Annotated in this window: 57 protein-coding genes, 1 tRNA gene and 1 pseudogene (1 of these 59 only partly in view); 16 read left to right on the top strand and 43 right to left on the bottom strand. The window is 61.9% G+C overall.

What is annotated here, in order from left to right; all coding sequences use genetic code 11:
- A protein-coding gene (locus FFS09_RS06195; RefSeq protein ID WP_137917991.1) for a PD-(D/E)XK nuclease family protein crosses the window boundary here: on the bottom strand, positions 1-1333 show its 5' portion. Its footprint begins 1295 nt before the window's first position; 1333 of the gene's 2628 nt are visible here — the first part of the coding sequence; it begins with the start codon at positions 1331-1333; its stop codon lies beyond the left edge, outside the window.
- A 128-nt stretch (positions 1334-1461) separates the two neighbouring features.
- Between FFS09_RS06195 and trxA the strand changes: the two genes are divergently transcribed.
- From trxA to FFS09_RS06175, 4 genes are all read left to right on the top strand, one after another.
- Positions 1462-1794 carry a thioredoxin TrxA gene (gene trxA / locus FFS09_RS06190; RefSeq protein ID WP_137917990.1) on the top strand — a complete coding sequence of 111 codons (333 nt, stop codon included), beginning with the start codon at positions 1462-1464 and terminating at the stop codon, positions 1792-1794.
- Positions 1795-1979: 185 nt separating this feature from the next.
- Complete coding sequence (gene rho, locus FFS09_RS06185; protein WP_137917989.1) at positions 1980-3242, top strand: transcription termination factor Rho; 1263 nt, start codon at positions 1980-1982, stop codon at positions 3240-3242.
- Between the two features lie 86 nt (positions 3243-3328).
- Positions 3329-3586, top strand: a complete 258-nt coding sequence (locus tag FFS09_RS06180; protein WP_137917988.1) for a type B 50S ribosomal protein L31 — start codon at positions 3329-3331, stop codon at positions 3584-3586.
- A gap of 132 nt (positions 3587-3718) precedes the next feature.
- A complete protein-coding gene (locus FFS09_RS06175) occupies positions 3719-5452 on the top strand; it encodes an ArnT family glycosyltransferase (protein WP_137917987.1) in 1734 nt (577 codons plus the stop codon).
- Here FFS09_RS06175 and phoR read toward each other — a convergent pair.
- The 7 genes from phoR to pstS all read right to left on the bottom strand — a co-directional run bounded on the left by phoR (position 5442) and on the right by pstS (position 12060).
- Positions 5442-6761, bottom strand: a complete 1320-nt coding sequence (gene phoR / locus FFS09_RS06170) for a phosphate regulon sensor histidine kinase PhoR (RefSeq protein WP_137917986.1) — start codon at positions 6759-6761, stop codon at positions 5442-5444. The genes FFS09_RS06175 and phoR overlap by 11 nt on opposite strands.
- Positions 6758-7489: a phosphate regulon transcriptional regulator PhoB gene (gene phoB / locus FFS09_RS06165; protein WP_137917985.1), complete on the bottom strand. Its 732-nt coding sequence runs from the start codon at positions 7487-7489 to the stop codon at positions 6758-6760. The genes phoR and phoB overlap by 4 nt, the downstream gene beginning before the upstream one ends.
- The gene (phoU, locus tag FFS09_RS06160; protein WP_137917984.1) at positions 7486-8187 is read right to left on the bottom strand and encodes a phosphate signaling complex protein PhoU; all 702 of its coding nucleotides are present in this window, start codon (positions 8185-8187) and stop codon (positions 7486-7488) included. The genes phoB and phoU overlap by 4 nt, the downstream gene beginning before the upstream one ends.
- Before the next feature lie 43 nt (positions 8188-8230).
- Positions 8231-9025, bottom strand: coding sequence for a phosphate ABC transporter ATP-binding protein PstB (gene pstB / locus FFS09_RS06155; protein ID WP_137917983.1), 795 nt, complete (start codon positions 9023-9025; stop codon positions 8231-8233).
- Positions 9026-9075: 50 nt separating this feature from the next.
- On the bottom strand, positions 9076-9930 hold the full coding sequence (gene pstA, locus FFS09_RS06150) for a phosphate ABC transporter permease PstA (protein WP_137917982.1): 855 nt from the start codon (positions 9928-9930) through the stop codon (positions 9076-9078).
- A gap of 9 nt (positions 9931-9939) precedes the next feature.
- On the bottom strand, positions 9940-10920 hold the full coding sequence (pstC, locus tag FFS09_RS06145) for a phosphate ABC transporter permease subunit PstC (RefSeq protein WP_252374257.1): 981 nt from the start codon (positions 10918-10920) through the stop codon (positions 9940-9942).
- Positions 10921-11028: 108 nt separating this feature from the next.
- A complete protein-coding gene (gene pstS, locus FFS09_RS06140; RefSeq protein ID WP_137917980.1) occupies positions 11029-12060 on the bottom strand; it encodes a phosphate ABC transporter substrate-binding protein PstS in 1032 nt (343 codons plus the stop codon).
- Between the two features lie 187 nt (positions 12061-12247).
- Between pstS and FFS09_RS06135 the strand changes: the two genes are divergently transcribed.
- Complete coding sequence (locus tag FFS09_RS06135; RefSeq protein WP_137917979.1) at positions 12248-13732, top strand: Ppx/GppA phosphatase family protein; 1485 nt, start codon at positions 12248-12250, stop codon at positions 13730-13732.
- A 91-nt stretch (positions 13733-13823) separates the two neighbouring features.
- A complete protein-coding gene (locus FFS09_RS31505) occupies positions 13824-14381 on the top strand; it encodes a hypothetical protein (RefSeq protein WP_137917978.1) in 558 nt (185 codons plus the stop codon).
- A gap of 1 nt (position 14382) precedes the next feature.
- Here FFS09_RS31505 and FFS09_RS06125 read toward each other — a convergent pair whose 3' ends face one another.
- From FFS09_RS06125 to FFS09_RS06105, 5 genes are read right to left on the bottom strand one after another with little or no spacing between them, the layout of a single operon-like run.
- Positions 14383-14865, bottom strand: coding sequence for a SixA phosphatase family protein (locus FFS09_RS06125; RefSeq protein ID WP_137917977.1), 483 nt, complete (start codon positions 14863-14865; stop codon positions 14383-14385).
- 20 nt (positions 14866-14885) lie between these two features.
- Complete coding sequence (gene ppk1, locus FFS09_RS06120) at positions 14886-16958, bottom strand: polyphosphate kinase 1 (protein ID WP_137917976.1); 2073 nt, start codon at positions 16956-16958, stop codon at positions 14886-14888.
- 8 nt (positions 16959-16966) lie between these two features.
- Positions 16967-18064: a glycosyltransferase family 4 protein gene (locus tag FFS09_RS06115; RefSeq protein ID WP_137917975.1), complete on the bottom strand. Its 1098-nt coding sequence runs from the start codon at positions 18062-18064 to the stop codon at positions 16967-16969.
- A gap of 31 nt (positions 18065-18095) precedes the next feature.
- Complete coding sequence (locus tag FFS09_RS06110; protein ID WP_137917974.1) at positions 18096-18995, bottom strand: UDP-2,3-diacylglucosamine diphosphatase; 900 nt, start codon at positions 18993-18995, stop codon at positions 18096-18098.
- 2 nt (positions 18996-18997) lie between these two features.
- Complete coding sequence (locus FFS09_RS06105) at positions 18998-19843, bottom strand: GNAT family N-acetyltransferase (protein WP_137917973.1); 846 nt, start codon at positions 19841-19843, stop codon at positions 18998-19000.
- 161 nt (positions 19844-20004) lie between these two features.
- Here FFS09_RS06105 and FFS09_RS06100 point away from each other — a divergent pair, with 161 nt between their 5' ends.
- Positions 20005-20580, top strand: a complete 576-nt coding sequence (locus FFS09_RS06100) for a DOMON-like domain-containing protein (protein ID WP_137917972.1) — start codon at positions 20005-20007, stop codon at positions 20578-20580.
- A gap of 11 nt (positions 20581-20591) precedes the next feature.
- Positions 20592-21794: an exo-beta-N-acetylmuramidase NamZ family protein gene (locus FFS09_RS06095; protein WP_137917971.1), complete on the top strand. Its 1203-nt coding sequence runs from the start codon at positions 20592-20594 to the stop codon at positions 21792-21794.
- A 4-nt stretch (positions 21795-21798) separates the two neighbouring features.
- Here FFS09_RS06095 and glmM read toward each other — a convergent pair whose 3' ends face one another.
- The 4 genes from glmM to FFS09_RS06075 all read right to left on the bottom strand — a co-directional run bounded on the left by glmM (position 21799) and on the right by FFS09_RS06075 (position 26820).
- Positions 21799-23142 carry a phosphoglucosamine mutase gene (gene glmM / locus FFS09_RS06090; protein WP_137917970.1) on the bottom strand — a complete coding sequence of 448 codons (1344 nt, stop codon included), beginning with the start codon at positions 23140-23142 and terminating at the stop codon, positions 21799-21801.
- A 45-nt stretch (positions 23143-23187) separates the two neighbouring features.
- Positions 23188-24030: a dihydropteroate synthase gene (gene folP / locus FFS09_RS06085; protein WP_137917969.1), complete on the bottom strand. Its 843-nt coding sequence runs from the start codon at positions 24028-24030 to the stop codon at positions 23188-23190.
- Between the two features lie 83 nt (positions 24031-24113).
- Positions 24114-26030, bottom strand: coding sequence for an ATP-dependent zinc metalloprotease FtsH (gene ftsH, locus FFS09_RS06080; RefSeq protein WP_137917968.1), 1917 nt, complete (start codon positions 26028-26030; stop codon positions 24114-24116).
- Between the two features lie 115 nt (positions 26031-26145).
- Positions 26146-26820: an RlmE family RNA methyltransferase gene (locus tag FFS09_RS06075; protein ID WP_137917967.1), complete on the bottom strand. Its 675-nt coding sequence runs from the start codon at positions 26818-26820 to the stop codon at positions 26146-26148.
- A 44-nt stretch (positions 26821-26864) separates the two neighbouring features.
- Between FFS09_RS06075 and FFS09_RS06070 the strand changes: the two genes are divergently transcribed.
- The 3 genes from FFS09_RS06070 (at position 26865) to FFS09_RS06060 (ending at position 30168) form a co-directional block, all read left to right on the top strand.
- Positions 26865-27341, top strand: coding sequence for a YhbY family RNA-binding protein (locus tag FFS09_RS06070; protein WP_137917966.1), 477 nt, complete (start codon positions 26865-26867; stop codon positions 27339-27341).
- A gap of 66 nt (positions 27342-27407) precedes the next feature.
- Entirely contained in the window at positions 27408-29489 is a 2082-nt protein-coding gene (locus FFS09_RS06065; protein ID WP_137917965.1) for a M3 family metallopeptidase, read from the top strand.
- Positions 29490-29520: 31 nt separating this feature from the next.
- Positions 29521-30168, top strand: a complete 648-nt coding sequence (locus tag FFS09_RS06060; protein WP_137917964.1) for a glutaredoxin family protein — start codon at positions 29521-29523, stop codon at positions 30166-30168.
- A 34-nt stretch (positions 30169-30202) separates the two neighbouring features.
- On the opposite strand, the gene rpiA is transcribed toward FFS09_RS06060, so the two are convergent.
- Positions 30203-30874: a ribose-5-phosphate isomerase RpiA gene (gene rpiA, locus FFS09_RS06055; RefSeq protein WP_137917963.1), complete on the bottom strand. Its 672-nt coding sequence runs from the start codon at positions 30872-30874 to the stop codon at positions 30203-30205.
- A 38-nt stretch (positions 30875-30912) separates the two neighbouring features.
- Here rpiA and FFS09_RS06050 point away from each other — a divergent pair, with 38 nt between their 5' ends.
- Positions 30913-32001, top strand: a complete 1089-nt coding sequence (locus FFS09_RS06050; RefSeq protein ID WP_137917962.1) for a quinone-dependent dihydroorotate dehydrogenase — start codon at positions 30913-30915, stop codon at positions 31999-32001.
- Here the strand turns inward: FFS09_RS06050 and FFS09_RS06045 are convergent, their stop codons facing one another.
- The 16 genes and pseudogenes from FFS09_RS06045 to FFS09_RS05970 form a co-directional block, all read right to left on the bottom strand.
- A complete protein-coding gene (locus FFS09_RS06045; protein WP_137917961.1) occupies positions 32002-33117 on the bottom strand; it encodes an NAD(P)/FAD-dependent oxidoreductase in 1116 nt (371 codons plus the stop codon).
- Positions 33118-33126: 9 nt separating this feature from the next.
- On the bottom strand, positions 33127-33954 hold the full coding sequence (locus FFS09_RS06040) for a S1C family serine protease (RefSeq protein WP_252374256.1): 828 nt from the start codon (positions 33952-33954) through the stop codon (positions 33127-33129).
- Entirely contained in the window at positions 33894-35000 is a 1107-nt protein-coding gene (locus FFS09_RS06035) for a nucleotidyltransferase domain-containing protein (protein ID WP_137917960.1), read from the bottom strand. The genes FFS09_RS06040 and FFS09_RS06035 overlap by 61 nt, the downstream gene beginning before the upstream one ends.
- Complete coding sequence (locus FFS09_RS06030; protein WP_212745058.1) at positions 34997-35917, bottom strand: HprK-related kinase A; 921 nt, start codon at positions 35915-35917, stop codon at positions 34997-34999. The genes FFS09_RS06035 and FFS09_RS06030 overlap by 4 nt, the downstream gene beginning before the upstream one ends.
- On the bottom strand, positions 35914-36207 hold the full coding sequence (locus FFS09_RS06025) for a hypothetical protein (protein ID WP_137917959.1): 294 nt from the start codon (positions 36205-36207) through the stop codon (positions 35914-35916). The genes FFS09_RS06030 and FFS09_RS06025 overlap by 4 nt, the downstream gene beginning before the upstream one ends.
- On the bottom strand, positions 36204-36794 hold the full coding sequence (locus FFS09_RS06020; RefSeq protein ID WP_137917958.1) for a hypothetical protein: 591 nt from the start codon (positions 36792-36794) through the stop codon (positions 36204-36206). Before FFS09_RS06020 ends, FFS09_RS06025 begins: the two co-directional genes overlap by 4 nt.
- A 239-nt stretch (positions 36795-37033) precedes the next feature.
- A tRNA-Pro gene (locus tag FFS09_RS06015) sits at positions 37034-37110 on the bottom strand.
- A gap of 35 nt (positions 37111-37145) precedes the next feature.
- Positions 37146-37598, bottom strand: a complete 453-nt coding sequence (locus FFS09_RS06010; protein ID WP_137917957.1) for a MerR family transcriptional regulator — start codon at positions 37596-37598, stop codon at positions 37146-37148.
- Between the two features lie 171 nt (positions 37599-37769).
- Complete coding sequence (locus FFS09_RS06005; protein WP_137917956.1) at positions 37770-38096, bottom strand: integration host factor subunit alpha; 327 nt, start codon at positions 38094-38096, stop codon at positions 37770-37772.
- Between the two features lie 22 nt (positions 38097-38118).
- Positions 38119-40554, bottom strand: coding sequence for a phenylalanine--tRNA ligase subunit beta (gene pheT / locus FFS09_RS06000; protein ID WP_137917955.1), 2436 nt, complete (start codon positions 40552-40554; stop codon positions 38119-38121).
- Between the two features lie 9 nt (positions 40555-40563).
- Complete coding sequence (pheS, locus tag FFS09_RS05995) at positions 40564-41616, bottom strand: phenylalanine--tRNA ligase subunit alpha (protein ID WP_137917954.1); 1053 nt, start codon at positions 41614-41616, stop codon at positions 40564-40566.
- A gap of 125 nt (positions 41617-41741) precedes the next feature.
- Positions 41742-42101 carry a 50S ribosomal protein L20 gene (gene rplT / locus FFS09_RS05990; protein WP_086120609.1) on the bottom strand — a complete coding sequence of 120 codons (360 nt, stop codon included), beginning with the start codon at positions 42099-42101 and terminating at the stop codon, positions 41742-41744.
- A 25-nt stretch (positions 42102-42126) separates the two neighbouring features.
- The gene (gene rpmI, locus FFS09_RS05985; protein WP_066151481.1) at positions 42127-42330 is read right to left on the bottom strand and encodes a 50S ribosomal protein L35; all 204 of its coding nucleotides are present in this window, start codon (positions 42328-42330) and stop codon (positions 42127-42129) included.
- Between the two features lie 184 nt (positions 42331-42514).
- Positions 42515-43114 (bottom strand): translation initiation factor IF-3, encoded by a 600-nt coding sequence (gene infC, locus FFS09_RS05980; RefSeq protein ID WP_289509292.1) that lies wholly within the window; start codon positions 43112-43114, stop codon positions 42515-42517.
- A 109-nt stretch (positions 43115-43223) separates the two neighbouring features.
- Positions 43224-45131 carry a threonine--tRNA ligase gene (gene thrS / locus FFS09_RS05975; protein ID WP_137917953.1) on the bottom strand — a complete coding sequence of 636 codons (1908 nt, stop codon included), beginning with the start codon at positions 45129-45131 and terminating at the stop codon, positions 43224-43226.
- 237 nt (positions 45132-45368) lie between these two features.
- A pseudogene (locus FFS09_RS05970) lies at positions 45369-45596 on the bottom strand (isocitrate lyase); the annotation flags it as partial.
- A 325-nt stretch (positions 45597-45921) separates the two neighbouring features.
- On the opposite strand from FFS09_RS05970, the gene FFS09_RS05965 reads away from it, so the two are divergent.
- On the top strand, positions 45922-46716 hold the full coding sequence (locus FFS09_RS05965; RefSeq protein ID WP_137917952.1) for a hypothetical protein: 795 nt from the start codon (positions 45922-45924) through the stop codon (positions 46714-46716).
- Between the two features lie 114 nt (positions 46717-46830).
- Here the strand turns inward: FFS09_RS05965 and FFS09_RS05960 are convergent, their stop codons facing one another.
- Complete coding sequence (locus tag FFS09_RS05960; RefSeq protein WP_137917951.1) at positions 46831-47394, bottom strand: hypothetical protein; 564 nt, start codon at positions 47392-47394, stop codon at positions 46831-46833.
- Positions 47395-47404: 10 nt separating this feature from the next.
- Positions 47405-48391, bottom strand: a complete 987-nt coding sequence (locus FFS09_RS05955) for a hypothetical protein (RefSeq protein WP_137917950.1) — start codon at positions 48389-48391, stop codon at positions 47405-47407.
- Between the two features lie 410 nt (positions 48392-48801).
- Between FFS09_RS05955 and FFS09_RS05950 the strand changes: the two genes are divergently transcribed.
- Genes FFS09_RS05950 through FFS09_RS05940 form a run of 3 tightly spaced genes read left to right on the top strand, consistent with a single transcriptional unit; the run spans position 48802 to position 49732 of the window.
- Complete coding sequence (locus FFS09_RS05950; RefSeq protein ID WP_137917949.1) at positions 48802-48987, top strand: hypothetical protein; 186 nt, start codon at positions 48802-48804, stop codon at positions 48985-48987.
- 47 nt (positions 48988-49034) lie between these two features.
- Positions 49035-49301 (top strand): hypothetical protein, encoded by a 267-nt coding sequence (locus FFS09_RS05945; protein ID WP_137917948.1) that lies wholly within the window; start codon positions 49035-49037, stop codon positions 49299-49301.
- Positions 49298-49732 carry a thermonuclease family protein gene (locus tag FFS09_RS05940; protein ID WP_252374255.1) on the top strand — a complete coding sequence of 145 codons (435 nt, stop codon included), beginning with the start codon at positions 49298-49300 and terminating at the stop codon, positions 49730-49732. The genes FFS09_RS05945 and FFS09_RS05940 overlap by 4 nt, the downstream gene beginning before the upstream one ends.
- A gap of 78 nt (positions 49733-49810) precedes the next feature.
- Here the strand turns inward: FFS09_RS05940 and FFS09_RS31040 are convergent, their stop codons facing one another.
- The 7 genes from FFS09_RS31040 to FFS09_RS05905 all read right to left on the bottom strand — a co-directional run bounded on the left by FFS09_RS31040 (position 49811) and on the right by FFS09_RS05905 (position 56132).
- Entirely contained in the window at positions 49811-50026 is a 216-nt protein-coding gene (locus FFS09_RS31040; RefSeq protein ID WP_289509291.1) for a KTSC domain-containing protein, read from the bottom strand.
- Positions 50027-50215: 189 nt separating this feature from the next.
- On the bottom strand, positions 50216-50776 hold the full coding sequence (locus FFS09_RS05930; protein WP_137917947.1) for a TIR domain-containing protein: 561 nt from the start codon (positions 50774-50776) through the stop codon (positions 50216-50218).
- Between the two features lie 129 nt (positions 50777-50905).
- Positions 50906-51658: a macro domain-containing protein gene (locus FFS09_RS05925; protein WP_252374253.1), complete on the bottom strand. Its 753-nt coding sequence runs from the start codon at positions 51656-51658 to the stop codon at positions 50906-50908.
- 217 nt (positions 51659-51875) lie between these two features.
- A complete protein-coding gene (locus FFS09_RS05920; RefSeq protein ID WP_137917946.1) occupies positions 51876-52583 on the bottom strand; it encodes a hypothetical protein in 708 nt (235 codons plus the stop codon).
- A gap of 223 nt (positions 52584-52806) precedes the next feature.
- On the bottom strand, positions 52807-53979 hold the full coding sequence (locus FFS09_RS05915; protein ID WP_252374252.1) for a site-specific integrase: 1173 nt from the start codon (positions 53977-53979) through the stop codon (positions 52807-52809).
- A gap of 128 nt (positions 53980-54107) precedes the next feature.
- Positions 54108-55616: an AAA family ATPase gene (locus FFS09_RS05910; protein ID WP_137917944.1), complete on the bottom strand. Its 1509-nt coding sequence runs from the start codon at positions 55614-55616 to the stop codon at positions 54108-54110.
- Positions 55617-55790: 174 nt separating this feature from the next.
- Complete coding sequence (locus FFS09_RS05905) at positions 55791-56132, bottom strand: hypothetical protein (RefSeq protein ID WP_137917943.1); 342 nt, start codon at positions 56130-56132, stop codon at positions 55791-55793.
- Positions 56133-56394: the final 262 nt, after the last annotated feature.

Genomic DNA, 56394 nt, shown 5'->3' with positions numbered 1-56394 from the left:
CGGACGCGTCCACCGCCTGCGCCACACCGGCCAACTCCATGGCCGCACCCTCGCCCAGGCGCAAGGTCTGCAGCAGTTGCAGTCCCGCGGGATCGGCCTCGAACGAGGCCCACAGGCCAGAGGCCTTGAGCGCGAGCGACAGGTCGCCGAGCCACACGGTCAATGGCCGCCCGGCTTGCAGGCTCTCGATCCACGCGGGCAGGCCTTCGGGAATGGCGGTGGCGAGCCGCGCGTGCTGCGGCGCGGCCTTCCAGCGCGACACACCGAGTTCGCGTGCGAGCTGTTCCAGTTGCTGCACCTGCGCCTCGGGCCAGGCCGTGGTTTGCTTGAGCAGGTCCAGCACGTCGTCCATCGACGCGCGCGCATCGGCCGCGCGCAACACACTCATGAGTTGCGCCGCGGCGCGGGTGGTGGAGAGCTTCCAGCCGGTTTCATCGCGCACCGACACGCCCACGTGGTGCAGCATGGCGCTCACACGGCGCGTGAGCAGGCGGTCGTTGGCCACCAGGGCCACCGGCATGCGGCCGTGGTTGATGTGCTCGATCACGCAGGCGGCGGCGCGTTGCGCTTCGTCCTCCGCATCGCCGCACGCATGCAGGCGATACGCGTCACTGGCACGCCAATCGGTCTCGCCCAGCGACAGCACCAGTGCCTGGTCACCCCATTGCGCCGCCAGCGCCGTGGCCAGAGGATCGTCCTGAAAGCCTTGCAGCACCACCAGCAGGTCGGCGTGCGCGCCCGGTTGCGCCATCGGCGCCCACAGCACATCGGTGGCGTAGGCGGACGTGCTCACCCAGGTGAGCGCCAAAGTCGCCAGCAGGCCTTCCCAGTGCAGCGACGACGCGGTGGGCACCATGGATGCGCGCAAGGGCTCGGCCCAGGCCAGCCGTTGTTCGGGCGGCACCGCGGCGGCCAATGGCGCGAGCTGGCGCGCCGCTTCCACCAGGCGACCCACCATCACGGCACGCAGGGCCGCGTCGGCGCGCGCGGGGGCCACGCGATCGATCAGGGCGGCCGCCATGAGGCTGTCGCGCGCCATGTCCATGCTGAGGTCGCCAGGGCTGGGCAAAAAGGGGCGCAAGCTGGCGGCCCAGTTGCGCGTGGATTCGAAACGGGGCGCAAAGCCGATGGGGTGCGACACGGCCCAGGCCCGCCGCCCCGCGTCCATCAACTGGGCATACGGCACCAGCACGACCACGCGGCCAGCGGGCAATGCGCGATCGTGCGCGGCCTGGTCGATGCGCGCGATCCAGGCTGCCCAGTGGCGAGCCGATGGGTGGCCCTGGTCTGTCACGGGCGAACCGGCCTCGTCGATCGGGCTTACAAGCGTCATGGAAATGGGTGTTTCTGTCACAATGAGGCGGACCGTGCGCACAGAGAGAGGCTATAGGAACCTCTTGAACTGCGGGCATGGGCCCCAAACTGTACCCCCTCCCCGTTCAACGACTTTTAGGATGAATCATGGCCAGCGACCTGATCAAACACGTTTCCGATGCCAGCTTCCAGGCTGATGTGCTGGATGCCGGTGCACCGGTGCTCGTGGACTTCTGGGCCGAATGGTGCGGCCCGTGCAAGATGATCGCGCCGATCCTCGACGAAGTGGCCGGCTCGTACAACGGCAAGCTCAAAGTCGCCAAGCTCAACGTGGACGACAACCGCGATGTGCCCGCCAAGTTCGGCATCCGCGGCATCCCCACGCTCATGCTGTTCAAGGATGGCCAGCTTGCCGCCACCAAGGTCGGCGCCGTGAGCAAGGCACAGCTCACCGCCTTCATCGACCAGCAACTGGCCTGAGGCCTCTCCGATGCGCGACCGGGTGCAATGCTCGGTCGCTGTTTTCTCTGGCGCATTTTTCCTGTCATAATTTGCCTCAGCGGGCCTGACAGACACCCGCACTTCTTTCAGCGCACCGCCCGCCATCCGGACGCCAGCGCCCCCTCCCCCGGTTTTTGACTCAACTCCCTCTCGGAGTGAATTCCATGCACCTTAACGAACTCAAGGCACTGCACGTGTCTGAAGTCCTCAAGCAGGCCGAAGCCCTTGAGATCGAAAACCCCGGCCGCATGCGCAAGCAGGAGCTGATGTTCGCCATCATCAAGAAGCGCGCCAAGGGCGGTGAACTGGTGTATGCGGACGGCGTGCTCGAAGTGCTGCCCGACGGCTTTGGTTTCCTGCGCGCGCCGGACACCAGCTACACCGCCAGCACCGACGACATCTACATCTCGCCCAGCCAGATCCGCCGCTTCAACCTGCACACCGGCGACATGATCGAAGGCGAAGTGCGCATCCCCAAGGATGGCGAACGCTACTTCGCGTTGAACAAGCTCGACAAGATCAACAGCCTGCCCCCCGAGGACAACAAGCACAAGATCATGTTCGAGAACCTGACGCCGCTGTTCCCCAAGGAACAGATGCGCCTGGAACGCGACATCAAGAGCGAAGAGAACATCACCGGCCGCGTGATCGACATCATCGCCCCCATCGGCCGTGGCCAGCGCGCCCTGATCGTCGCGCCGCCCAAGAGCGGCAAGACGGTGATGATGCAGCATCTGTGCCACGCCATTTCTGCCAATCACCCCGAGGTGGTGCTGATGGTGTTGCTGGTCGACGAGCGCCCGGAAGAAGTGACCGAAATGCAGCGCACCGTGCGCGGCGAGGTCATCGCCTCCACCTTCGACGAACCTGCCGCCCGCCACGTGCACGTGGCCGAGATGGTGATCGAGCGCGCCAAGCGTCTGGTCGAACTCGGCAAGGACGTCGTGATCATGCTCGACTCCATCACCCGCCTGGCCCGCGCCTACAACAACGTGCTGCCCTCCAGCGGCAAGGTGTTGACCGGTGGTGTCGACGCCAACGCCCTGCAACGCCCCAAGCGCTTCTTCGGCGCGGCGCGCAAGATCGAAGAAGGTGGCTCGCTCACCATCATCGCCACGGCCCTGGTCGACACCGGCAGCCGCATGGACGAAGTGATCTTTGAAGAGTTCAAGGGCACCGGCAACTGCGAAATCCACCTGGACCGCCGCCTGTACGAAAAGCGCGTATTCCCCTCGATCCAGCTCAACCGCAGCGGCACGCGCCGCGAAGAGTTGCTGCTGCAGCCCGAGATCCTGCAGAAGACCCGCATCCTGCGCCAGTTCATGTACAACATGGACGAAATCGAGGCCATGGAAATGGTGCTCAAGAGCATGAAGTCCACGAAGAACAACTCCGAGTTCTTCGACATGATGCGGCGCGGCGGCTAAGGTTATAATCCGAGGCTTTACGAATTGCGGCAAGTACGGGGGAATGGTTCTCCTGCGGCTCCCGCACCTGACCTGAAGGAAATGCCATGAAAGACGGGATTCACCCCAACTACCGCGAAGTCTGCTTCCAGGACCTCTCCAACGGCTTCAAATTCGTGACCCGCTCCTGCGCGAACACGAAAGAGATGATCAAGCTGGAAGACGGCCGCGAACTGCCGCTGTACAAGCTGGACACCTCCAGCGAATCGCACCCCTTCTACACCGGCACGCAAAAGAGCGTGGACAACATGGGTGGCCGCGTCGAGCGCTTCCGCAACCGTTACGGCAAGACCGCAGCCAAGTAAGCGGGCAACCGGGCACCCCAACGTGCCTGCACCCCGCACAGAAAAGAGCAGCCCATCCGGCTGCTTTTTTTTCGCCCGCTTCCGCCCTCGGGGAGTCCACTCCTTGCGCATGGCACCTGTATATTCCCCGCAGTGAATCAGCCCACCCCCGCCATCGTCACCCAGTCTGCCGTGCGCCGCCTGCCGCGCATCGCGCTCATTCTGTTTTGCGTGGCCTATGTGCTGCCCGGTTTCCTGGGGCGCGAGCCCTGGAAGAACGCGGATGTGTCCGCCTTTGGCGTGATGCTGGAAATGGCCGCCGGCCACAGCGGCTGGTGGAACCCCCAGGTGCTGGGCGTGGCCGTGGAGGAGTCGGGCCCGCTGCCTTACTGGCTCGGCGCCGCTTTCATCCGGCTCTTGCCTTTTGTGTCGCCCGACTTCGCGGTGCGCATTCCGTTTGCCCTGTTGCTCGCGCTCACGCTGGTGTGCACCTGGTACACCGTGTACCACCTGGCGCGCCAGCCCGCGGCGCAACCCGTGGCCTTCGCCTTCGGCGGCGAGGCCAAACCCACCGACTACGCGCGCGCCCTGGCCGACGCCGGCCTGCTGGCGCTGGTGGCCTGCCTGGGGCTGGCCCAGCTCTCGCACGAGACCACGCCCGATCTGGCCCGCCTGGCCTGGGTGTCGCTGCTGTTGTTCTCGGCCGCCCGCCTGGCCCATGCCAGGAGCCGCCATCCCGTTCGCGGTGTGCTCACCTGGGGTGTGGCCGTGGTAGCCCTGGTGTTCAGCGGTGCGCCCTGGATCGCAGGCCTGCTGGCCAGTGGGCTGCTGCTGATTCTGTGGCTCTCGCGCCGGGACAACGACCCGGATGCACCGCAGAGCGACTGGACGCAGGAAACGCCCGCGTCGACGCTGCACCCTCTCCTCTGGGCGACCGTGCTGCTCGTGGCGGCGTTCGCAGGCGCGGCCTTCATCGGCCTCGTGCCCGAACCTGCTCTGCAAACCCCCTTGAGCGAAGTGCAGTGGCGCAGCTGGACCAAGCTGCTGGTGTGGTTCACCTGGCCGGCCTGGCCCCTGGTGCTGTGGACCCTCTGGCGCTGGCGCCACCAGCTGCTGCGCCCCCATGTGGCGTTGCCCTTGTGGGCGGTACTGGTGAGCGTGGCGGACAGCGCGCTTTCAGACGAACGGGACCGCGCCCTGCTGCTCGCCCTGCCCGCGCTGTCCGCGCTGGCGGCCTTTGCCTTGCCCACACTGCGCCGCAGCGTGTCGGCGCTGGTGGACTGGTTCACCCTGGTGTTCTTCTCGGGCTGTGCGCTGGTGATCTGGGTGATCTGGGTGGCCATGCAGACCGGCGTGCCCGCCAAGCCCGCGGCCAACGTGGCCAGGCTGGCGCCGGGTTTTGTGCCCGAGTTCTCTTTTGTGCTGTTCGCGCTGGGCGCCATCGCCACGGCCGCCTGGCTCTGGCTCGTGGCCTGGCGCGCCGGCCAACACCGCCAGGCCCTGTGGAAGAGCCTGGTGCTGCCGGCCGCCGGCAGCACGCTGTGCTGGTTGTTGCTGATGACGCTCTGGCTGCCCTTGCTGGACTTCGGCCGCAGCTACGGCCCGATTTCACGCCGCATCGCCAGCCTGGTGACGCCGCAGAGCTGCGTGCTGGCCGACAGCCTGAGCCAGGCGCAAATCGCCGCGCTGCAGTACCACGGTGGCCTGGAACTGGTGCGCACGGGTTCGAGCGACGAAGGGCGCTGCCGCAGCCTGATTGCGTCACCGGAACACCAGGCGACGCTGGACCAGCGCATCGACCTCACGCAGTGGGCCTTCAAAGCCACCGTGCGGCGGCTCACGGACAACAAGGAAAGTCTGCTGGTCTTCCAGCGCGTCAGCCGCTGACGCGCTCGCGAACGCGCGACGGCGGCAGCGCGATGCTGAAGGTCGAGCCTTCGCCCAGCGCGCTCTGCACATCGATGCGCCCACCATGCCGCTGCGCCACGTGCTTGACGATGGCCAGCCCCAGGCCCGTGCCACCGGTCTCGCGCGAACGGCTGCGGTCCACGCGGTAAAAACGTTCGGTCAGGCGCGGCAGGTGCTCGGCGGCGATGCCCGGCCCGGTGTCGCTGACGAAGAATTCCGCCCAGCCATCGGTGCGCACGCGCCAACCTGCACGGATCTCCCCGCCGCCCGGCGTGTAGCGCACGGCGTTGCTCATCAGGTTCGACATCGCACTCAACAGCTCGGTCCTGGCGCCCGAGACCCACAGGCCAGGCCCTTCCAGGGGCTCGATCTCGTGCGGCACGGCGGCAATGGCCTGGGTGAGGCCCCGGGCCTCTGAGATCACGTGCTGCAGCAGTTCGTCGCTGTCGATCCACTCGCCGGCCCCCGGGGACGGACTGCCCTCCAGGCGCGAGAGCGTGAGCAGGTCGCTCACCAGCGTCTGCATGCGGTGCGCCTGCTGGCTCATGAGATCGAGATAACGGCTGCGGTCGGCATCCTCCAGCGGGATGCTCTGCATGGTTTCCACGAAGCCGCTGAGCACCGTCAACGGGGTGCGGATTTCGTGCGACACGTTGGCGACGAAATCGCGCCGCATGGTTTCGGCCAGCTGCACGGCCGTCACGTCGCGCGAGATCATGAGCTTGCGCTTCTTGCCATACGGGTGGATCTGCAGCGAGATCTTGGTGGGTTGCGACGGCCGCGGGCCGGGCCCGTCGATCTGGATCTCATGGTTGAAATCGCCGCCCGCCATGTAGGCCGTGAACGCGGGGCTGCGCACCATGTTGCGCACGTACTGACCCAGATCGCCCTGCGGGTCGAAACCCAGGTGGTTGGCCGCGGTCAGGTTGGACCACTCGATGCGCCCGGACGCATCGAGCAACACCACGCCGTTGGGCGAGGCCTGGATGGCGGCCAGGAAATCTTCCAGGCGCGCGTCGCTGCCTTGCGCCTTCTTTTCCAGTTTCTTGATGACCTTGCGGCAACGCTCGACGAGCTCACCCCAGGTGCCGCCGAGGTTGGGCGCGCGCGTGGCTTCGCCCTTGTTGAGCCAGCGCAGCACGCGCCGGGCGCGCATGCCGTCCAGAAACGACCACGCCAAGGCGCCCACCAGACCACCCGCGAAGGTGATGGCAGGCGATTCCTTGGTCCAACCCCACACCGCTCCCAGTGCAACCAGAAGCAGCAGTTCGATGGCGCGACGGGTCATGTGGCCGAGATGGGTGCGCCTTGAGCCGGCTTTCCTGTGTGGTGCATCGCGGTGAGGCGGTAGCCGGCGCCACGCACCGTTTCCACCATCGCAGACGCTTCGCCCAATGATTCACGCAATCGCTTGACATGCACGTCCACGGTCCGCTCCTCGATGAACACATGGTCTCCCCAGACCTTGTCGAGCAGCGTACCACGGGTATGCACGCGCTCCGCGTGCTTCATGAGGTAGTGCAGCAGCTTGAACTCGGTCGGGCCGACCTTGAGCTCCGTGCCGCGGAAGGTGACGCGGTAGGTCGAGGCATCCAGCGCGAGTTCGGCCACCTGCACCGAGTCGTTGACGATCTCGGGCGCGCGCCGGCGCAGCACCGCACGGATGCGCGCGAGCAGTTCCTGCGTGGAGAACGGCTTGGTGATGTAGTCGTCGGCGCCGGCGTCGAGGCCCTGCACCTTGTCGCTCTCGTCGCTGCGCGCGGTAAGCATGAGGATGGGCACGGTCTTGGTGCGTTCGTTCTTGCGCCATTGGCGCGCCAGCACCGCCCCGCTCTCGCCGGGCAACATCCAGTCGAGCAGGATCACGTCGGGCAGCACCGCATCCACTTCGCGCTGGGCGGCGGCACCATCGAACACCACCGTCGGGGCGAAGCCGTTGTGGCGCAGGTTGACGGCGATCAACTCGGCGATGGAGGGTTCGTCCTCGACCACGAGGACACGGGGCAATTTCCTCATCCGACCACCGATTCAACCTGGGACATGGGCGTATGGCGCACGTCTTCGCCCTTGACGATGAAGATGATCTGCTCGGCGATGTTCTTGGCATGGTCGCCCACGCGCTCGATCGACTTGGCCAGGAACAGCAGGTCCAGGCTGGGAGAAATGGTGCGCGGATCTTCCATCATGTAGGTGATGAGCTTGCGCAGGAAACCGTTGTATTCGCGGTCGATGGCGTCGTCGCCCTTGATGATGGCCACGGCCATGGCGGTGTCCAGGCGCGCGAACGAGTCCAGCGAGTTGCGCAGCAGCGCAGCGGCCAGGTCGGCGGCCATGCGCAGTTCGGAGCTGGGCAGGTTGCGCGGTGAACCGTTCTGGATGATGGACTTGACCATGCGCGCAATGCGCGCGATTTCGTCGCCCGCACGCTCCAGGTTCTGCGTGGTGCGCGAGATGGCCATCAGAAAACGCAGGTCGCGCGCGGTGGGCTGGCGCCGGCCAATGGTGGAAATGATCTCGTGGTCGATCTGCACTTCCATCTGGTTGATGCGGGTCTCGTTCTCCATCACCTGCTCGGCGGATTCGAGGCTCATGTTGATCAGCGCGTAGACGGCCTGGTGCAGCTGGGATTCGACCAGCCCGCCCATTTCGAGCACGTGCGTGGAGATGGAGTTCAGCTCGGCGTCGAACTGGCTGGAGAGGTGTTTGTCGCTCATGGAAATTCTCCGTTGGGTCGCTGGGTGTGCAGGCAGTGCGGGATCAGCCGAAGCGACCCGTGATGTAGTCTTCCGTTTCCGTCTTCTTCGGCTTGAAGAAGATCTGCTCGGTCGAACCGAATTCGATCAGCTCGCCCAGGTACATGTAGGCGGTGTAGTCGCTGCAACGGGCGGCCTGCTGCATGTTGTGCGTGACGATGGCAATGGTGTAGTCGCGCTTGAGTTCGTGCACCAGTTCCTCCACCTTGCCGGTGGAGATCGGGTCCAGCGCCGAGGTGGGCTCGTCCAGCAGCAGCACCGAGGGCTTCACCGCCACGCTGCGCGCGATGCACAGGCGTTGCTGCTGCCCGCCCGAGAGCGACAGACCGCTCTGGCTGAGCTTGTCCTTCACCTCGTTCCACAGGGCCGCCTTGGACAGCGCCCATTCCACGCGGTCGTCCATCTCGCCACGGCTCAGATCTTCGTACAGCTTCACACCGAAAGCGATGTTGTCGTAGATCGACATGGGGAACGGTGTGGGCTTCTGGAACACCATGCCGATGCGCGCGCGCAGCAGGTTGATGTCCTGCTTGGCGTCCAGGATGTTCTGGCCGTAGAAGCTGATTTCGCCTTCGGCGCGCTGGCCCGGGTACAGGCTGTACATGCGGTTGAGCGTGCGCAGCAAGGTGGACTTGCCGCAGCCCGAGGGGCCGATGAACGCCGTGACTTTGCGCTCCTCGATGTTCATGTTGACGTTCTTCAGGCCCTGGAAGGTGCCGTAGAAGAAGTTCAGGTTGCGCAACTCGAGCGCGTTCTTGGCTTGCATGGCAGGAGCAGCGGCCGTGGCGGTAGTGGGCATGGTCGATTCCGTGTCTTGAAAAAGGGCGTGTGTGTTCGAACGTGCCGGCATCAACCGGCCTTCTTCTCGCGCAGGAACACCCGCGCCACGACGTTGAGGGCCAGCACCGAGAGCGTGATCAGCAACGCGCCGCCCCAGGCCAGGCGAACCCAGTTGTCGTACGGGCTGAGGGCGAACTGGAAGATCACCACCGGCAGGTTGGCCATGGGCGCGCTCATGTCGGTGCTGAAGAACTGGTTGTTGAGGGCGGTGAACAGCAGTGGCGCGGTTTCGCCGCTGATGCGGGCCACGGCGAGCAGAAGACCGGTCATGACGCCGCTCTTGGCCGCGCGCAGCGTCACCAGCGTGGCCACTTTCCAGCGCGGCGCGCCCAGGGCGAAGGCCGCTTCGCGCAGGCTGCCCGGCACGAGGCGCAGCATGTTCTCGGTGGTGCGCACGACCACGGGCACCGCGATGAGCGACAGCGCCAGGCTGCCGGCCCAGCCGGAGAAGTTGCCCAGGGTGGCCACCGCGATGGCGTAGACGAACAGGCCGAGCACGATGGAAGGCGCCGACAGCATGATGTCGGTGACGAAGCGCGTGAGTTCGGCGGTCTTGCTGTGGTCGCCGTATTCGGCCAGGTACACGCCGGCAAAGATGCCGATGGGCGTGGAGACCAGCACCGAGAAGCCGACCATCATCAGGCTGCCGACGATGGCGTTGGCCAGGCCACCGCCATCGGTGCCCGGCGCGGGCGTGGAATGGGTGAACATGTTCCAGTCCAGCGCGGCCACGCCGTTGCTGAACAGCACGCTCAGGATCCAGATCAGCACGAACAGGCCCACGACCATGGCGCCCATGGACAGGGTCAGACCGATGGCGTTGGCGCGCTGGCGGCGCTTGTAAAGGCGTTGGTTGAATTCCATGGTGTGATCTCAGAAGCCCTTGGCCTTTTCAGCGCGCAGCAGCATGATCTTGGCCGCCGACAGCACGATGAAGGTGATGACGAACAGCAGGAAGCCGAGCGCAAACAGGGTGGAGAGGTGGAAGTCGGCCGCTTCGCCAAACTCGTTGGCCAGCGTCGACGCGATCGACGTGCCGGGCGAAAACAGCGAGGTCGGCAGGCGGTTGGCGTTGCCGATGACGAAGGTGACGGCCATGGTTTCGCCGAGGGCGCGGCCCAGGCCCAGCATGACCCCGCCGATCACGCCCTTTTGCGTGTAAGGCAAGACCACGCGGCGCACCACCTCCCAGGTCGTGCAACCCAGGCCGTAGGCCGATTCGCGCAGGATGGGCGGGACGATTTCGAACACGTCGCGCATCACCGCCGCGATGAAGGGCAGCACCATGAAGGCCAGCACGATGCCCGCGGCCAGGATGCCAATGCCGTTGGTGGCGCCGCCAAACAGCGGGCCAATCAGCGGCATGGAGCCCAGCAGCCCCTGCAGGCCGGGTTGCACATGGTCGGCAAAAAGCGGCGCGAACACGAACAGACCGAACATGCCGTAGATGATGGACGGCACCGCGGCCAGCAATTCAACGGCCGTGCCCAGGGGGCGACGCAGCCAGACCGGGCAGTTTTCGGTGAGAAAGAGCGCGATGCCAAAAGCCAGCGGCACCGCGATCAGCAGGGCAATGCCTGCGCTGGCCAGGGTGCCCACGATGGCGATCGCGGCACCGAATTCCTCGTTGACCACGTCCCATTCGACGCGCCAGACGAAACCCAGGCCGAACTTCTGAAAAGCCGGCCAGGCATTGATGAAAAGGGAAATGATGATGCCCATCAGCGCCACCAGCACCAGCAGCGAAAAGCCCTGGGTGACGCGGTGGAAGACGATGTCCTCGATGCGTTGCCGCTTGGCAATCGACACCATGCTGGGGTTGCCGGACATTGCCGGCTCGGATTTCGAACTCATGGTTGTTCCCACGCTCATGTTGACTCCGTATTGTGATGCTGAGAACAACGGGGGTCCGCCGGGCGGGATGCTCCCGCCGGCGGAGGTTTTCAGACGAAGCCGTCCTTCTTACTTCTGGATCTGATTCCAGACCTTGGAGCGGATTTCGTTCGTCAGGCTGTCGGGCAGCGCCACGTAGTCCAGGTCGGCGGCCATCTGCTTGCCGCTCTTGAACGCCCAGTCAAAGAACTTCAACACTTCGGCGGACTGCGCCTTGTCGGCCGGCTGCTTGTACATGAGGATGAACGAGGCGGTGCTGATGGGCCAGCTCTCGGCGCCCTTGGCATCCACCATGGACACGCCCATGCCCGGCACGCTGAACCAGTTCACGCCAGCGGCAGCGGCGGCGAACGACTTGTCGTCCGGGCTCACGTATTTGCCATCCTTGTTCTGCAGTTGCAGGAAAGGCATGTTGTTCTTCTTGGTGTAGGCGTATTCCACGTAACCCAGCGCGCCCTTCACACGGCTCACGTTGGCGGCCACGCCTTCGTTGCCCTTGCCACCCAGCGAAGACGCTGCGGGCCACTTCACGGCGGCACCCTTGCCCACCTTGTCGGCCCAGTCCTTGCTGACGGTGGCGAGGTAGTCGGTGAAGTTGAAGGTGGTGCCCGAGCCGTCCGAGCGGTGGATGATGGTGATGTTCTGGTCGGGCAGCTTCTTGCCCGGGTTCAGGGCGGCCAGCTTGGGATCGTTCCACTTGGTGATGGTGCCCAGGTACATATCGGCCAGCACGGGGCCGGTCACGCGCAGTTCGCCCGGCTTGAAGCCTTCGAGGTTGAACACGGGCACGGTGCCACCGATGATGGCGGGGAACTGGACCATGCCGTCCTTGTCGAGGTCTTCACCGGACACGGGCGCGTCGGTAGCACCAAAGGCCACGGTTTTGGCCTTGATCTGGCGAACGCCGCCCGACGAACCGATGGACTGGTAGTTCAGGCCCACGTTGGTTTCCTTCTTGTACGCCTCGGCCCACTTGCCGTAGATCGGGTACGGGAAGGATGCGCCCGCGCCAGTGATGTCGGCGGCCAGTGCGGAGCCCATGCCTGCGGTGGCCATGGCGGCTGCGGCCACGGTCTTGAGGAAAATGCGTTTGTTGATCATGAGAAGACTCCTTGCGGTTGGGAATTCAGAACAAGGTGGACTTTAGGCAGGCAATGTGACAACCACATGACACGGGACACTTGTCACATACGCCGGATGGCACCGGGCGATCCGACCGTCGGGCGGTCCGTCACAACCATGCGTCACAATCCGGGTTTTCCCGCCCACCCCAGCGCCGCTGTCTCGCATGCAAAACGGAACCCTTCTCGCCGCCATCGACCTCGGCTCCAACAGTTTCCGGCTGGAGATCGGCCGCTACGACTCGGGCCACATCGAGCGCATCGAATACCTGAAGGAGACCGTGCGCCAGGGCTCCGGGCTGGATGAGGAGAAGAACCTCAGCCAGGCCGCCATGGAACGCGGCTGGGAATGCCTGGCCCGCTTCGCCGAGCGGCTGCACGGCTTCAAGAAGCAGCAGGTGCGCGCGGTGGCCACGCAAACGCTGCGCGAGGCGAAGAACCGCGAAGAATTCCTGCGCCAGGCCCAGGCCATTCTGGGGTTCCAGATCGACGTGGTGTCGGGCTACGAAGAGGCGCGCCTGATCTACCAGGGCGTCTCGCGCCTGCTGCCGCACTCGGACGAAAAGCGGCTGGTGGTCGACATCGGCGGACGCTCGACCGAAATGATCCTGGGCCAGGGCTACACGGCGCGCACCATGGAGTCGTACCGCCTGGGCAGCGCGGCCTGGTCCACCCGCTATTTTGCGCGCGGGCAGTTCAGCGCATCCGCCTTCAAGACCGCCGAAGTGGCGGCCACGGCGGTGATCGACGAGGCGCTGGACAAGTTCCCGCCCACCGAATGGACCGTGGCCTATGGCTCTTCGGGCACCGTGAGCGCCATTGCCGACATGCTCGGCGCCAACGGCTGGGCCCCTGGCGTGGTCACGCGCGCGGGCCTGGACTGGTTGACCGATCGCCTCATCAAGGCCGGCAGTGCCGACCAGTTGCGCATCGAGGGCATCAAGGACGATCGGCGGCCCGTGATCGGCGGCGGCGTGAGTGTGCTGCGCGCGATCTTCGACCTGTTCGGCATCGAAGAAATGCTGCCGGCCCAGGGCGCGCTGCGCCATGGCGCGCTGTACGACCTGATCGACCGCGTGACCGATGGTGGCGACGTGCGCGAGCGCACCGTGCGCTGGCTGGTGCAACGTTTCTCGGCCGACGAGGCGCAAGGCAAGCGCGTGAGCGACGTCAGCACCGCACTCTTCTCCCAGATCGCGGCGCTCGACGCGCAGAACGAACGTTACTCGCAGAAGCTGGCCTGGGCCGCGCGGCTGCACGAGATCGGCACCCACATCTCGCACGAGCGCTCGCACCACCATGGGGCCTACATCCTGGACCACATGGACGCGCCGGGTTTTTCCTTGCCCGAGCTGCACCGCATGAGCCAACTGGTGATGGGCCAGCGTGGCAAGTTGCGCAAGCTCGAAGAGGCTCTGACCGACGAGTTGTTTGGCAAGCAGTTGATGGCGCTTCGGCTGGCCGTGCTGCTGTGCCATGCGCGGCAAATGCCGGAGTACCAGTCCGTCAAGCTCAGCTACAAGCCGCGCGCGTTCAAACTCTCGACCAACCCGGGCTGGGCGAAGCGCTATCCGCAGTCGGCTTGGTTGTTGGGTGAAGAGGTGTTGGCCTGGCAGAAGTCATCCTGGAAGTTCACGGCCGATATCCGCTGAGCTGCACGGCGTTTGTCACGCTGTTGTCATATTCGTATAAACCGTATATACCGTTTAAAATCGGACTCCCAATTTATCCCGGAGCCCTTTCATGGCCAGTCAGAACAGCAAGATCAGCAACAAGAAACCCAAGCTGGTGCGCGACAGTTTCACGATTCCCAAAAACGAGTTCGCCGCGATCGATGCGCTCAAGACGCGCGCCATTGCACTGGGCACCAGCGTGAAGAAGAGCGAGTTGCTGCGCGCGGGGCTGATGGCACTGCAAAGCCTGACCGATGCCGCCTACAAGGCCGCCATCGCCGCCGTGCCAACACTCAAGACGGGCCGCCCTACCCTGGCGAGCACCAAGCCCGTGGTCAAGGCGCCAGCAAAAGCGCCCGCGAAAAAGCTGTTGAAGCCCGTGGTCAAGGCCGCCGTCAAGCCCGCGGCCCAACTTGCAGCAAAGCCTGTGGCCAAAGCAGCGGTGAAGCCCGTGGTCAAAACCGCCGTGAAGTCCACGGTCAAGCCCGTGGTGAAGACGGCAACCAAGGCCCCTGCAAAGCCTGCGAGCAAGGCAGTGGCCAAACCTGTCGCCAGGAAGGCCGCGCCTGCCACCAAGGTGGCCGCCAAGACCGCCGCCAAGCGCCCTACGGCAACTGCGGCTGCGTGATCTAGATCAATTCAGGTGTTTGCACCGTGACCAGAATCGTCTGGCCGGTGCCATCGCGTTCGCGGTGGCGCAGCCACCACACGGCACCCTTCTTCACCGAGCAATCCTCGTCCTTCAAGCCGAGCAGGCGCGACACCACCCGGCCCAGCGTGGGCTGATGGCCGACCACCACCACCGGTGATTTGCCTTTCGGCCACTGCACCAGCTCCAGCAGCGCGAGTGGGTCGCTGTTCGGTGACAGCTCCTCGCGCATCTTGAACTTGCGCCCCATGGCCAGCGCCGTCTGCTCGCAGCGCACCGCCGGGCTGCTCCAGATGCGCGCGCCGTCGGGTAACTGGCGATCGAGCCAACCTGCCATGCGCGCGGCCTGCTTTTCGCCGCGCGGTGTGAGCCGGCGCGCCAGGTCGGTCGCATCGCCGGGCAGGCCAGTCTGCACATCGGGGTGGTCGTGCGCCTCGGCATGCCGCCAGAGGATCAGGTCCATGGTTCGGTCCTCCGTCATGTTCATCCCTTGCCGCCGTAGCGGGCCATCAGACTGACCTGCGCCGAGTGCAGCACCGTGCCGGGCCGCTCCAGGGCACCCGCGGGCACATAGCGGCCATCGGGCTGCAGCAGCCAGGCGTCCTTGGTGTCGTGCATGTAGGCCAGCAGGCATTCTTCGATGAGGCGGTGGCGCAGCGCCGCGTCGGTCACGGGCCACGCGAGTTCGATGCGGCGCAGCATGTTGCGGTTCATCCAGTCGGCGCTGGAGAGCCACAGCTCTTCCACCTCGCCGGTGCGGAAATAGAACACCCGCGAATGCTCCAGCAGGCGGCCGATGACGGAGCGCACGCGCACGTTGTCGGTAAAGCCGGGCACCTGGGCCGGCAGGATGCAGGCGCCGCGCACGATCAGGTCGATCTTCACGCCCTGCTGCGAGGCCCCGGCCAGCGCGCGCGCCAGCGGCTCGTCGGTCAGCGCGTTCATCTTGAGGATGATCCGCGCGTCCTGCCCCGCCCGGGCTGCCGCGCCCGCCGCGTCCACCTTGTCGAGCATCGCCTTGTGCAGGTGGAAGGGCGCGATCATCGCCTTGTTGAGCTTGGGCAGGCGGTTCTGGCTGGCCAGGTGCAGGAAGATGTGTTCCAGGTCGGCGGTGAGCGCATCGTCGGCCGTGAGGTAGCTCAGGTCGGTGTAGAGGCGCGCGGTGCCGGGGTTGTAGTTGCCGGTGGAGATGTGCGCATAGCGGCGCAGGCCCTGGGCCTCGCGCCGCGTGACCAGCAGCATCTTGGCGTGTGTCTTCAGGCCCACCACGCCATACACCACCTGCGCGCCCACCGACTCCAGCCGCTCGGCGTAGTTGATGTTGGCCTCTTCGTCGAAGCGCGCCTTGAGCTCCACCACGGCCGTCACTTCCTTGCCCCGGCGCACGGCTTCGCGCAGCAGGTCCATGAGCTCGGATTTGGCGCCCGTGCGGTAGATGGTTTGCTTGATGGCCAGCACGTCCGGGTCTTCCACGGCTTCGCGCAGAAACGCGAGCACCGCATCAAAACTCTCGTAGGGCTGGTGGATCAGCACGTCGCCCTTTTTCAGCCGATCGAAGTACGACTCTCCGGGATGCAGCTGCACGGGCCAGCCGGCGTTGTAGGTCTCGAAGTGCAGCGAGGGCACGTCGACCTTGTCGATCAGCTGGTTGAGCCGCACCAGGTTGACCGGCCCGGACACGCGGTACAGGTCGTGCTCGACAAGGCCGAACTGCGCCAGCAGAAAGTTGGAAAGGTAGAGCGAGCAACCGGCCGACACCTCCAGCCGCAGGGCCTGGCCATAGTGGCGCTGCTGCAGGCCTTTGCGCAAGGCGGTGCGCAGGTTTTTCACCTCTTCCTCATCCACCGCGAGATCGGAGTGGCGGGTGACGCGGAACTGGGAAAACTCCGTGACCTGGCGCCCGGGGAACAGGTCGCTCAGGTGCGAGCGGATCAGGCTGGAGATGGAGACGAAGTGCGTCTGCCTGGATCCCTTGACCGGCGGCATGCGAAAGAAGCGCGGCAGGATGCGCGGCACCTTCACGATAGCGATCTCGTTCTCGCGGCCGAAGGCGTCCTTGCCGCTCAGGCGCACGATGAAGTTGAGCGACTTGTTCGCCACCTGCGGAAACGGGTGCGCGGGGTCCAGCCCCACGGGCATCAGCAGCGGTTGCACTTCCTTCACGAAGAAGTCCTTCACCCAGCGGCGCTGGCGCGGGTTGCGCTCGCCGTGGGAAATGATCTTGATGCCCTTCTTCTCCAGCAGGGGCAACAACTCGTCGTTGTAGATGGCGTACTGCTGCGCTACCAGCGCATGCACTTCCAGCGACAGCTGCTCGTAGGTCTGGGCGGTGTAGGGGCCGCGCTGTTCGTTGGCCCGGGCCGCGGTCAGGTGCGGGGCTACACGCACTTCGAAGAATTCGTCGAGGTTGCTCGACACGATGCTCAGGTAGCGCAGGCGCTCGAGCAAAGGCACGTCGGGCCGTCGCGCCCAGTCCATGACGCGCTCGTTGAAGGCGAGGATGCTGTGATCGCGATCGAGAAACAGGGTCTTCTGATAGGGGTTGTTGCCGCTCATGAAGGCGATTATTCAACGACCGGACAACTTTTGTGTGACAGCGTCTCTTTGCTGGAATGCGCAGCGCCCACACGGGGTCGCTGGCGGCGCGGACTGCCGAGCACGCTCAGGTGCGAGACGAACAACTCGGCCGCCCGGCCCCAGCCAAAGTGCAATGCGCGGTCGCGCGCTTCGTGGCGCTTGACCTTGAGCGCGTCCATCCAGGCTTCGTGCAGGTCTTCGCGCAAAGCGCCCGCGCGGCTCTCGCCGATCACCTGCAGCGGCCCGTCCACCGGGTAGGCGGCCACGGGCACACCGCAGGCCATGGCCTCGAGCATGACCAGGCCAAAGGTCTCGCTGCGGCTGGGGAACACGAACACGTCGGCGGCGGCATACACCTTGGCGAGCTCGTGGCGCGGCAGCACACCGAGCCAGTGCACGTTGGGGTAGCGCTGTTGCAACGTCGACGCCAGCGGCCCCACGCCACACACCACTTTGCTGCCCGGGACATCGAGGCTCAGGAAGGCGTCGATGTTCTTCTCGTAGGAAATTCGGCCCACGAAGAGGCTGACAGGACGCGCGAGCGGGCCCAGCATCGCGTAGGGGGTGGGTGGGTCCGTCAGCGAAAACAGGCGCGTGTCCACGCCGTGCGTCCAGGCACGCAGGTGGCGAAAGCCGCGCGCCTTGAGCATGTCGAGCACGCCATCGGTGGGCACCATCACGCCACTGCTGGGCCGGTGAAACCGGCGAAACAGCGCATAGCCCCACGACAGCGGAACACCCAGCGCGGCGTGCAGGATTTCCGGGAACTTGGTGTGAAAGGCGGTGGTGAAAGCGAGCTGGCGGCGCAGGCAATGGCGCCGCGCGGCCCAGCCCAGCGGGCCCTCGGTGGCGATGTGGATGGCATCCGGTTCGGCCGCGTCCATCAAGGCGCGCAAGCGGCGGCCGGGGAACAGCGCGATGTCGATACCCGCGTAACCGGGGCAAGGCCGCGTGCGGAACTGGCCCGGCTGGATCACCACCACCTCGTGGCCGAGGGCTTGCAGTTCGCGCACCAGCTCCACCAGGGTGGTCACCACACCATTGACCTGGGGTTGCCAGGCGTCGGTCACGATCAGTATCTTCATGCGGTGTCTCCCTGTGTTTGTTGTGTTCGATTCAAGACAGTTGGCGCTCGGCCCGCTCCTCGTGTGAGGGCACCGGTGCGACACCCTCGCCCCAGTGCACCAGTTCGAGCCGGCCGTCCATGTGCTCCACCAGGGCCGTCAGGCTCTCCACCCAGTCCCCGTCGTTGCAATACAGCGTGCCGTCGATGTGGCGCATCTCCGCGCGGTGGATGTGGCCGCAGACCACACCCTGGTAGCCGCGCGAGCGCGCTTCGGCGGCCACGGCGCGCTCGAAGTCGGTCACGTAGTTCAACGCGCTCTTGACCTTGTGCTTGAGGTATTGCGAGAGCGACCAGTACGGCAGGCCCAGTCGTGCGCGCAGCGAGTTCAGGTGCCGGTTCAGGCGCAGCGTGAGTTCGTAGGCGTTGTCGCCCAGGTAGGCCAGCCACTTGGCGCACTGGATCACACCGTCGAAGTGGTCGCCGTGCACCACCCACAGACGGCGGCCGTCCTCGGTGGTGTGCACGGCCTCGTTCGCCACCTCGATGCCACCGAAGTTGTGGCCGTCGAACTGGCGCGCGAACTCGTCGTGGTTGCCCGGCACGAACACCACGCGACAGCCCTTGCGCGAGCGGCGCAGCAGCTTCTGCACCACGTCGTTGTGCGCCTGCGGCCAATACCATTTGCGGCGCAGCTGCCAGCCGTCAATGATGTCGCCCACCAGGTACAGCGTGTGGCTGGGGTGGTGCTTGAGAAAGTCCAGCAGCGGACGGGCCTGGCATCCGGCGGTGCCCAGGTGCAGGTCGGAAATGAAAACGGCCCGGTAGCGGGCGCGTTCGGAGGGTTCGTGGGCATCGTCGTCACCGCCACCACCAGCGGCCCAGACGCCGTGCGCATCCGGCAGACCGGACTTGACCGCCCAGCCACCGAGAACGTCGAGCGCGGCGCGCATCTCTAGGCTCCCAGGAAGTGCTTGCGGTAACGCGCCGGCAAGTCCGAGATGCGCATGAGCATCGGCAGGTCGGCGGCGTTGAAGTCCGGGTCCCAGGCCGGTGGGCCGAGCACCTTGGCGCCCAGGCGCAGATAGCCTTTGATGAGCGCGGGCGGCTCCACATTCAGCGTGTCGTCCAGTTGATCCACCGGCAGCGGCAAGCGGGGCCGCACATGGAAGTCGATCGGCGCGAGGTGGTTTTCCTTCACCTGCCGCCAGATGCTGGCCGCCGCATGGCCGCCGCCCACGATGCCGTGTGGGCCTTCGTGTTGCATGGGGATGCTGGCGCAGCCGATCATGGTGTCGAGCCCGTTGCGCACCATGAACTCGGCTAGCGCACCCCACAGCGCCATGATCACGCCGCCATGGCGGTGATCGCGGTGCACGCAGCTGCGGCCCAGCTCCACCATGCGCTCGCGCACCTGGCGCAGGCGCGTAAGGTCGAACTCGGTGTCGCTGTAGGTGCTGCCCACACGTTGGGCCTGCGCGGGGGTGAGCACGCGGTAGGTGCCGATCACTTCGCGGCTGGTGGCATCGCGCACCAGCAGGTGTTCGCAGAAATCGTCGAACAGGTCCACGTCGTGGCCGGGCACCTGCTGCGGCAGGCGCGCACCCATTTCGTTGGCAAAGACATTGAATCTCAGGCGCTGCGCTTCACGAACCTCGTCCAGATGGCGCGCCCACGAGACATCGATGCCGCCGCTGGCAGCGGGCGCGGGCGTCGGTGTGAAAACCGGGCGGGGATGAAGTGACCCCCGTGGCAAGGCGACCGGCGAGAGGTCCAGCGTGGGGGTGGGCAGTTCTTTCATGGCATGCTCCTGAAGCAATGCGCCGCTCATGGGCGCCGAGGTAGATGAAGCTGTGGTCATGAACAGGCAGTGTGCGAACCGGGCATGTATCTCATGTGGCAATCGCATGAAGTTTTGGTGACAACCGGACGGGCCACGTCGGCCTGCCAGAATGCGGGGCTGTGAATCCCAGCTCTGCCCTTCTTCGCGCCCAGCTGCGCTGCCATCCCGCCACGCCGGTCGGTGTGGCCCTGTCACTCTCGGTGGAATTGCGTGCCCATGGCGAAGCCTTGCGGCTGCGCTACACGCTGAGCGGTGACACCGCGGCCTTGCGCATCCCGGCGCCGGCGGCCCCCACACCCACCGATGGCCTGTGGCAACACACCTGCTTCGAGGCCTTTGTGGCCGCAACCGGTGAGGCGGCCTACCGCGAATTCAATTTCTCACCATCGAGCCAATGGGCGGCCTACCGGTTCAGCGCGGAGCGCGAACGCGATAGCGCCGCCGAAGCGCGCGAGCCGGCGCTGCCGATGCCCCCTCCGTTGATCGACACCACACCCCGCGCGCTCACGCTCACCGCCCGCGTGCCCGTGACCGCCCTGCCCCGCAGCCCTTCGGTGCTCCACATCGGCTTGAGCGCCGTGATCGAGGAGCGCGACGGCCGCCTGAGCTACTGGGCGCTGCACCACCCGGGCGAACGCCCCGACTTCCACCATCCCGACGGCCGCGCCCTGCGGCTGGCCTCGCCCCTGAACTGACTGAAGACCCCATGCAATACGGCATCGAACGTTTCCTGCAAGACCCTGCCCTGCGCGCGCCGCTCAAAGGCCGCCGCGTCGCCCTGCTCGCCCACCCGGCTTCGGTCACGCGCGATCTCACGCATTCGCTGGACGCACTGGCCGCGTTGCCCGATGTGAAGCTCAGCGCGGCCTTCGGCCCGCAACATGGGCTGCGCGGTGACAAGCAGGACAACATGGTCGAGTCGCCGGACTTCAACGACCCGCGTCTGGGCATCCCGGTGTTCAGTCTCTACGGCACGGTGCGCCGCCCGACCGACGCCATGATGCAGAACTTCGACGTGCTGCTGGTCGACCTGCAGGATCTCGGCTGCCGCATCTACACCTTCATCACCACGCTGCGCTACGTGCTCGAGGCCGCCGCGAAACACGGCAAGGCGGTGTGGGTGCTCGACCGCCCCAATCCCGCGGGTCGCCCGGTCGAAGGCCTCACGCTGCGCGAAGGCTGGGAAAGCTTCGTGGGTGCCGGCCCCATGCCCATGCGCCACGGCATGACCATGGGCGAACTCGGCCACTGGTTCATCGCCACGCTGGGCTTGCAGGTGGAATACCGCGTGGTCACCATGAGCGGCTGGGCGCCCGAGGCAGCGCCCGGCTTTGGCTGGCCCGAAGGCCGCACCTGGGTGAACCCCAGCCCCAACGCGGCCAACCTGTCGATGGCGCGTGCGTATGCGGGCACCGTGATGCTCGAAGGCACCACGCTCAGCGAAGGCCGCGGCACCACGCGACCGCTGGAGCTGTTTGGCGCGCCCGGCATCGACACGCGCCAACTGATCGCCGACATGCAGCGCATCGCCCCGCAGTGGCTGCAAGGCTGCGTGTTGCGCGAGTGCTTCTTCGAGCCCACCTTCCACAAACACGTGGGGCAGCTCTGCGCCGGCGTGCAGATCCACGTGGAAGACCCCACGCACTACGACCACGCGGCTTTCAAGCCCTGGCGGCTGCAGGCGCTGGCATTCCGTGCCATTCGGCTGCAGTCACCCGACTACCCACTGTGGCGGGACTTCCCTTACGAGTACGAGCACGACCGCCTGGCGATCGACCTCATCAACGGCGGGCCGTTGTTGCGCGAGTGGGTGGACGACGTGTCGGCCGCGCCCGAGGTGCTGGAGAGCGCAGCGGCGGCCGATGAAGCGGCCTGGCTAGAAGCCCGCAGGCCGCACCTGCTCTACTGAGGGTTCAGGCCGGCACCTGCGCCTGCACGGCCGCCACGAGGCGTTCGGCGCATGCCTGGGCTTGCTGTGGATCGCGCGCCTCCACCATCACGCGCAACAGCGGTTCGGTGCCGCTGGCGCGGATCAACACCCGCCCGGTGTCGGCCAACTCGGCTTCCACCGCGCGCGTTTCCTCGGCCAGGAAGGTGTTGGTCTTCCAGTCCTGCCCGGGCTGCAGGCGCACGTTGATCAGCGTCTGCGGGAACAGCGTCACGCCGGCCAGCAGTTCGGCCATGGTCTTGCCCGTGTCCACGCACGCATGCAAGACCTGCAGCGCCGACACCAGCCCGTCGCCCGTGCTGTGGCGGTCCAGCACCAGCAAATGACCCGACCCCTCGCCCCCCAGCAACCAGCCTTGGCGCTCGAGTTCTTCGAGCACATAGCGGTCCCCGACCTTGGCGCGCACGAACTTCACGCCGCGCGACTTGAGCGCCACTTCGACCGCCATGTTCGTCATCAGCGTGCCCACCACACCGGGCACACTTTCGCCGCGCCCGATGCGCTCGGTCGCGATCAGGTACAGCAGCTCGTCGCCGTTGTACAGCCGCCCTTGCGCGTCGACCATCTGAAGGCGGTCGGCGTCACCATCCAGCGCGATGCCGTAGTGGGCGCCATGCGACTTCACCGCGTCCAGCAAAGCCTCGGGATGGGTCGCACCCACGCCCTTGTTGATGTTCAGTCCATCGGGCGAACACCCGATCTTGATGACCTCGGCACCCAACTCGTGGAACACGGCGGGCGCGATCTGGTAGGCCGCGCCGTTCGCGCCGTCCACCACGATCTTCAAGCCCTTGAGCGTGAGGTCGTGCGAGCAGGTGCTCTTGCAGAACTCGATGTAGCGCCCGGCGGCGTCGTCCAGCCGGCGCGATTTGCCAAGCTGGGCCGACTCCACCCAGACCGGTGGCTCCTCGAGCGCAGCCTCGACCGCCATCTCCCAGTCGTCGGGCAGCTTGGTGCCCAACGCGCTGAAGAACTTGATGCCGTTGTCGGCAAACGGGTTGTGGCTGGCCGAGATCACCACGCCCAGGTTGGCGCGCTGGGCCCGCGTGAGATAGGCCACGGCGGGCGTGGGCACGGGGCCGAGCAGCACCACGTCCACCCCGGCCGAGTTGAAGCCCGATTCGAGCGCCGATTCGAGCATGTAGCCGGAAATGCGGGTGTCCTTGCCGATCAGCACCGTGGGGTGCGCTTCGGTGCGCCGCAACACGCGCCCCACGGCATGCGCCAGGCGCAGCACAAAATCGGGCGTGATCGGGGCCTGCCCCACGGTGCCTCGAATGCCGTCGGTGCCAAAGTATTTGCGGGCCATGGTGTGTTTCTCCTCTTTTCTTGTCGTGATTGTTGTGGCCATCGATTATCGCGGGGCCACCTCGGCCTGCACGGCCTGCCACAGCTTGAGCGCGTCCACGGTGTCGCGCACGTCGTGCACCCGCACCACCCGCGCGCCACGGTCCACGGCCAGCAGGGCGGCGGCGGCGCTTGCCGCCGCACGGTCAACCGGCCGTTCGTGCCCGGTGACCACCCCCAGCGTCGACTTGCGCGACCAGCCCGCCAGCAATGCGAACCCCAACGGCAGCAACTCGGCCTGGCGCGCGAGCAGGCTCAGGTTCTGCGCCACCGTCTTGCCAAAGCCCACACCGGGGTCGAGCACGATGCGTTCACGCGCCACGCCACGCGCCATCAGGGCACTGGCATGCTCACGCAGGAAAGCGTTGACGTCGGGCAGCACGTCGCCATCCATCGGCGCCACCTGCATGGTCTGCGGGTCGCGGTGCATGTGCATCAGGCAAACGCCACAACGCGCGTGGGCCGCCACCACGTCCACCGCATCGCCCCGGCGCAGCGCCCAGATGTCGTTGACGATGTCCACGCCGACGTCCAGCGCCGCCCGCATCACCTCGGGCTTGTAGGTATCGATGGACAACGGCACGCCCAGCTTGGCGGCCTCGCGCAACACAGGCACCACGCGGGCCAGTTCCTCATCCAGTGGCACGGCCGGGCTGCCCGGCCGGGTGGACTCGCCACCAATGTCGAGGATGTGCGCGCCGTCCTTGAGCAAGGCTTCGCAATGGGCCAAGGCCGATGCGGTGCTCGCATGTTGCCCACCATCGGAGAACGAGTCGGGCGTGACGTTGACGATGCCCATGACGCGTGGGCTGGAGAGGTCGATGTCGAAACGGGAGGTCAGCCAATGCATGGGACGGTGAAGCCGAAAGGGATAGAAACAACAACGGGGCCGAAGCCCCGTGTGTGTGAACGAATGACCGTCTTGGGCCGCGCTCAGGCAGCCGAGGGAGAGGGGTCTGTCGACACCGCCGGCGTGCCGCCATCGCCACCACCGCCCACGGACGGGTTGCGCGGCGTCCAGTCCTTCGGCGGGCGCGGCGGCTTGCCGGCCATGATGTCGTCGATCTGGTCGGCATCGATGGTTTCCCATTCGAGCAAGGCGGTCGCCATGGCGTGCATCTTGTCGCTGTTCTGCTCGATCAGGTCGCGCGCCAGCTTGTACTGCGCGTCGATGATGCGACGCACTTCGGCGTCGACCTTCTGCATGGTCGATTCGCTCATGTTGGTGGTCTTGGTCACCGAACGGCCCAGGAACACTTCGCCTTCGTTTTCGGCATAGACCATCGGGCCCAGCGCGTCGGTCATGCCGTAGCGCATCACCATGTCGCGGGCGATCGTGGTCGCGCGCTCGAAATCGTTGGAAGCGCCGGTGGTCATCTGGTTCATGAACACTTCTTCGGCAATGCGGCCACCGAACAGCATGCTGATCTGGTTCAGCATGTAGTCCTTGTCGTAGCTGTAGCGGTCCTGCGCGGGCAGGCTCATGGTCACACCCAGCGCGCGGCCGCGCGGGATGATGGTGACCTTGTGCACCGGATCGCACTTGGGCAGCAGTTTGCCGATCAGCGCGTGGCCCGACTCGTGGTACGCCGTGTTTCGACGCTCTTCCTCGGGCATGACCATGCTCTTGCGCTCGGGGCCCATGAAGATCTTGTCCTTGGCCTTTTCGAAGTCCTGCATTTCCACCACGCGGGCGTTGCGGCGCGCGGCCATCAAGGCGGCTTCGTTGCACAGGTTGGCCAGGTCGGCACCGCTCATGCCGGGCGTGCCGCGCGCGATCACGCTGGCGTTCACGTCGGTGCCCAGCGGCACTTTGCGCATGTGCACGTTGAGGATCTGCTCGCGGCCGCGGATATCGGGCAGCGTCACATAGACCTGGCGGTCGAAACGGCCTGGGCGCAGCAAGGCGGCGTCCAGGATGTCGGGGCGGTTGGTGGCCGCAACCACGATCACGCCGAGGTTGGTTTCAAAGCCGTCCATCTCGACCAGCATCTGGTTGAGGGTCTGCTCGCGCTCGTCGTTGCCACCGCCCAGGCCAGCGCCACGCTGGCGGCCGACGGCGTCGATTTCATCGATGAAGATGATGCAGGGCGCGTTCTTCTTGGCGTTCTCGAACATGTCGCGCACGCGGGCCGCGCCCACGCCGACGAACATTTCCACGAAGTCGGAGCCCGAGATGCTGAAGAACGGCACCTTGGCTTCGCCCGCGATACCCTTGGCCAGCAGCGTCTTGCCGGTGCCGGGAGGCCCGACCAGCAACAGGCCGCGTGGAATGCGCCCCCCAAGCTTCTGGAACTTGGCCGGGTCCTTCAGGAAGTCCACGACCTCCTTCACTTCTTCCTTGGCCTCGTCACAGCCCGCCACGTCGGCGAACGTGACCGTGTTGTTGTTTTCATCGAGCATGCGGGCCTTGCTTTTGCCGAAGCTGAACGCCCCGCCTTTGCCGCCGCCCTGCATCTGTCGCATGAAGTAAATCCAGACGCCGATCAAGAGCAGCATGGGGCCCCAGCTGACCAGCAGCGTCATCAGCAACGAACTCTCTTCGCGCGGACGCACGTCGAATTTCACGTTGTTGTTGATCAGGTCACCGACCAGACCGCGGTCGAGGTAGGTGGCGGTGGTGCGCACGCGGCGATCGTCTTGCGTGACGGCCACGATCTCGGTGCCGCCCTGGCCTTCCTGGATGGTGGCGCTCTTGATGCGCTGGGCCTTGACCTCGTCAAGGAATTCGGAGTAGCCCATGTACCCCGACCCCGCGGCAGTGCGTGTGTCGAACTGCTTGAAGACGGTGAAAAGCACCATGGCGATAACCATCCACACGGCGATTTTCGAAAACCACTGGTTGTTCAAGTGCAGCTCCTGGAAGCAATAGTGACGACTGACATGCTCATATGTTGCCCATTCTAGGACTTTCAAGCGCCCATGCCCTTGTGCATGACAAAGGCATGACCATGAGGAATCGAGGTTATTTCACGGTCTTTTTCAGACCCATGCCAACCAGGAAGGTTTCCGACGATTTGTCACGGGACGCCTTGGGCTTGACCGTCTTCACCGCGCGGAAGGTGTCGCGAAAGAGCGCCACCATGGGGTCGTAAGCACCGCCATGGAAGAGTTTGACCACCAGGGCACCGTCGGGTTTGAGGTGATGAACGGCAAAATCCACCGCCAATTCCACCAGATCGGTGATGCGGGCGGCGTCGGTCATGCCGATGCCGGAGAGGTTGGGAGCCATGTCGGACACCACCACATCCACCTGTTCCACGCCGCGATCCACCAGCGATTGTTCGAGCTCGGCCAGCACCGCGGCCTCGCGGAAGTCGCCCTGAATGAAGTGCACGCCCTCCACCGCGTCCATCGGCAGCATGTCCAGCGCGACGATGGTGCCGTGCAGTTCGCCCACTGCCGCGCCCTGCGGGCTGAGGCGCCGGCGCAGGTATTGGCTCCAGGCGCCGGGCGTAGAGCCCAGGTCCACCACGCACTGCCCAGGCCGCACGAGGCCCAGCAATTCGTCGATTTCCTTGAGTTTGTAGGCGGCGCGGGCCCGGTAGCCGTCCTTCTTTGCCAGACGCACGTACGGGTCGTTGACGTGCTGGTTGAGCCAGGCCTTGTTGACCTTTTTGCTTTGGGTCTTGACTTTCATGCCCATATGGGTCGCCTGGGTTCTGTGTAAACGATAATTGTCCCATGCCCCAGATCACACTCACCCCCGCCCAGCGCAAAGTCCACCGAGCCGAGGCGCACCACCTCGATCCCGTCGTCCATATCGGTGGCGACGGCCTGAGCGCGGCGGTCAAGAAAGAAACCGATGCGGCCCTCAAGTCCCATGGCCTGATCAAGATCCGGGTCTTGAACGACGACCGCGTCGCGCGCGACACGATGTTGCAAACACTTGCAGATGAACTGGACGCCGCGCCGATCCAGCACATCGGCAAGCTGCTCGTGCTCTGGCGCCCGATGCCGGAGAAGGAAAAGGCGGTCGACGAAGACCGCAAACCCGGCCCGCGCGACGTGAAGGTGCTCAAGTTCAGCAAGCGCGGCGGCCAACGCCCCGAAGTCAAGATGGTGCGCGTGCTGGGCAACCAGCGCCTCACGCCCGGCGGGCAGGTCAAACGCGCCAAGGTCTTGAAGAAGAGCGTGAAAAAGAGCGCCCAGTCCCAATAGGTGCGACAGCAGGCACGCCGGCCCGCGTGCCTTGAACTTCCCCCGCAGCGCCACATCTGAGAACGCATGAACGACCGCTCTACTCCGCCTGTCCTCAACCCGTTGCTCGATTTCGGCGATCTGCCGTTGTTTGACGCCATCACCCCCGCCTTGGTCGGCCCGGCCATCGACGAACTGCTCCAGGCCGCCAACAGCGCGCTGGAGGAGGCCACGGCGCCGGACTTCCCGAACGATTGGTCTCGCATCTCCCGCACGCTGGACGTCTCTACCGAGCGCCTGTCGCGCGCCTGGGGCGCCGTGAGCCACCTCAACAGCGTGGCCGACACCCCCGAGCTGCGCGCCGCCTACAACGAAGCGCTGCCCAAGGTCACCGAGTTCTGGACCCGACTGGGTGCCGACGAGCGGCTCTACGACAAGTACAAGGCCATGGACCCGGCTTCGCTCGATGCCGAGCAGGCACAGGCGCACCACAACGCCATTCGTGGCTTCGTGTTGGGGGGCGCAGCCCTGCAGGGTGAGGCCAAGGCGCGTTTCGCCTGGCTGCAGGAACGGCAAGCCGAACTGGGTCAGAAGTTCAGCGAAAACGCGCTCGACGCCACCGACGCCTTCGCTCTCTATGCGACGCCGCAAGAGATGGTGGGCGTGCCGGACGACGTGTTGCAGTCCACGGCCGCAGCCGCCCAGGCCGAAGGCAAGACCGGCCACAAGCTCACGTTGAAAATGCCGTGCTATCTGCCGGTGATGCAGTTCGCCCACAGCAGCGCGCTGCGCGAAAAGCTCTACCGCGCCTATGCCACCCGCGCGAGCGACCAGGCCAGCGGTGAGGCGGTGAAGTTCGACAACACCGCCATCATGGGCGAACTGCTGGCCCTGCGCCACGAAGAAGCCCGATTGCTCGGCTACCGCCACTACGCCGACGTGTCACTCGTGCCCAAGATGGCCGAGTCACCCGAACAGGTCATCGCCTTCCTGCGCGACCTGGCCGCCAAGGCCCGGCCGTACGCCGAAAAAGACCTGGCCGATCTGCGCGAGTTCGCATCAGCCGAACTCGGTCTCAACGACCCGCAGGCCTGGGACTGGCCTTACATCGGTGAAAAGCTCAAGGAAGCGCGCTACGCCTTCAGCGAACAGGAAGTCAAACCGTATTTCACCGCCCCGAAGGTGCTCGCCGGTCTGTTCCAGATCGTCGAAACCCTGTTCGAGGTCGCCATCCGCAAAGACCAGGCACCCGTCTGGAACCCCGGCGTCGAGTTCTACCGCATCGAGCGCGCAGGCCCGAAAGGCCCCGAGCTGGTGGGCCAGTTCTACCTGGACCCGGCAGCGCGCACCGGCAAACGCGGTGGTGCCTGGATGGACGATGTGCGCGCACGATGGCTGCGCCCCGACACCGGTGCGCTGCAAACGCCCGTGGCGCACCTGGTCTGCAACTTTGCCGAGGGCGTCAACGGCAAGCCGGCTCTGCTCACACACGACGACGTGATCACCCTCTTCCACGAGTTTGGCCATGGTTTGCACCACATGCTCACGCAAGTGAACGAGCGCGATGTCTCCGGCATCAGCGGCGTGGAGTGGGACGCGGTCGAACTGCCCAGCCAGTTCATGGAAAACTTCTGCTGGGAGTGGGACGTGCTCAAGCACATGACCGCCCACGTGGACACCGGCGAACCCTTGCCGCGCGCGCTGTTCGACAAGATGCTGGCCGCGAAGAATTACCAGAGCGGCCTACAGACCCTGCGCCAGGTGGAGTTCTCGCTGTTCGACATGCTGCTGCACAGCCTGCCGGAGCCAGCGTCCAGCGGACCCGCGATCCTCGCACTGCAGCAGCAGGTGCGTGACGAGGTGGCGGTGCTGCAACCGCCGCCGTACAGCCGCACGCCCCATACCTTTAGTCACATTTTTGCGGGTGGCTACTCGGCCGGCTACTACAGTTACAAGTGGGCGGAAGTGCTGTCGGCCGATGCGTATGCCGCGTTCGAAGAAGCAGCGCAGCAAAGTGGCCACAGCACGCTGGATGTGGCCACCGGGCGTCGCTACCGTCGGGCGATTCTCGAGGCAGGCGGCAGCCGTCCCGCCATGGAGTCCTTCAAGGCCTTCCGTGGTCGAGAACCCAGCATCGACGCCCTGCTGCGCCACCAGGGCATGGCTTGATTTGTCCCGTGGCCCGCAGAGAGGAACCGTCATGAACGCCGCCGCCCATTCCGCCCCCCGACTGCTGACACTGGCCGTGCTGGCCAGCGTTCTCGCCGCGCCGGTCCTCGCGCAAGGGGTCTACCGCATCGTCGGTCCGGATGGCAAGGTCACGTTCTCCGACCAGCCCCCACCCAGCACCGCGCCACAACGGCCTGCGGGCAACTCGACGGCGAGCGCATCGCCCGCCGGCAGCAACGCCCAGCTCCCTTATGAACTGCGCCAGGTCAGCAACCGTTTCCCCGTCACCCTGTACACCAGCCGGGAGTGCGCGCCCTGCAACAGCGGGCGCAATCTGCTGAACGCGCGTGGTATTCCGTACAGCGAGAAAACGGTCGAAACACCGCAGGATGGCGAGGCGCTCAAGCGTGTCAGCGGCGAGTCTTCCTTGCCTTTTCTGACCATCGGCAGCCAGCAGATCAAAGGTTATTCGGACGGCGAATGGACCCAGTTCCTGGATGCGGCCGGCTACCCCAAGCAGTCGGCCCTGCCCACCAACTACCGCCGTCCAACGGCTACACCCCTGGTAGCGGTGAGGCCTGACACCCCGACCACACCGTCTTCCGCGGGAGCCCCCCCGGCCCAGGCGGAGGTGCCGGTGACGCCATCGCCGCAGAACCCCGCAGGCATCCGCTTCTGATCACCGGCCGGCGTTCTTCGCCGGCCTCGGTGCTTCAAAACGTCAGCGTCTTCACGCCATCGGTGGTGCCCAGCAGGCACACGCTGGCTTTCTGGTTGGCGAAAACCCCCACCGTCACCACCCCCGGCCATTGGTTCACCTGGCTTTCAAACGCCAACGGGTCGGTGATCTGCAGGCCGGTCACGTCCAGGATGTGCTGGCCGTTGTCGGTGATCAACGGAGCGCCATCCTTGAGCCGCACTTGCGCGGTGCCCCCCATCTCGGCGAACTGGCGCACCACCCGTGCGGTGGCCATGGGAATGACTTCCACCGGCAAGGGGAAGCGGCCCAGCGCCTTCACCAGCTTGGACTCGTCCGCGATGCAGACAAAGCGGCGCGATTGCGCCGCCACGATCTTTTCGCGCGTGAGGGCGGCGCCACCGCCCTTGATCATGTGGCCTTGGGCATCGATCTCGTCCGCACCATCGATGTAGACCGAGAGCTCGCCCACGGCATTGGCCTCGAACACCGGGATGCCCAATGCCTTCAGGCGCGCGGTGGACGCTTCCGAGCTCGACACCGCACCGGGAATCTGATCCTTCATGCTGGCCAGAGCGTCGATGAATTTGTTGACGGTCGAGCCCGTGCCCACACCGACGATGTCGCCAGGGGTCACGTATTGAAGGGCGGCCTGGCCCACCAGGGCTTTGAGTTCGTCTTGGGTCATTTGAGACAATCGGTTGGAACAACACGCCGGATTATCCAATGTCGCTTCTCCCCTACGCCCTTGCCCGCCCCTTCCTGTTCGGACTGGACCCCGAAGCCGCCCACGAACTCACCCTCGCCTCCATCGCCAAACTGCAGCACTCGCCACTGACCTGTCTCTACGGCGAGCCCCGCGTGCAGGACCCGTACACGCTGGCAGGCCTGCAGTTCCCGAACCGTGTCGGGCTGGCCGCAGGGCTCGACAAGAACGCGCGCTGCATCGACGGACTGGCGGCCATGGGCTTCGGTTTCGTGGAGGTGGGCACGGTCACCCCGAAGGCGCAGCCTGGCAACCCGAAGCCGCGCATGTTCCGCCTGCCCAAGGCCAACGCCCTGATCAACCGCCTGGGCTTCAACAACGAAGGACTGGACGCCTTCATCGCCAACGTGAAACTGGCGCGCTTTCGCAAGCAGAAGGGTGTCAGTCCCATGCTGCTGGGCCTGAACATCGGCAAGAACGCCAGCACGCCGATCGAACGCGCGACCGAGGACTACCTGACCTGTCTCGATGGCGTCTACCCGCACGCCGACTACGTCACGGTCAACATCTCCAGCCCCAACACGCAGAACCTGCGCAGCCTGCAGAGCGATGAGGCCCTTGACGCGTTGCTGGGCGCCGTCGCCGAACGGCGGGAGCAACTCGCACAACGCCATGCCCGACGCATTCCGGTCTTCGTCAAGATCGCGCCCGATCTCGACGACGCACAGATCGGCATCATTGCGGCCACGCTCAAACGCTACGGCACCGACAGCGATGGCATCGCGACCAGCGCCTTGGGCGTGATCGCCACCAACACCACGCTCAACCGCGACGCCGTGGCCGGTTTGTCGCACGCGCAGGAAGCCGGCGGCCTGTCGGGCGCACCCGTGCTGCAAGCCAGCAACCGTGTGATCCGCCAGTTGCGCGCTGGCCTGGGTGAGAGCTTCCCCATCATCGGCGTGGGCGGCGTGATGAGTGCGAACGATGCGGTGAGCAAGATCGAGTCGGGCGCGAATCTGGTTCAGATCTACACCGGCCTGATCTACCAGGGGCCTTCGCTGGTCTGGGAATCGGCCCGCGCGATCCAGGCACTCGGCAAGAACGCCTGATCAGACCACTGCAACCACCCGCTGCGCGATGGCCAGGCAACTGGTGAGCCCGGGGGACTCGATGCCGAACAGGTTGACCAGGCCCGGCACACCGTGCGTCGCAGGCCCCTGGATCACGAAGTCGGCCGCGGGCTCCTGCGGGCCACTGATCTTGGGGCGCATGCCCGCATAACCGGGCTGCAGCGCGCCGTCGGGCAAGTCGGGCCAGTAGCGGCGGACCTCCGCATAAAACGCCTCACCGCGCGCCGGGTCCACTTGCAGATCATCGGCCGCATCGACCCACTCCACATCCGGCCCGAACTTGACCTGACCACCCAGATCGAGGGTGAGGTGCACGCCCAGTCCTGCCAGGTGTTTGTCGGGCTCCGGAGCGGGGTAAATGAGGTGCGTGAAGGGCGCGCGGCCCGACAGGGTGAAGTAGCTGCCCTTGGCGAACCAGGCTTTCGGCACATACCGCACATCGAGGCCCTCTACCCGCAGCGCCAGATCGCACGCGCCAAGACCTGCAGCGTTGATCACCGTTCGCGCGCGCAAGCGGGTGCCATCCAGCGTCTGCACATCGATGCCCGCATCCGTTGCAGACAGGCGTTCCACACCCGCATGACACACCACCATGCCGCCCGCGTGTTCCAGTTCCCCCTGCAGCGATAGCATCAAACCATGGCTGTCCACGATGCCCGTGGAGGGCGAATACACAGCCCCCAGGCACTCCAGCGCCGGCTCGAATTCGCGCGCTTGCTCGCGGCCGAGCAGGCTCAGGTCGTGTACGCCGTTCGCGCGCGCCTTCTCGAGGATCGATGGCAGTGCAGCCCGTTGCGATGGGGTGTTGGCCACGATGAGCTTGCCGCAGCGCTGGTATGCCACGCCGCGATCGTCACAGTAGGCATACAGCGCCTGCTTGCCCTGCACACAGAGCTGCGCCTTGAGCGAGCCCGCCGGGTAGTAGATACCTGCATGAATCACCTCGCTGTTGCGAGAGCTGGTTCCGGTGCCGATGTCGGCCTCGCGCTCCAACACCATGACCTCGCGCCCCGCCAATGCCAGCGCACGGGCCACCGCGAGCCCCACGACGCCAGCGCCCACCACGAGTGCATCCACCGGCTCGAAGCCACTCATGGCCGGCCCTCAGCGGTGACGATCCACCAACGCCTGCGCATAGCGGCTGGGAATGGCATAGGAAATGCCAGATGGCTGGCTCAACGCCGATTCGCGCGTGTTCTTGATGAGCACCATGCTCATCACCCCCATGACCTCGCTGGTGTCCGGATCGAACAAGGGGCCGCCGCTGTTGCCTGGGTAGGCCGTGGCATCGAGTTGAAAAATATCGAAGGTGCCATTGCGCAAGCCGCGAATGGCCTGCTCCTTCAAGCGCTCGGCGGAAGGACTGGGCAACGCGGCGGAGGTGATGCTGGACACCGTCGCCCGGTGCGTCACATGCGAAAAGCCGAGGGAGCCGCCGATGGGAAACCCCATGAAAGCCAGGTTGTCGCCCTCCCTCACGCGTCTCGAGTCCCCGATCTTGAGCGCGGGCCCGGGCGTGCCGGTGATGCGAATCAAGGCGAGATCGCGGGCCACATCGATCTCCAGCACCGTGGCGGCGCGCATCTGCCACTCGCCCGACCCAGCGCGGACCTGAACAAACAATGAAGCCGATTCTGCAGAACCTGAGTCAGACGGCAGCACATGGGCGGTGGTCACTGCCAAGTCCCCACCCGCGACCAGAAAACCCGCACCGCGCAGTTGAAAACGGGGGGTGTCTGTGGTTTTGAACGTGCCAACCAGAACCACCGAAGGCTTCACGCGAACCACGGCGTCGGCGAGTCCCGCCCACACCGAACTGCCCCACATCAGCCCGATCACCGACAGGCCGATGGCGTGAAAGAAACGCCGCTTCATTTCGCCTCCACGGGAGCTGAGTGCGTTGATTTGACCAACTTGCGCAACAGGTGCCACAGCAACATCGTCGGCGGCATGCGCAGCCAATGCCCGCGCAGATACAGGAGAAAACGCGCTGCGGGCGTCCATGCATCCGAAGCCGATGCATGGGCCGGGCGCAGCGCGCGCAAGAACAAGGCGTCCAGCGTGCGCTGACGCCATGGTGCGATGCTCACGCCAGGGCTTGCGTACAGGGCCTCGGTCACATGCGAAGGAACGGGCGAGTTCAACAGCGTCCCCACATAGCGCAATGCCTGATGCAGGGGCCAGTCCAGCTGCAGGTCGCGGGCACGCACGAGCAACTCGGGCCAGAACGCAGGATCCGATCCGAATTCACGCAACAGCGCGTCCAGATCGACCAACCCTCTAAGACCCAGCTCCAGATCACCTTCATGGAAAAGGTGTGCCGCACTGTGCAACACCATGTCGGCGGGGCACAGCACTTGTACCCGCGGATCGCTCTCGAGGGGACGGGCGCTGTGCAGGAGCAGGTTGGAGTCGGGCTTGAGCCGGGCCGTCAGCGGCATGATGGCGTGGTGGACGTCGAGCACCGTTCCCCGCTTCATGTGCTTGAGCGGCGGCAACTCGTGCATCCAGGTGCGGTAGTAGCGCTGGTCATACGCATCGCGGTTCATCGACACCCATCCGCCCATCATCAACACGGACTCCACCTCGGCCAGACGCTGGCGGGGCACCAGAATGTCCACATCGGACACCATGCGCCCACGAGAAGCGTCCAGGCCTGCCATGGTGTAAGCCGCGCCCTTGAGCAGCACCACGGGCAGTTCGATCGGCTCCAGCGCGCGCGCGATCTCCACCACTTCGTAGTGCAGTTCGGTCTGTTGCCGAGCAGCCAACCCCATGGCCGACGCAAGATGCCGGCGTGGCGCGAGAGGAAGCCCGTCCCAATGGCCTTCGGCCTGCGCAACGCGGCCGATGCGGGCCAGCAAGTCGGCCTGACGGGCCTGGCGAATGAGCACGTCCCACGCGCCCGGGCCCAAAGCGGCCAGGCTGGCAGGCTGCTTCAAAGCAGCAACAAGTGTGTCGATGCGGGGCAGTGTCATGTCGGAGAGGCGGCAAGCGCCGCAAACCACGCGATGGCTTCGTCGAGGTGGCCGTACTGCAGGTCGTAGCAGCCACATTCATCCACCAGCGTTGCCAAGGCCTGAAATCCGGCACGGCCGTGCACATGGTGGTTGAAACTGTTGGACGCCAGTTCCACCAATGCATTGGCCTTGGGCCGCTCTTGCACAGACAGCGCCGCCGCCCTTTTGAACTGCGGAAAGACCACCCATGCCGGTCGCGCCGACTCTCCCGCAAGCGCCAGGCTCTGCGGTGAAATGCGCATGTGCGCCACGGTGCCCTTCATCGTGTCGCGGGCGACGGGTCCAAAGCTCGCATCGGGTGCCAGACCTCGAATCACCTCGATGGACTCGTTCTTCAAACTCACGGGACGCGGCGATGGGGTGACCAGACCAGAAACAGGATCGAGCAATGCCATTTCGTCCGACAGCAAACGCCAGCCATTCAACATCAGCGCCGCGCACAGCGTGCTCTTGCCCGATCCCGGCGGCGCGGGCAGTATCACCACCCGTCCACCACGTTCAAGCACCGCTGAATGCACGGTGATCCAAGTATGGCAATAGCTGGTCACGCACCAGTTCATGCCCCACTCCAGAAAGGCGTAAGCCTCGCCATATGCCAAGGGCGTGAAGGGTTGAAAACCATCCATCTCGAACACGCAGACGGTCTTCAGCAAGCGTCGTTTGGGCTTCACCGAGACGTGGAAGTCCGCGAAGATATCCTCGTCCGTTAAAACCTCATGGTCGGGATACAGCGCATGCAGGCCCTGCGCGACCACCGGAATCGGGCTGCAGATGTGCATGACAAACGGCGGGATGCGCAGAAAGATGCCGCCAGAGCGAAGGCGCCGCGCCAGTTCCGCTGGAGAGAATGCAGAAAGCACCTGCGTGAATCTCACCCCTGAGTGCACGCGATCAAACCCATCGACTCGAATTGCAAGAGCAAGGACTGCAGCATGTCCAGTTCCTCAACCTCTGGCTCAGCCAGCCCCATGGCATACGCAAGGCTTCTGGCATCGGAGGCCTGCTCGGCTTGCAGCAAGGCGAATGCCTCGCCGGCGATGGGTGTCAGCGCGTGCAGGCTACCGTTCGCATCGTCATACACCACCGCGCCATCCGACCAATACTGAACGGCAAATTGACCGGCCCGTGGACAACGGCAGTTGACCTGGGCCTGCTCCAGGGTCACAGGAAGGCTGGACCGTAGATCGCGTCAAAGTAGGCCATCGTCTGAGACAGCGTCCAGGTGGCGCCGGCAAAGGGCGACCACACACCTTGCCCGTTCCATATCGCGCGGCACTGGCTCTTGGTCAACAGCACGCGCGTTGAATCGTTGTTGAATGCAGTGGCCGTGAGGAACGCTGCCGCAACGTGGCGAGCCAACGCTGCATTGTTGCGATTGCCACCTTGTTCGAGCACCTGCTGGATGGTCAGCTTGTTGTAGGCATTGCCGGGGTCTTGCGTGAAGCCCGTAGTCGTCGACAGAAACTTGGTGGTTTCCTTGAAGTTCGTTGCCAAGCCGGCATTGTTGTTCTTCCAATATCCATGCGACTTGCATTCAAAGTCCGTCTTGATGGCGCGACCTTGACTGACTTTCATCTGCGCAGCGGACAACGACGAGAACGAAGACGGGCGAATGCAAGTGTGGTCCCCCGCCAGCACACTGTTGCTCTTCAACGCAGCCATCACGGGAGCCGCCGACAAGCCAGCACGCACCAAACGGCGACGAGAGACGCCGGAAGAGGAAGAAGGCGTGGATTGTGAAGAATCGATCATCTTGTTTACCTCACTTGAACATCTGATACTGCAGCGAATGGGCGACCAATGGTCGTGATCTGGCACTTGCAGGCTGAGTATAGGTGCATCAGCAACAAAAAGTAAGCAAATGAGGGGTAGAAAGCGGGCAAATTACCGGTGTGGCAAGTCTTTATGTCTGTCCCATGCCGCAGAAAGCCATCTGCTCGTTCGGCAAAAAGAAAAAGCCCGAAATCTTTCAATTTCGGGCTTTGTATAAATGGTCGGCGTGGCGGGATTCGAACTCGCGACCCCTTGCACCCCATGCAAGTGCGCTACCAGGCTGCGCTACACGCCGACAAGCCTCAAATTATAGCGTCCAAACACATGTGTTCAGGCCGATCTCGTAAGAAGCTCTCGAATTTCTAGCAACTCGCGGCGCACGTCGCTCAGCAAAGTACCTGAAGCGCTCACCGCTGGAAAACCGGCATCGGCAAGTGGCGCGACCTCCTCACTTTGATCGCGTCCATCGAGATCAATCACGTCAATGGCGTCATCTTCGTCGCTGCGGCGCTTGTCGCGCTCGGCCTGCACAAGCTCCTGAAGCTTGTTGCGAGCCCCGCTGATGGTGAAGCCCTGGTCATACAGCAACTCTCGAATCCGGCGAATCATGAGTACCTCATGATGCTGGTAATACCGCCGGTTGCCACGACGCTTCATCGGTCGAAGCTGCGTGAACTCCTGCTCCCAGTACCTCAGCACATGCGGCTTGACGCCACACAACTCGCCGACTTCACCGATCGTGAAGTAGCGTTTCGCAGGAATAGTTGGCAGAGTTTTTTCCATGAAAATCAAGGCGGTATGAACCGAACCTTGAAATCTACTCTAACTCACGTTGGTGTGCGCAGCGGATTGTTCATTTCCGCGCGAAATGTTGCAATCCGCCCCTCCAAACAAAAATCGCACCATAAGGGTGCGATTTTTGTTTGCGCCCAAGAACGCTGGGCTAAGCCGGATTCATCCGCCGATCACAGCCGCCTGCACCTGCTCCTTGAGCTTGGGACTGGCGTGGAAAGTGACCACTCGACGTGCCTCAATCGCCACGGGTTCTCCAGTGCGAGGATTGCGCCCCGGCCTTGGTGCCTTCGTGCGAATCTGGAAATTTCCGAAGCCGGAAATCTTCACATCGGTGCCATCGACGAGGCTGTCGGTGATCAGATCGAAGAAGGCATCGATCATGTCCTTGGATTCGCGCTTGTTCAAACCGATCTGATCGAACAGCAACTCGGCGAGCTGCGCTTTGGTCAATGCGGGCGTTTCCAGGCTTTCAACAGCAAGTTCCATGCGGAATCTCCATCTCGTTCATTCAGGCACGAAGCCGACCACCCACACGCTGCATCACGGCCTCGACAGCAGCTTGCACGGTTGCTTCAATGTCCTCTTCGGTCAGTGTAGCGTCGTCACGGTTGAGCACCAGCCGCACGGCCAGGCTCTTTTCATCTTGACCCAACCCGCTCGCGTGAGCTGCATCATGAGGCGCAGCCTTCTTTGGCCGGTACACGTCGAACAACACCACATCGCGCAGCCAGGGACGGTGGAGTGACTGGATCGCATCCACCACGGCATCGTGCGTCACAGACTCCTTCACCACAATCGCCAGGTCGCGCTCAACCATTTGGTGGCGGCTGACCGATTGGTACATGGGCACCGCCCGGGCCAGCGCTGCATCGAGCTCCAACTCGAACAGCACGGGCGCTTGCGCCAAGTCGTAGGCCTGGCGCCATTTGGGGTGCAGCTCACCTACATGGCCAATGCAACGATCGTTCAACCAGACGCCAGCGCTGCGCCCCGGATGCATTGCCGGGTGCGCGGCCACCTTGAAGTCGAGCCGGTGTGACGACAGCAGCGCCTGCACGTCGCCCTTCACATCGAAAAAATCAGCAAGACGATCACTCGCGCCCCATTGCAGCGTGTCGACTGCACCGTAGGCAAGGCCCGCCACGCGCATGGGCTGGTGAAAACCGGCCACTGTGGTGTCGCTGTCGACAACCGATAGGTCTTTGAAAAACACCCGCCCCAGTTCAAACAGCCGCACGCGGTCGGTACGGCGATCCAGATTGAACTTGAGCACGGACAACAGGCCACCCAGGAGCGACGAGCGCATCACGCTCATCTGGCTGGCAATGGGGTTGAGCAAGCGGATCGGGTTGAGGTTGCCCGCGAGTTCGCGCTCCCAACGTTCTTCCACGAAACTGAAGTTGATGGTTTCCTGGTAGCCAAGTCGAGCCAGGTTGCGGCGAACCTCGAAGGGGCCTCGACGCGATTCAACACGGATCTTGGCCGTGATGGGCGCCAAAGGCGGCGTATTGGGCAAGTGCTCATAGCCGATCACGCGAGCAACCTCTTCAATCAGGTCCTCTTCAATCTGCAGGTCAAACCGATAGGCCGGAGCGACAACCTCGATCTGGCCTTCGCCCTCTTCCACCCGCAACCCCAGTCGGCGCAATGCATCCGCACACTGCACCTGAGTGAGCGGCATCCCAATCACCTTGGCCGCGCGCGCCACGCGCAGCTTGACCGCTAACGGCTGCGGCAGATTGATCACATGATCGTCGAGAACACCCGCATCGCCGCCACAGATGTCCAGCACCAATTGGGTGATGCGCTCCACGTGCTCACGTGTGGTGGATGGGTCCACGCCGCGCTCGAACCGGTGGCCCGCATCGGTGGAAAAGTTGTAGCGGCGTGAGCGTCCTGCGATGGACTTGGGCCACCAGAAGGCCGCTTCGAGATAGATGTTCTGCGTATCGTCAGACACGGCGGTTGAATCACCGCCCATGATGCCTGCCAGCGATTCCACCGATTGATCATCGGCGATCACTCCGACCTGCGTGTCCACGGTGATCGTATTGCCGTTGAGCAGTTTGAGCGATTCACCATCGCGCCCCCACCGCACATGCAACCCACCGTGAATCTTGTCCAGATCGAAGATGTGCGATGGTCGGCCCAACTCGAACATCACGTAGTTCGAAATGTCCACCAACGGCGAAACACTGCGTTGGCCACACCGCGCCAAACGGTCGACCATCCAGGCCGGCGTCGTTGCGCGGGTGTTCACACCACGCACGATGCGGCCGGTGAACCGCCCACACAGATCGGGGGCCTCCACCTTGACGGGCAAACGGTCTTGCAGAGCCACGTTCACGGAGGGGAACGTCGGCTCATTCAACGGCGCTCCAGTCAATGCGGCCACCTCCCGCGCAATGCCGTAAACACTCAAGCAGTGCGCGAGGTTGGGCGTGAGCTTCAGCGTGAACAGCATGTCGTCCAATGCGAGTTGCTCGCGGATGTCGCGCCCCAGTGGCGCGTCGGCAGGCAGCTCCAACAATCCGCCATGGTCTTCCGACAGCTTGAGTTCACGGGCTGAGCACAACATGCCCTGGCTCTCGACGCCACGCAGCTTGCCCAGCTTGATCTGGAACGGTTTGCCATCTTCACCAGGCGGCAGTTCGGCACCCACCAGCGCGCACGGCACCTTGATGCCCGCTCGCGCGTTGGGTGCGCCGCAGACGACATTGAGCAGATCGCCCTGCCCCACGTTCACCTGGCAAATGCGAAGGCGATCCGCGTTCGGGTGTTGTTCGGCGGAGATGATCTCGCCCACCACAACTTTTGAAAACGGGGGAGCCACGGGCTGAAGTTCTTCCACCTCCAGACCCGCCATGGTCAAGGTGTCGGCCAGTTGCTGACTGCTCAGCGGCGGATTGCAGAAGGCGCGCAGCCAGGATTCGGGAAATTGCATGTCGTGGTCTCAGCGGAACTGGGCGAGAAAACGGACGTCACCGTCGAAGAACAATCGCAGATCATTGACGCCGTAGCGCAGCATGGTCAGGCGGTCTGGGCCCATACCAAAGGCAAAGCCGATGTAGCGCTCAGGATCAAGCCCCATGTTGCGCACCACGTTGGGATGCACCTGACCAGATCCCGCGACCTCCAGCCAGCGGCCTGCCAGCGGGCCCTGCTGGAACTGAATATCGATTTCGGCACTGGGCTCGGTGAAGGGAAAGAAGCTGGGGCGGAACCGCAGCACAAGGTCATCGGACTCGAAGAAGGTGCGGCAGAAGTCGGTGAAGACGTATTTCAAGTCCTTGAAACTGACGTTCTCGCCAATCCACAGCCCCTCGCACTGATGGAACATGGGTGAGTGCGTCGCATCGCTGTCCACGCGGTAGGTGCGGCCGGGCGCGATCACGCGAATCTCCGGCATGGAGCGCCCCGCATCCAGGTCTGCGCGATGGCGCTTGACGTGCTGGACGGCATGGCGAATCTGCATCGGGCTGGTGTGGGTACGCAGCAGGTTTGGCGCTTTTTCACTTCCACCTTCCACGTAGAAGGTATCGTGCATGGAGCGCGCCGGGTGGTCTTCTGGCGTGTTCAACGCGGTGAAATTGAACCAATCCGATTCGATCTCGGGGCCGTCCGCCACCTCAAAACCCATGGAACCGAAGATGGCCTCGATACGCTCCAAAGTGAGGCTCACCGGGTGCAGACCACCTTGCCCACGCTGACGACCGGGCAAGGTCACATCGAGCGCCTCGGCTTTGAGCTGCGCCTGCAGCTCGGCATCGGCCAACGCTTGCCGGCGCTCGGTCAGCGCCAATTCGATGGCCTGTTTGGCCTGATTGATGGCCGCGCCGCGGGACTTCTTCTCGTCCACGGAAAGAGCTCCCATACCCTTCATCAACTCCGTGATGCGCCCCGACTTTCCGAGGTACTGGGCCTTGGCATTTTCCAGATCGGCCGGAGTGGAGGCTTGCGCAAAACCGGTGCGCGCGCTGTCGACCAATGCGTCCAACTCGTTCATGTGTGTGCTTGAATCGTTGGGAGAAATAAAAAAAGGGATTGAAGCCGATGAGGGAACCCCTCAAGCCTCAACCCCTTTGAGCGACCAGGGAGTGCCGCGTTAGCCGCCGCACACCTAGCCGTGAATCAAGCGGCCAGCTTGGCTTTGACCTGCTCCACGATGCTGCCAAAGGCAGCTGGATCGTTCACTGCCAGATCAGCCAGAACCTTGCGGTCGATTTCGATCTGAGCCTTCTTCAAGCCGTTGGCGAATTGACTGTATGTCAGGCCGCATGCGCGAGCACCGGCGTTGATACGGGCAATCCACAGCTGACGGAAGACGCGCTTCTTGGTACGACGGTCACGGTAGGCATATTGCCCAGCCTTCATCACCGCCTGCTTGGCGATGCGGAAGACGTTACCGCGGCGGCCGCGGAAACCTTTGGCCAGAGCCAATACTTTTTTGTGTCGGGCGCGAGCCGTTACACCACGTTTGACGCGAGGCATGTGTGTTCTCCTTGTTCGTCGTTGATCAAATGCCCATGCCGGGCAGCATCTGTGCCATGTGACCCATATTGGTCTCATGCACTGTGACTGCTCCACGCAGGTGGCGCTTGTTCTTGGTGGTCTTCTTGGTCAAGATGTGACGTTTGAAGGCTTGACCGCGCTTGACGGTGCCACCTGGACGAACGCGAAAGCGCTTTTTCGCGCTGCTCTTGGTCTTCATTTTGGGCATCTTCATGCTCCTTTTCATTTGTGCTCGTGAGGCGCCGCGAACCTTCCGCGAACTTGTTGGCCCCGAGCCACTTTTATGGAAAGCCTTTCGGCTCTCCGATTCGGCGTCTGACTTTTCAGCCAGCGCCTCGGATCGGCAGGAGACTACCCTGCCCATCCAATCCTGTTCTTGCCGACCACCGTTCTCAGGTTGTCGGCTGGCTTGCCACCTCGGCCGGCTTGGTCGAACCACCTGCGGCCTTCTTTCGTCCTGGCGCGATCATCATGATCATCTGGCGCCCTTCGAGCTTGGGGAACTGCTCCACCACGATGGAGTCGGCCAGCTCATCTCGAATGCGATTCAACAGGGCCAGACCCAGATCCTGGTGGGTGATCTCACGGCCACGGAACCGCAGCGTGATCTTGCACTTGTCACCATCGTCCAGAAACCGGCGGATGTTGCGCATCTTGATGTTGTAGTCACCGTCGTCGGTGCCCGGCCGGAATTTGACTTCCTTTATCTCGATGACCGTTTGCTTGGCTTTGGCTTCCGCGGCCTTTTTCTGCTCCTGGTACTTGAACTTGCCGTAGTCCATCAAGCGACACACGGGAGGCACGGCAGTGGCCGCGATTTCGACCAGGTCCACGTCCAGTTCACCGGCCATGCGCAGCGCTTCTTGCAGACTGACGATGCCCAACGGCTCGTTTTCGGGGCCATTGAGGCGAACCTCGGGAGCCATGATTTCCCGGTTCAATCTGTGTGCGCGCTCTTCACGTTGGCGGCGGTCGCGAAAGTTGGTAGCTATGGTGAGTTCCTTTGTGTGGGCTTGATCAAGCGGAATGGCGGCCCCACGGCCGCCACCATGCACTCGAGGTGCGCCACAGCAGTGGGGGCATCAACCGAAGCGTTTGAAATCAAACTTTGGATGAAACGTCTGCCGCAATGAGTTTGGAAAAGGCTTCCAGCGGCATGACACCGAGGTCTTTGTTCCCTCGGGCCCGCACAGCCACGGCACCAGCTTCTTTCTCTTTGTCGCCCACGACAACGATAAAAGGCAGCTTTTGCAACGCGTGCTCCCGTATTTTATACGTAATTTTCTCGTTGCGCAGGTCAGTTATGACCCTAAGCCCTTGATTCTGCAGAGATTTCGCGATTTCCCGACAGTAATCGGCTTGGGAATCCGTGATGTTGAGGATGGCCACCTGCACGGGAGACAGCCACGTGGGCAAGGCTCCCGCATGCTGCTCGATCAGGATACCAATGAAGCGCTCAAGGCTGCCCACGATGGCGCGGTGCAGGACGATGGGGCGGTGGCGTGCGCCATCCTCACCCACGAACTCGGCGTCCAGACGTTCGGGCAAGTTCGGGTCGACCTGGATCGTTCCGCATTGCCAGGGGCGACCCAAGGCATCCTTGAGCGTGTATTCGACCTTCGGCCCGTAAAAAGCGCCCTCGCCCGGCAAGTACTCAAACTCGCAACCTGAGGCTTGCAAGCCCTCGGCCAGTGCTTTCTCGGCGCGGTCCCAACTTTCCTCCGTGCCAATGCGCTTCTCGGGCCGTGTGGAGAGCTTGTAGATGATGTCGTTGAAACCGAAGTCCTTGTAGACCTTTTTCAGCAATGTCGTGAATGCCACGACCTCCGACTGGATCTGGTCCTCGGTGCAGAAGATGTGCCCATCGTCCTGGGTAAAGCCACGCACGCGCATGATGCCGTGCAGGCCACCCGAGGGCTCGTTGCGGTGGCACTGGCCGAACTCACCATAGCGCAGCGGCAGATCGCGATAGCTCTTGATCCCCTGCTTGAAGATCAGGATGTGTCCAGGGCAGTTCATCGGCTTGAGCGCGTAGTCGCGCTTCTCCGACTCCGTGACGAACATGTTCTCGCGGTACTTGTCCCAGTGACCGGTCTTTTCCCACAGACTCTGGTCGAGGATCTGCGGACCTTTGACCTCCTGGTACCCGTTCTCGCGATAGACCCGGCGCATGTATTGCTCGACCTCCTGCCACACCGTCCAGCCCTTGGGGTGCCAGAACACGGTGCCCGGCGAGTGCTCATCGATGTGGAACAGATCGAGTTCGCGGCCGAGCTTGCGGTGGTCGCGCTTCTCGGCTTCCTCGAGCATGGTCAGGTATTGTTGCAATTCGTCCTTGGTGGCCCAGGCCGTTCCGTAGATGCGTTGCAGCATCTCGTTGCGATGGTCACCGCGCCAGTAGGCGCCGGCTACTTTCATCAGTTTGAAGTGCTTGAGCTTGCCGGTGCTGGGCACGTGCGGGCCGCGGCACAGGTCTTCGAAGGCGCCTTCACGGTACAGCGACACGTCTTCATTGCTCGGGATGCTGGCAATGATTTCGGCCTTGTAGTGCTCGCCCAGACTTTTGAAATACGCCACCGCTTCGTCACGCGGCAGCACGCGGCGCACCACGGGCTCGTCCTTCGCGGCGAGTTCGGTCATGCGTTTTTCGATCGCGACCAGATCCTCCGGCGTGAAAGGGCGCTTGTAGGCGAAGTCGTAGAAAAAGCCGTGTTCGATCACGGGGCCGATCGTCACTTGCGCATCGGGGAAGAGCTCCTTCACCGCATAAGCCAGCAAATGGGCCGTGGAGTGGCGAATGACTTCGAGCCCATCCGCATCCTTGGCCGTCACGATCGATAGCGGGCTGTCCTGCGTGATCTGGAAGCTGGTGTCGACCACTTTGTCACCGATCTTGCCGGCCAGCGCGGCCTTGGCCAGACCAGAGCCGATCGAAGCCGCGACCTCGGCCACCGTGACCGGGCCGGGGTATTCGCGTTGGGAGCCGTCGGGGAGCGTGATATGCAACATGGGAGGTCCAGAAAACAAAAAGCGCGGCAGGGGCCGCGCTGGTGTGGGATCAAAAGGGAATCGGGCAGGCGCGAACTGCGGGCCTCAAAGGGCCGTGGAAGTCAACTCCATAGTTCGCGGTGTCATAACCAGACTGCCTTTCTCGCTCTTGCTGATTCAAACGAGGTTTGATTTTCACACAAAAAAGCCCGGGGCTGGCCCGGGCTCCTGTCTCCTCAAACCCCCAACGGGGTCAGATCAGTGGAACTGCTCTTCCTCGGTAGACCCCGTCAGCGCCTTCACGCTGGACGAACCACCCTGAATGACGGTGGTCACGTCGTCGAAGTAACCCGCGCCCACTTCCTGCTGGTGCGACACGAAGGTGTAGCCCTTGTCGCGTGCGGCGAATTCGGGTTCCTGCACCATTTCGGTGTAGTGCTTCATGCCTTCGCCACGGGCGTAGGCGTGGGCGAACTGGAAGGTGTTGATTCTGCCGGCCATAGGGAATCTTGAACATTGGTCTGTAGCATCGACGGGCCGGAGGGTCCGTGGATCTGAGCACCCAGCGCCCACCCAACGGGGCCGTCTATGGCGAGGTCCGCATCGGTCGGGGGTCGCGCCACCGGCAACATAGACACGCGGTGGTTTCCCACCTCACACCCAACCCACGGGGGGACGGGGGCAGAACACAGAACTTTGGTGCGGAGAAATTCTGCCCAGTTTTGGCGTAGTGCGCTGAACTATTTTCGTGCGGGGCCCCAATGTCGACTTCCGCCAGACGTGGATATAGACTTGCAAGCAATCTAAACCGATGTTCGCAGCCATTAAACAGGCTTCTGAGCCATTTCCAATGAACAAAATTCTCGCAACTCTGCGACCACCGAGCCATCAATATAACGGCAACTTGCTTTGGAACGTCAGTGCAATTGACAACCATCGAAATAGCATAAATACTTCAATCACCCAACTTAGAAAATTAGACTATTGGGCAAGCGAGTTCCCTGAAGGCGATGGAATTACCTTCACCATCTCCGACAAAAAGAAAACGTCTGATGAAATATTGGCCGACTTTCGATCGTGCTTCGGGTGGCTACACATCTCAATAGACTTACCAAAAATTGATAAGCCTGCACCTAAACGCTCGCCGCTGCCCTCACTCGGCTATGAGGAGTCAATCACCATCAACAAAGCAGACATCGCCCTCACCCAGTTAGAAGACGCCATCGATTTATTTTTGACAAACAAAAGGCTCTCCTCAATAACACTGGCTGCAGCGGCAGATGGGATTTTTTCTGGAATATTAAAAAGTCAAAACAGGAAATCTTCTGCTGAGGAAACATGGACAAGTATTGAAGAAGCCAGGACAGCAACCGGGAAAAATATTGCAGGCGACCGAACCGCCCAGGATGCATTCAACGAGTGGAATTTTTTTCAGAATAGGCTCAAGCATCATGATTTAAATGACGACAAACAACTCGAAATCAATATATTCGATCATGCTTACTACGCTATAAAGAGAACAATAGCGGACGCAGGGAAACTTGGCTATAGCGCTAAAAACGGGCATATTTTTGAAAAATGGATTCTTGAAAATATCTTTTTATAGCCCAATGCCGTGGCTCAAACACACGACGGGTGGCGGAAGGATCGAGGCTGACTCGCCGCTTAGGCTCTTCGATGCGCCGGACTCCGCTGGGTTGCGCCGATCTCAAGCTCCGAGTTAATCTGGCGTGATCATGCGCTCTCCAAGGTAAAAAAGACCCCAGAACGTCACACACATCATCTGAAATAGGAAGAAGAAGAACAGCCCCGCTGCTAGCCAGTGAAGAACAAACGTGGAGTTGGTCCATACAAGCTTCATTGTTGGAGCAAGAACCACAGTTGCAAGCAACGTAAGGCTCAACAACAGACTTAGAGCGGTTAGATATGCAAACATCGAGGTAAGAAATCGCCTTCTTGTCAATTCCACCTCTTCCAGCACCCCGTTGTATTTGACGAACATAGTAGGGGGCGGCGACGGCATAGTCCTATCCAAATGCGGACTATTAAAGGATGACACTGCCGCAAGGGCCGCAATATAGAAGCCTGCGAGCGTTTGAATTAACGTCAGCAGACGATCTAGTATCCCTTGTTGGCCAAACATATTTACTTGTTCGCCGAGTGCCCAAAGCGCCCATAGAGATAGGACACTTATGAGCAGAGGCAGCACCCAGTTCACAAACACAGGCAATCTTGAAGGATGCTGAATTGACAAGAATGAGAATGGCCTCAGAAGGTCGAACATGGTTCACCTGCTAGGTAGGAATCAATTGAAGCAGTGGCTTCATGCCGTCCAGGATCGTGGGGCTCAGTTTTTCCTGCTGGGACTCCACATCGGTATCAAATTCGATAAGTTCCTTCAAAGTGAAAGCAGCATCGAGTTGTTGAATCTCCAAGGTGGCGGAGGTATCCTTACCTGAGGGACTCTTGTACCGTATACGGACTTTATCGTATTGGATGGTATTCGAGGGACTTCTAAGGTAAGCATTTACAGCGTTGCGAACAGCCGCACCGGTCACTGTCTTAGGCAAAACTGCCCGCACAGCCAAGCTGCGCTCAGTGATTTGGAGATTTCCACCCGTGTCGAATCTACTTTGCTCGTGGGCGATCAATTCCATACCTTGGAACTCGCCGCCTGCGAGGGCATGGGTCAGAGTCTGCCCCTGATGAGCCGTTGCTGAAAACAGATATCCGACCTTGTATTGCTTAGGCTTGTTATTCTCGTCCTTGGCTCCCGATGGTTCGTCAAAATTGAACAGGGAGCGGTTCGTTAGAACGGCCGAAGCCTCCTTGCTAAGCATGCGCAATAGCATTTCAAGATCTCTAACAGATACTCCGGCCCCCATCGTCAAAAGAACGGCTGCGGTTCGACCATCCTTATTAGGTCGAATCAATAAATGGGCAGAGTCCTCAATACCTTCGATTTTCGTCTTTCCTGCTTTACGCAGCCGCCTAGTAGTTAAATCGCGAAGAGCAATATCAGAAACGGCTGCATTGGCCTTGCTTATTAGCAACGCATAGCAATTATGAGCAGCATCGTACTTCCAGTCGCCCAGTACAGTGTGAATATTGGGCGATTTTCGAATGGTGGCGGGCAAGCGCTGGCTAGATGCTAATTTGGCAAAGCTGCTTAACAGATCGCTGAGATGGGCGCCCGAGGGACTTTTAATGTCTGCTTTGGCTCGAGATTCAACTTTTATTTCGTAGAAGTGAACAGTGCGTTTTCGCAGCGGCAGTGTCATTGAATTTCCCTCGTTGTGTAATTTGCTTTTAGCGTTGCAGTCCGGCGATTCACATGGACCACGGTACGGCGTTTTCCTTCTAACACAACGTCGCGCCATGTCGCCTCATTCAGGACAGCGGCAGGCGGGATGCCAACCAAGTCCGCCAACTAGGCCAGATAATGTAGGCGTTGGGCGCGCAGATCAACAGGGCAAATACCAAGAGCTCAATGGGCGTTGCATTCATTCCGTCCGTTTGTGGCCGATGGCCGCCATGCCAGACGGAGGCTGGGCGCTATTTTCACTTGCAGTCGACCCACACCACAGAAAGACGCTCGCCCACCGGAGAGGCAGACGGGCGAAGTTCAAGGAGACAACAGCAATCGCACTGTACTGTACATTCGTACAGCATTTCGGGTACCATGACGCCCATGGACGCCCTCCCCGCACACATCTGGATAGCCGCCTGTGCCCACCAACTGCAGCAGCAGTGGCGCACGGTGGATCCCGTTCAGCTTGAGGACCTTGCGGGCGATCTCTGGCGGGACGAGCGCCTGCGCACCTTGGGGCCCGACGAGGCTGCACGGGTGTGGCTGGAACCCGTCACCGCGCGATGACCGATGCGCGTATCCATGACCGAACTCCGTGCGGGTAGCATGGACGCATGGACGTGACCAAACTCGACCACGGCGACCTACGTGTGAGCACACTGCTGGCGCTCGACTTTCTCACGGCTCATCGAATCTCTCATGACCGCACCTACGATCTCGCCAAGATCACAGCAGCTCGGGACGCCCTGGAACAACGGGTTCTATTCGCCCTAAGTGAGACGGATGAGTCCGAGATGCCCGAGGGTTGGTCGTGGATGCATGCAGCTCACGAGATCTCGATCCGCATCGCCCTATCCATCGTCGAGGAAGAAAAGAGTTGAGTGCGGCATTGCTCTGCTTGGTCGTGGCCATCAGCGACGGCGACACCCTCAAGGCTCGCTGCGGAGAGCCCGGGAGCTACCAGCAAATCACGGTCCGCATCAGCGCCATCGACGCACCCGAGAAGGGTCAGGACTTCGGGAACGTATCGAGGCAGCATCTGGCCGCGCTGTGCTTCCAGCAGGTCGGCGGAATCACACCCAGAGGCACGGATCGATACAGGAGGACCATCGCCGATGTCGAGTGTCGCGGCAAGGACGTTGCTCAGGAACAGGTTCGCGCCGGCCTCGCCTGGTACTACGTGAAGTACGGCAAGGGTTATGAGCATCTTGCGCAGGTCGAGCAGCAGGCACGAGATGCAGGTCGCGGACTGTGGTCGATCAATGCAGTGGCGCCCTGGGATTGGCGGAGGCGAGGAGTCCAGACTCCGTGATCTAGTTGTGCGGCAAACGGTGAAACTCCCAGGCCACACCAACACTCAATAGCCCGAGAGAATCGAGTCGATCAAACTCTACCGCCGATATTTCTTCGGAATGGGGTGAGTCCGACAGTCGAACGGACCGTCAGAACCACTGCCCCGTATGCGCGCCTCAAAGAACTGCCGTTTTGAACCGGCTCCCTGCAGGCCCTGCACGGTAGCGGGGTCAATCTCGCAGTAGTGGTAGTAGGTGGTCTTGAGACGAATGACCATGTACTGCTCGGCTCTGTCATAGCAGATCCTAGACACGTCACTGCTCTCCTTGACCTCCACACAAGTGAATGAGTCCAGGGAAACCCCTCCGTGGTATTTGACCTGCACGGTCTCCGCTGCAGCGACTTGGCACACCAGGGCAAGTGCGGGAAGAAAGGAAAATTTAATCACATGTCCCCTATGCGGTTGTTTCGTTTCAGCAGTGGTAGCGACATGATTTACCAGCTAGGGCTTTATGAGCCCCCAAACAGCGTGAGTTTCACGACTATAAAAGCCGTAGCCATTCTTCGGATACTCTGTGTTCGAGACTCCGAACTGCTCAATTGCATCGAGCACAGCCGGTAGTTTGAATGGAATGTGAATCACACGGGCCGTGCCGTTCGCGATGCGGGATGCAAGTGCAGGAGGCCAATAGTTCGCGAGCTCTTTCGGTGCCAGTATCCATTCGTAGTCCGGATAGACTGCGATGATGGGCATCTGACACTTATCTACGGCGTAAGCTATCTCGAATGGAACCCAGTCGGTGTCATTCTTTGTCGTCGCCGTCAGGATAAGAACCATGTGCTTGGAGTTGTTGAGGCGCGCAACCAGCGACCGACGCAAAGTCTCCTTTGCCGAGGAGTCTCGTACTGCCGAGGTCTTCTCGTGGCTATTTATCAATGTGAATTCAGTGTTTTTGCTGGCACTCCACATTTTCATCGTGTTGTAGTACTTAATATCAGATGCTGTTGGATCACTTGTTCCACCTGCATGGAAGGCGATATAGCTGCCGTTGCGATAAGCCATCAATGTCTCCAAAATACCTCGATCGATCTCGATTAAATTTTATCGCCCACAGTCGTCGATGAGCCGTGAAAAGATTGACGACAGTACAGCGACTAGGTCATGTCACCACTCACTGAGAAAGGCTTGACTCTACACACCGTTCTTCACTGACGCGATGTCCAAGAGGTTGATCTGATCGATCTTGCTCTCATGAATAACTACAGTGAGCTTTGCCGGATATTTGAAACGCATCTCGCTAATCCGAAAGGTCCACAGCATGATCTTCAACAAGTCCTCATCGCTGATTGTTCGATGACCCTTTATGCGGGTAATTCCCGAACCAAAAATAGTCGTTGACACGCTCTGCTGAGCATAGATTTTATTAACTTTATCCCAAAAATTTATCAGGAACTCAAGGTACTCCGGCATTGTCAGGTTAGCCCTGTTTTTGGTGTCAAACCGGGCAAATGCAGTGAGCAGGAAGTCGTTATACACACAGATCGTTCCAAGCCGGTATCGAGTTTTCTTTCCGATATGTCGCTGCGCCCCTGCCTCAACAATATCCCCATCATCAAATGAGAAGTTCGCGATATGGGCATCAAGAGCCTCGACAGAATCCTTCAACTCTAATTCGATAAATTTTCCATTTAGCGATTCTTTACTGATGATGACGTTGTCAACCTGCGTATCAAAGTATTCGTTGAAAGCGATTGCCTTCAACCCCTTTTGCTTGAAAATATTGCCAGTAATGATGTTAATTTCACTACCTTCAATATCGATGGTGATTTCTCGAAGCGAGTTTGCGCGCAACCAAGTGAAAAGATGAATCAAGGCAAGCACGACCAAGTAGGCGATACCAGCCCGCATCTTGCAGTTGGACGGGATGTCGACGAACAACAGCACTGCGGACAGTCCGGTTGATGCGCTAGCAATAAATCTCACGGACCTCTTGATCACATTTCGATCAAAGATTTTTACTTTTGATATCATATTGAATGATTGCCCTGTCCGTCCGCCCATCCGAAAGACGTCATGGTAGCTGAACGCGAAAGCGCAGATGTGATTGGAGTGGATCCGAGGAAATAATTGACTCCATATGCCAGCAACGACTTAGTGGAACTCAGGGGCGCTTCATTGCTACAAACCCGAGAATCTCGGACTCAAGCTTTCCTCTGGATGAACAGGTCACCGTCACACCGTTGCCGGCATCCTTCGAGGAAGACCCACCGGTATTAAATGTGTACGTAGAGGTCTCTTCAGGCAGGCGCCCTCTGGACTGAATGTTCCCTGAGATATGTTTTGCGAAGCCTTCGCCGCGAACCCGAATGTTCAGTATGTATCGTGTATTCACAGAGATAGTGGTGCGGGCCACATCACCAGGGACTGGTGCGACGTAGATGTTTGCTCTACCTTCGAGGATTGGCTCTCGCACAATGACTGCATAGTTTGAGAATGCAGGGTGTTCTTGTCTTTGCGCGGCAACCTTAAAGGTTGACTTAGACGCCACAGCGTAGTCGTATCGCTCCACTCTTTCACCTTCCGCGAAAGTCCTTTGAGTTCGACCGCAATCGACGTAATCGTCCGCATCAGTTGATGTGAATGAAACGTTGATGATTCGGGATTCCTTGTCAATGTTGTTGATAACATAGAAGCTCTTTGCAAGATCGCGAACCAGCACATCCCAGACCGCTGAGTACGCTCCATCTACCGTAGTCTCATTTGCAATTTTCCTTTTGACACTCTCGCTATAGTGATGAGTGCTGGTGCCTTGCGTAGCACAGCCTCCGATGAGCAACAGGGATGCAAGTAGCGTGACTTTCATGTCCATCAGTACCTCGTGTGACGTAAGGAAGCGTCCAGACCGGCTTTGGCCCGCACGCCAGAACAGTCACAAAATGTAACTTGGTTTTGCGGGGGCTCGTCGAGAGTTGCTTTGGTTTGTAACTTTTTCCCGCCGACACGTGTTTATTCGCACCGAATTTAGAGCAGCACGCCATTTGGGCCAGCCACACCCATCCCAGCAACCTGAGTCACTGAGTTGGGTGTGGTCGCTACGCGCGCTCCTTCAGCATCGGTGCCAGCGCATTTGCCGCCTCCTCCATGGCGGACATGAGCACGGTGTCCGAGAGGTGCGCATACCGCTGCGTTGTCTTCACCTGGGAATGCCCCAGCAGCCTCCCCACCTCATAGATGGACCGACCGGAGTTCACTAGGTTGCTCGCGAAGCTGTGCCGCAGGTCATGCATCCTCACACCGTCAAGACCGGCCCGCCTACGCACGGCGTCCCACTGATGGTGCAGGTTGCCCCAGGGTTTCAGCGTGGCCGGATTGGGGACCGCATAGGGACACCCCTCCCGGCGCTCCAGCGAGCGGAACACCTCAATGGCCGACGACGACAGCGGCACGTTGCGCGCCCTCCCCGACTTGGACATCGGGATGTGCCACACCCTTCTCTCAAGATCGATGTGCTCCCACCGGGCCTCCAGCAGCTCCCTCTTTCGGCACCCCAACATGAGCAGCAGCGGGACGATGGTCCTCATTTGTTCATAGGGGCACTCCTCCAGCACAGACCGCAGCCGTTGGACCTCCTCCGCCGACAAGTAGCGCTCCCGGTTGTTGTTCAACTGGAATAGCTTCAGCGACTGCGCGGGATTCGTCGATGCGCCCTGCACCTTCATCTTCTTTCCCAGGTTGTAGAAGATGCTGAACAGGATCGGCATCTTGTTTGCGGTCGCCAGTGCGTACCCCTTCAGCTTCAGCTCGTCGTGCGCCTCCGTGATCATCTTGGGTGTGATCTCATCGAGACGCCGCGCGCCGAATCGGGGTTCGATGTGATGCCGGATGAAGCTCACCGTGGATTGGAAGTTCCGACGATGCACCCGAATGTGCGGCATGTAGGTGTCGCGGATGAACTCCGAGAGGGTGGGCACCGTGCGGAGTGCTCGGCGCTCATCCATGGGGCTATCTCCGCCGACTACGCGCGAGCGAACACGCTGGGCAATGTCACGCGCCTTGGTGAAGCTGATGGACCCGGCGTCGCCGATCTTGAACTGGCGCTGCTTGCCGTACTGGTCGCGGTAGCGCAGGTGATAGGTCTTGCCGCCGGACGGACGCACCTCCAGGATGAAGCCCGGCACGGCGGTGTCGTAGAGGTCGAGCTTGCTGCGCCCCTCCGGGCACACAGCTGAATTCACGAGAGAAGTGGACAGGGTTGCGGTGGGCACGATGGACCTCCTATTGGAAAAGTACAGACGAAAAAAAGGCCACACCGGCACACTCATTGAGTGCACAGGCATGGCCTGGGAATGGAATTCGGCTCAGTTCGGAGACTGGCCGGGGCTAAGTTAGGTGATCACACCTCCAATGCTTCGAACTCTTCAAGGGACACTTGAGGCGCCGGTTGCGGCGGGCTGGAAAGCTGGAAATCTGGCGTTCTCGCCCGCTCCTGGGGCACAAGTACATAGATGTGCGCGCCCCTCTCGCCCACGGTGAAAGTCCAGAAGTGAGTACCTGGAACGATGCCCGAATACTTGTCCAGGATGGCGAGCGTCTTGGCACGCGAGTACTGGAGATTGGGCCCTACAGTGTTCGCGATTTGCATGCGAGTTTTCACCCCACCCGCAACGCATGACTTGATGGCTTCGATGACCTGCATGTCAGACCTGATCTCTGCCCCCTTGTTGAGAGTGGACACCAAGTCTGGATCAGCAAGCTGCACCGACAGCAAGAGCTCCTCATAGCTCTTCATGGGCACGTTGGGATAGCTGTATGCCACCTTGAGCTTCACATCCCCACGACGCTTCTTATTCTGAAACTCGACCGTCTTGAGACCGTCAGAAGCGCCCGCCGATAGCTCGACCACCATATAGGTGCAGTCAAAGTCGTTGAAGACGTCAGACGTACCTGCGTACACTTTGCTTCCGTCGGCGGCCACATTCTTACGGGTGTGAGCCAAGGCAACAACGGTCGCACCTTTGGAGGTCAGGGCTCTTACATGCTTGGTAAAGTTTCTTGCCTGAGTTTTGTTGTTTGAGTCGACGAACTTGGTGAGGGTATCGAGGACAAAAATCTTTCCCTTGATACTCCCGTCTCTGATCATCTCCTCCGTCCAAGGCTTGAAGTTCTCCGCTGCGAATCCTTGGTACCCATCGCCCAGCATGTGCACGCCATATTCTTTCAGGATGGCCGCCTTCTCTGCGAGACCAGCACCGGAGTCATCGGCGTTGAGGTAGTACACATTCTCAGGCACGATCTCCCCTTGCCGGACACTGTTGATGAGCGCGCTCAACGTACAGAGAGTCTTCCCGGTGTTGGGGTCAGCGTAAAAGACCGTCGACTGTCCAAGCAGTGCGAGCCCCTCCAAGAAGCCTCTCTGCTCTTGGACCTCCTGCTTCAGCTCGTGATGACGGTCGCGCAAGGAAGACTGCTGGAAGCGGTTCTGCGCCTCGATCACGCCTTCAACCGTGTCCGATTTTTGCGCGTTCTCAGGCGCTGAAGAGCGTGCGAAATTGAGCACCACACCTCGATCCTTCACCATAGTCTCGAGAGTCTGAAACCCCCAATCTTTCATATCCCTCTTCTTTGCGCTGCGCCATGTACTGGCTACCGCACCCTTCGTGGTAATGGCAGGCCCCTTTGCACTCCACTCTTGATAGAGTTCCAAACCTATATCAGCACCATTCAACTCTTTGTAAATTGAAAAACCTACCCACAGAGAAACTGCAAGATCAGTGTGTGCAATGTGAATCAAAAGCGCCCTTAGTCGGTCGACCACCGCTGCCTCGTCAAGTTCGGGTAGCGCCAGTTGGGGGGACTCATTTAAATTTAGGGTGCGAGCAGTAATCCGCACTTCATCATTCATTTTTACTTTTCCTTAAATATACAACCTAGAAACTCAACTAAGCCTTCTTTCATGCGAGGACGCTAGATTTCCAGGTTTCCAAATTTCCAATTGAGACAGGTCACAAAATATTAGCGTGACGTCAAAAAGCTCGTAGATTAGCCTTAAGCCAAAAGGTCCAGACCAAATGATCCGTCAGTGAAACTGATCATCAAGCTCCCATGCCGAGGGTGATTCCGTCGACTCATTCGTTTCCGCCTGCAACTGCTGAGCCATATTCACAGCCTGATTGGCGAGATAGGATCTCTGTGCAATTTGCATGTGTTTCAGGTTTGCTCGAAGGATGGACCGAAGAGGCTCCCCAACGGCTTTTGATGCATTTTTGATATCTTTATTGGTAATTTCTAAGTTAGCCAAACATTCAACACGATACTTATTTCTTTTCATGCAATTATGTAAATATTTTGCCCGATAAGGGGCCAAAGATTTGGGACTAATGAAGGTCGAATAGTTAAGAGGCAGGATCACCCTCACCATTTAGCCATTCTGAAGTGAAGAGCTCAGCGCACAAATTCCAAGTAAAACGAAATTCACTAGATGCGTAAATGAAGACAACATGAAATACGAGCGGCCCCGTGTGTGGGTGTTTGGGTTGAGTGACCGCTGAATGCACTGGCGATTGATAGTGACCCTGTACCCGGATTTCGAACCGTTCGGTTACAGAGAGAGCCGGCATGATGAAGGCCCCAAGTGGGCAGGAGCATGTCGTGAAGAAGAGCAAGTTCACCGAGGAGCAAAT

It is taken from the genome of Hydrogenophaga sp. 2FB (assembly GCF_005503365.1).
Lineage (GTDB): Bacteria > Pseudomonadota > Gammaproteobacteria > Burkholderiales > Burkholderiaceae_C > Hydrogenophaga.
This window is presented reverse-complemented; position numbering and strand designations above follow the sequence as displayed.

Excerpts from the sequence above, each read along its gene's own strand:
- trxA (WP_137917990.1), top strand. The coding sequence starts at position 1,462 with ATGGCCAGCGACCTGATCAAACACGTTTCCGATGCCAGCTTCCAGGCT.
- rho (WP_137917989.1), top strand. The coding sequence starts at position 1,980 with ATGCACCTTAACGAACTCAAGGCACTGCACGTGTCTGAAGTCCTCAAG.
- FFS09_RS06180 (WP_137917988.1), top strand. The coding sequence starts at position 3,329 with ATGAAAGACGGGATTCACCCCAACTACCGCGAAGTCTGCTTCCAGGAC.
- phoR (WP_137917986.1), bottom strand. The coding sequence starts at position 6,761 with ATGACCCGTCGCGCCATCGAACTGCTGCTTCTGGTTGCACTGGGAGCG.
- phoB (WP_137917985.1), bottom strand. The coding sequence starts at position 7,489 with ATGAGGAAATTGCCCCGTGTCCTCGTGGTCGAGGACGAACCCTCCATC.
- phoU (WP_137917984.1), bottom strand. The coding sequence starts at position 8,187 with ATGAGCGACAAACACCTCTCCAGCCAGTTCGACGCCGAGCTGAACTCC.
- pstB (WP_137917983.1), bottom strand. The coding sequence starts at position 9,025 with ATGCCCACTACCGCCACGGCCGCTGCTCCTGCCATGCAAGCCAAGAAC.
- pstA (WP_137917982.1), bottom strand. The coding sequence starts at position 9,930 with ATGGAATTCAACCAACGCCTTTACAAGCGCCGCCAGCGCGCCAACGCC.
- pstC (WP_252374257.1), bottom strand. The coding sequence starts at position 10,920 with ATGAGTTCGAAATCCGAGCCGGCAATGTCCGGCAACCCCAGCATGGTG.
- pstS (WP_137917980.1), bottom strand. The coding sequence starts at position 12,060 with ATGATCAACAAACGCATTTTCCTCAAGACCGTGGCCGCAGCCGCCATG.
- FFS09_RS06135 (WP_137917979.1), top strand. The coding sequence starts at position 12,248 with ATGCAAAACGGAACCCTTCTCGCCGCCATCGACCTCGGCTCCAACAGT.
- FFS09_RS31505 (WP_137917978.1), top strand. The coding sequence starts at position 13,824 with ATGGCCAGTCAGAACAGCAAGATCAGCAACAAGAAACCCAAGCTGGTG.
- FFS09_RS06125 (WP_137917977.1), bottom strand. The coding sequence starts at position 14,865 with ATGGACCTGATCCTCTGGCGGCATGCCGAGGCGCACGACCACCCCGAT.
- ppk1 (WP_137917976.1), bottom strand. The coding sequence starts at position 16,958 with ATGAGCGGCAACAACCCCTATCAGAAGACCCTGTTTCTCGATCGCGAT.
- FFS09_RS06115 (WP_137917975.1), bottom strand. The coding sequence starts at position 18,064 with ATGAAGATACTGATCGTGACCGACGCCTGGCAACCCCAGGTCAATGGT.
- FFS09_RS06110 (WP_137917974.1), bottom strand. The coding sequence starts at position 18,995 with ATGCGCGCCGCGCTCGACGTTCTCGGTGGCTGGGCGGTCAAGTCCGGT.
- FFS09_RS06105 (WP_137917973.1), bottom strand. The coding sequence starts at position 19,843 with ATGAAAGAACTGCCCACCCCCACGCTGGACCTCTCGCCGGTCGCCTTG.
- FFS09_RS06095 (WP_137917971.1), top strand. The coding sequence starts at position 20,592 with ATGCAATACGGCATCGAACGTTTCCTGCAAGACCCTGCCCTGCGCGCG.
- glmM (WP_137917970.1), bottom strand. The coding sequence starts at position 23,142 with ATGGCCCGCAAATACTTTGGCACCGACGGCATTCGAGGCACCGTGGGG.
- folP (WP_137917969.1), bottom strand. The coding sequence starts at position 24,030 with ATGCATTGGCTGACCTCCCGTTTCGACATCGACCTCTCCAGCCCACGC.
- FFS09_RS06075 (WP_137917967.1), bottom strand. The coding sequence starts at position 26,820 with ATGAAAGTCAAGACCCAAAGCAAAAAGGTCAACAAGGCCTGGCTCAAC.
- FFS09_RS06070 (WP_137917966.1), top strand. The coding sequence starts at position 26,865 with ATGCCCCAGATCACACTCACCCCCGCCCAGCGCAAAGTCCACCGAGCC.
- FFS09_RS06065 (WP_137917965.1), top strand. The coding sequence starts at position 27,408 with ATGAACGACCGCTCTACTCCGCCTGTCCTCAACCCGTTGCTCGATTTC.
- FFS09_RS06060 (WP_137917964.1), top strand. The coding sequence starts at position 29,521 with ATGAACGCCGCCGCCCATTCCGCCCCCCGACTGCTGACACTGGCCGTG.
- rpiA (WP_137917963.1), bottom strand. The coding sequence starts at position 30,874 with ATGACCCAAGACGAACTCAAAGCCCTGGTGGGCCAGGCCGCCCTTCAA.
- FFS09_RS06050 (WP_137917962.1), top strand. The coding sequence starts at position 30,913 with ATGTCGCTTCTCCCCTACGCCCTTGCCCGCCCCTTCCTGTTCGGACTG.
- FFS09_RS06045 (WP_137917961.1), bottom strand. The coding sequence starts at position 33,117 with ATGAGTGGCTTCGAGCCGGTGGATGCACTCGTGGTGGGCGCTGGCGTC.
- FFS09_RS06035 (WP_137917960.1), bottom strand. The coding sequence starts at position 35,000 with ATGACACTGCCCCGCATCGACACACTTGTTGCTGCTTTGAAGCAGCCT.
- FFS09_RS06020 (WP_137917958.1), bottom strand. The coding sequence starts at position 36,794 with ATGATCGATTCTTCACAATCCACGCCTTCTTCCTCTTCCGGCGTCTCT.
- FFS09_RS06010 (WP_137917957.1), bottom strand. The coding sequence starts at position 37,598 with ATGGAAAAAACTCTGCCAACTATTCCTGCGAAACGCTACTTCACGATC.
- FFS09_RS06005 (WP_137917956.1), bottom strand. The coding sequence starts at position 38,096 with ATGGAACTTGCTGTTGAAAGCCTGGAAACGCCCGCATTGACCAAAGCG.
- pheT (WP_137917955.1), bottom strand. The coding sequence starts at position 40,554 with ATGCAATTTCCCGAATCCTGGCTGCGCGCCTTCTGCAATCCGCCGCTG.
- pheS (WP_137917954.1), bottom strand. The coding sequence starts at position 41,616 with ATGAACGAGTTGGACGCATTGGTCGACAGCGCGCGCACCGGTTTTGCG.
- rplT (WP_086120609.1), bottom strand. The coding sequence starts at position 42,101 with ATGCCTCGCGTCAAACGTGGTGTAACGGCTCGCGCCCGACACAAAAAA.
- rpmI (WP_066151481.1), bottom strand. The coding sequence starts at position 42,330 with ATGCCCAAAATGAAGACCAAGAGCAGCGCGAAAAAGCGCTTTCGCGTT.
- thrS (WP_137917953.1), bottom strand. The coding sequence starts at position 45,131 with ATGTTGCATATCACGCTCCCCGACGGCTCCCAACGCGAATACCCCGGC.
- FFS09_RS05965 (WP_137917952.1), top strand. The coding sequence starts at position 45,922 with ATGTTCGCAGCCATTAAACAGGCTTCTGAGCCATTTCCAATGAACAAA.
- FFS09_RS05960 (WP_137917951.1), bottom strand. The coding sequence starts at position 47,394 with ATGTTCGACCTTCTGAGGCCATTCTCATTCTTGTCAATTCAGCATCCT.
- FFS09_RS05955 (WP_137917950.1), bottom strand. The coding sequence starts at position 48,391 with ATGACACTGCCGCTGCGAAAACGCACTGTTCACTTCTACGAAATAAAA.
- FFS09_RS05950 (WP_137917949.1), top strand. The coding sequence starts at position 48,802 with ATGGACGCCCTCCCCGCACACATCTGGATAGCCGCCTGTGCCCACCAA.
- FFS09_RS05945 (WP_137917948.1), top strand. The coding sequence starts at position 49,035 with ATGGACGTGACCAAACTCGACCACGGCGACCTACGTGTGAGCACACTG.
- FFS09_RS05930 (WP_137917947.1), bottom strand. The coding sequence starts at position 50,776 with ATGGCTTATCGCAACGGCAGCTATATCGCCTTCCATGCAGGTGGAACA.
- FFS09_RS05920 (WP_137917946.1), bottom strand. The coding sequence starts at position 52,583 with ATGGACATGAAAGTCACGCTACTTGCATCCCTGTTGCTCATCGGAGGC.
- FFS09_RS05910 (WP_137917944.1), bottom strand. The coding sequence starts at position 55,616 with ATGAATGATGAAGTGCGGATTACTGCTCGCACCCTAAATTTAAATGAG.
- FFS09_RS05905 (WP_137917943.1), bottom strand. The coding sequence starts at position 56,132 with ATGGTGAGGGTGATCCTGCCTCTTAACTATTCGACCTTCATTAGTCCC.